This window comes from Dactylosporangium sp. NPDC048998 (genome assembly GCF_043197855.1).
GTDB lineage: Bacteria > Actinomycetota > Actinomycetes > Mycobacteriales > Micromonosporaceae > Dactylosporangium.
On sequence record NZ_JBICTV010000044.1, the window covers coordinates 1 to 56,147 of the forward strand.

Genomic DNA, 56,147 nt, shown 5'->3' on the forward strand with positions numbered 1-56,147 from the left:
CTGGATCGGCTGTGGGGCGTCGGGACCGCGCTCACCGCAGGCATCTGCGAGGAGATCGTCTTCCGCGGCCTGCTCTACGGCGCCGCCATCACCCTGCTCGGGCTCGACCCATGGTTCGCGGCGCTGATCAGCGCAACCCTATTCGGGCTCGCCCACCGCTACCAAGGCCCGGCAGGCGTCATCGGCACCGGACTGCTCGGACTCGCCCTCACCGCGCTGTACGCGACCAGCGGCAGCCTGCTCCTACCGATCGCCCTGCACGTCGCCCTCGACATCGCCGCCTTCGTGCTGCCCACCACCATCGTCGAGCCCACGCCCGACCCGGCCCCTCCCGCGGCGCCTCAGCCGCCCATCGACCGCGCGGCACCGGGCATCCGGCTGCGCTCGGCGGCCCCCGACAGCACGACACCGGCCTGAACAATCCCCGGATCAGCCCCAACGCACCGATCACCGTCGCCGCCGGCGCGGCCGATACCACGCCCGCGCCTGGCGGTACGGCCGCCGCGGCCACCTCGCGCCCGACGGCCTTGGCGAGAACCTCCGCCGCGGACACTACGAACTCGCCGTCGACGGCCCGCCGGCAACGCGGGCCGCCGCGGCGTTCGCCGACCTCGCCCTGGCGATCTGACCGCGGACCCGACGCGAGTTCAACGCGTCCTGCGATCCCACAACGCAACGGCGCCCTACGGGCCTCGTAGGTGGCCAAGGTCCCGACGGTCCGGCGCGGCCCGGACAGTCCCGCCGCGCCGGCGCTGAAGACTGCTCTCGCCGTCGACCTGATCCGTGGAATCGGGTGGCGAGGGCGAAGAGAATAGCTGCATGGCGCGCAATGGCGAGGGTGTGGCTGAGCGGATGACTCAAGCCGGGGTGACCGGGCGTGAGGCCGAGGTGCTCGCGTTGGTCGCCGAGCGGCTCCGCAACGGCGAGATCGCCGAGCGGCTCCACCTGTCGGTGCGTACGGTGGAGAGCCACGTCGCAGCCCTGCTGCGCAAGCTCGGTGTGAGCGATCGGACCGCGCTGGTCGAACTGGGTGTGCAGCTGCGCCGGACGACGCGGGCCGAGAACGTGCTGCCCGTACCGCTGACCAGTCTCGTGGGTCGAGAACGCGAGACCAGGGAGGTCGCCTCGCTGGTGGACGACCATCGTCTGGTCACGCTCGTCGGCCCGGGCGGTGTGGGCAAGACCCGCCTCGGGTTGAGCATCGCGGCGGTCCGCGCCGATTGGTTCCCGGATGGTGCCCGGCTGGTCGATCTGGCACCGGTCGGGCCGGACCTGGTCGGCGACACGTTGGCTCACGCGCTGGGTATCGTGCCGCAGCCGGGATGGCCGCTGCGCGACGTCCTGCGGGACGTGGCCGCGAGCATGCGCGGGCTGCTGCTGATCGACAACTGCGAGCATGTCGTCGCCGAGGTCGCGGAGATCGTGGCCGATCTGCTCGCCGCGAGTGGCGAACTGCGTGTCCTGGCCACCAGCCGCGAACCGCTCGGCGTGCCCGGCGAGATCAGCTATCAGGTGCCGCCGCTGCCCGTGCCGACCGCGCGAGAATCCCAGCGGGTCGCCACGGCCGCGACCTTCGACGCGGTGCGGCTGTTCGTCGATCGTGCCGCGGCGGCGTCTCCTGGCTTCGCCCTCACCGAGGTGACGGCCCCGGCGGTGGCGGCGCTGTGCCGGCGGCTCGACGGGCTGCCGCTGGCGATCGAGCTGGCCGCGTCCCGGTCGCGCACCTTCGGCCCGGCCGAGCTGGTCTCGCACCTCGACCAACGTTTCGAGCTGCTCCGCGACGGCGCCCGTACGGCGCCGCCGCGCCAGCGCACCCTGCGTGGGGCGATCGACTGGAGCTACGACCTGCTCGACGACGACGAGCGCGCGCTGTTCGACCGGCTCGGGGTCTTCCCCGCCGACTTCGACTTCGACGCCGCCCGGGCGGTGTACGCGGACGACGCCGGCGGCGCAGCCGTGATGGCGCTCCTGCCGAGGCTGGTGGACAAGTCGCTGGTGTCCACCGTGGAACGCGCGACCCGCCGGTACCGGCTGCTGGAGACGATCCGTGCGTACGCCAGGGAACGGCTGGCCGCATCCGGCGCGCCGGACATGGCCAGACAGCAACACGCCGCGCACTACCTGCGGTTGGCCGAACGTGGTGCCGAGCGGATCCGCACGTTCGACCAGCGCGCCTGGGTGCTCCGGCTGATCATCGAACAGCCGAACCTCCGGGCCGGGCTGGCACACACGATCGCCACCGCCGACAGCGAGTCCGCTTGGCGATGGATCGCCGCGCTGCAGCAGTTCTGGGACGTCACCGGGCAGCGCCGCGAGGCGCAGGAGTGGATCCGGCGAGCGCAGGCCGTCGGCGAACCGCCCGCCACCCCCGCCGTCGCCGCCGGGCTGGCCGCAGCCAGTGTGCTCCTGCAGGCCACGGACTCCGGAGCCGCGTTCGACCTGGCCAAACAGGCGACAGCACGGGCGGCCGGCCTCGACGACCCCACCCGCGCGAGGGTGGCACGCGCGCTCGGGATGAGCGCCATCTGGATCCAACCGGAGCTGACGCTGCCGGCATTGCACCAGGCACTGGACCTGCTGGGTGACAGCCATCAATGGGACAGCGCGATGACCATGCAGGCCCTTGTGCAAGCCGCCGGTGAACTCGACGACGCGCTGCGCTGGGGCCGCCGGAGCGTGGCGTTGTTCCGCCAGGTCGGTGACCAGATGCTCGCGGCGAACACCCTGTTCATCATGGCCCAGCGGTGCATGCAGTCCGGCATCGCCGACGACGAGGTGCGCGAATGGCTGACCGAGAGCCAGGGCCTCGCCGAGGCCGCCGGCAGCGAGGAAGACCGAACGCACGCCACCGTCGGCTTTGCTCGACTGGCCTGGCTGCGAGGCGACCATGAGCAGGCCGCCGACCTGATGGAGGAATGCCTGCCGACGCTTCGCCGGCTCGGCGACCAGCGCTGTGCGGGCAGGGCGCTCTACATCCTGGGCGAACGGGCCCGCCAGCAGCGACAGCTGGAGCACGCGGAGAAGCTCCTCATCGCGAGCGTCGAGGCCATCGCCCTTGCCGGCCAGTCCTTCGTGCTCGTGGACGCGTTGGAGGCGCTCGCCGCCGTCTGGTCCGAGCAGGGGCGTGCCCGGCATGCGGCCATGCTGCTGGGTACCGCACACGCCGCCCGGGAGGCGGCCTCGGCCGGAACGCGACCGCTCCAGCCGCCTGACGGGGCGTTGCGCAGATCCGTGGCCGAAGCCCTCGGCGGCGCAGCCTTCGACGCGGTCCACGCCGAGGGCGGACGCCTTTCGCCGACGCAGTCGCTCCGGGTCGCCGCAGCCGAGCATCGCGACGACGCCCGGCCGGCCGCCGGCGCTATGCCTCGTCGCTGACGGGCCGGCCCACGGTGAGGACCTGCAGGAGCTCGGGTTCGATGCTGGCGCGGTACTGGAAGTCGGGCTCAGCTCCCGCCGCGTCGATGACAGTACTGAAGAAGCAGCGGGCCGCAGCCGCCAGGATGACCTGAAAGATCTCGTCGTCGGAGAGTCCGTGCTGGCGCAGCGTGTCGACGTCGTCGGCCGTGATGCTGGCGGCGTCCCGGGCGGTCTTCCCGGCAAAGTCCATGACGGCGACGTCGACGGGGTCGAGATCGGCGTGGTGGTGGTCGGTGGCGATCTTCTGCACGGCCTTGGCGTCGTAGAACCGGTCCCGCAGGACCTCCCCGTGGGCCAACGAACAGTAGCTGGAGCGCAGCTGCTTGGCCGCCGCCAGCGTGACCAGCTCGTAGCGGCGAAGGTCCATGCCGCGCCTGATCGTCTTGCTGAGCCCCACCCAGGCATCAAGGACGTCGGGCCGTAATGCGAACAGCCTGGTGAGGTTCTGGACATAGCCGACCTTGGCGCGGTCTTCGTCGTACATCCGAGCGACGTCGTCCCGGGCCTGCGCATCGGCCGGGGTATCGAGGTAGGTCATCGGCGTCTCCTTCGTCGCGCGGGGTCCGGCTCCCTCTCCAGCGTCGCAGATCGCGAGCACCGGGACGTCCGTACGCGCTACGGATGTGTGCCCCGATGTCGCCTCCGTACGCGGCGATCCCGGCACGGGTCGCCTCGAACGACCGGCCCCGGCTCGCCGCGGCAGCCGCGCTGCTGGGGCCAGCTGCGGGCACGCCTGCGCGGGCTGCGGTGGCCGCTGCTGGTTGACGCCAGGCTCGCCGCCGCGCTCGTCGAACCTTCGCGAACGCGGCCAATACAACCAAGCCAAACCCCTGGCCGAACAAGCGCTCGAGGTCATCGAGGCCGCGCTCGGCCCCGACGATGTTGCCGTGGCCTGGCAAGGCGACGAACTCGGCCGCGTCCTGCAGAGCCTGGGCGACCTGGCCGGCGCTCGCACCCAATTCGAGCAGGCCGACCGCGCCGGGATGCGGGCCGTGGGCGGCGATGTGGCCGGTGGCGTCGACGGTGAGGTAGCCGAGCTCATGGAGGGCGTCGTAGCCGAGCAGACATGTGGCCATGATCACGTTGTCCAGGTCGCGGCGTTCGTCGTCGGTGCAGGCGGTGCGCCGCTTGATGTGCGCGGCGATCAGCAGGTTCACCGGGTCCACCTGGCCGCACAGCGCGCATGGCGCCGCACCTTGGTCGTGACGACCAAGTGGTGTCGCTACTGGACGACCAGAGCCATCATGGGCTATCTAACTAACGAGCCCGGACGTTGCACCAATCAAGTTCACCAAAGAATCAACTGGCCGCAACGTTTTCTGCGGAGATGCCGGAATTGCCCCAACCTGCGACCTGCGTTGATTCGTCCGTCGGGTCTCTCGCCAATGGGCGTACGCCGATGCAAGCGACGGTCGATCTCGTGCTGTACATCTGGCGGCTCTTGCGTGGTCAACAAGACCCTCTAGTCTCCGGCCCCTCAACTCCCCGACAGGAAGCTAATCTGATGGACTGGAACGGGCGCAAACGAATACAAAGCGTGTTCGGCGTCTTCCTCGCAAGCGGTGCCCTCCTCTTGACCAGCGGGGCGCCCGCGCTGGCCGAACCGGCGGCATCGTCCCCCCTTATCAGTGAGATTCACTACGCCAACGTCGGCACCGGCACCGGCACCGGTGAGGCGATCGAGATCGAGGCGCCGGTCGGCTCAAACCTGACGGTCAACCTCCAGCTGCTCGGCATCAACGACTTCCACGGCCGGCTGGAGTCCCCGGCCACCGTGGGTGGTCAGCCGGTCGGTGGCGCCGCTCAGCTCGCCGGCCTGGTCGGTCAGCTGCGGGCGCAGAACCCGAACACCGCGTTCGTCTCCGCCGGTGACAACATCGGTGCCTCCACCTTCATCTCGGCGATCGACGGGGACAACCCGACGATCGACGCGCTGAACTCGATGGGCCTGGCCGTCTCGGCGGTGGGTAACCACGAGTTCGACAAGGGGATGGCCGACCTCACCGGCCACGTGTCCGACCGAGCCGACTTCCCTTACCTGGGCGCCAACGTGTACCGGGGCGACACCCGGGCGCTGCCGGCGTACTCGGTCAGCACCATCGGTGGGGTTCGGGTCGGCTTCGTCGGCGTGGTGACCGAGCAGACCACGTCGCTGGTCAGCCCGGACGGCATCGCCGGTCTCACCTTCCGCGACCCGGTGGCCGAGGCCAACCTGGTGGCCCGCCAGCTCAAGGACGGCAACCCGGACAACGGCGAGGCCGACGTGGTGGTGCTGCTCGCGCACGAGGGCGCCGCGACGGAGAACATCACCTCCGCCGAGGCGCTGGCCAACGACCCGGTCTTCGGCAAGTACACCCGGGTCGACGCCACGATCGACGCCATCTTCAGCGGCCACACCCACCAGCCGTACGCGTTCAAGCTCCCGGTCCCCGGATCGGACAAGCTGCGTCCGGTGGTGCAGGCCGAGGACTACGGTCAGCGGCTGGGCAAGGTCAACCTGACCTTCGACCCGAACACTGGCTCGGTGACCACCTCCGACGCGCAGCTGGTCGACGTGGTCGGCGCGCCGCAGGACCAGGCAGTGGCCGACATCGTGGCCGCCGCCAAGACTAAGGCCGCCGAGCTGGGCAAGCAGAAGCTCGGTTCGATCACCGCTGACATCAAGCGGGCCTACAGCAACGGCAACGAGGACCGGGGCAAGGAGTCGGCGCTGGGCAACCTCATCGCCGACGTGCAGCTCGCCGGGACCAAGGACGTCGGCCGGGGTGGTGCGCAGATCGCGTTCATGAACCCCGGCGGCCTGCGGGCCGATCTGCTCTACCGGACCGACGGCACGGTGACCTACGCCGACGCCTTCGCCGTCCAGCCGTTCGCCAACGATGTGGTCACCAAGAGCTACACCGGTGCCCAGATCAAGCAGGTGCTGGAGGAGCAGTGGCAGCCCGACGGCGCGTCCCGCCCGGTGCTGTGGCTGGGTGTCTCGAAGGGCTTCACCTACACCTACAACCCGGACGCGCCGAAGGGCTCGCGGATCACCTCGGTCAAACTGAACGGCACGCCGCTGAACCCGTCGGGCACCTACCGGGTCACGGTGAACTCGTTCCTCGCCGCCGGCGGTGACAACTTCACCACCCTCGGCAAGGGCACCAACCCGGCCACCACCGGCGACAACGACCTCACCATGCTGGTGAGCTACTTCGCGGCGAACTCGCCGGTCACCGCGGACACCCAGCCGCGGTCGACGATCGGCGAGGCCGGCCCGCAGTGCACCACGACGATCACCGGCAAGTACAACAAGGCGCTGGTGGTCAGCGCGGGCCTGACCTGCCTCGAGAACGCCACGATCTCGGGTGCCATCACGGTCAACCCGGGTGCCTCGCTAGTGGTCACGGGCGGCAGCATCAACGGCCCGGTGAACGCCACCCGCCCGGTGCTGTTCGACCTGTCCGGCGCGACGGTTTCCGGCCCGATCACGGTCACCGGTGCCACCGGCGAGCTGAGCATCGTCAAGAGCAAGGTGAACGGCCCTGTGTCGGTCACCAACAGCACCGGTGGCGTACGGATCGACACGGTCACCGTCGGCGGTCCGATCACCGTCAACGGCAACACCGGCAGCCAGCCGGTGGTTGTCGCCGGGAACACCGTCAGCGGGCCGCTGGCCTGCTCGGGTAACGCCTCGGCCCCGGTGAACGAGAGCCGGCCGAACAGCGTGAAGGGCCCGGCGTCGGGTCAGTGCGCGCGACTGTAGTTCGGATGCGATAACCGGTCCGCGGCCGGGGCCTGCCAGGCTCCGGCCGCGGACCCTTTTTGTGGCCGCCGTCGCCGCGCTCCCCGGCCGGCAGGCAACGCCACATCCGCGACATCCTCACCGCCACCGGAATCCAGGACGGTCCCGTCACCCTGGACCGCCTGCCGGCGGGGGTGCGGGCCAGCCTCGCGCCGCATCTCGCCGTGCCGCTCACCCCACTGGTACGCGTCGAAGCCGACCTCACCGGACTGCTGGCCGCCTGCATCGCCTCGAGCCTGGTCACCGACGTCGCAGCCGAGACATCGGTTTAGGCCGATGCGCGACCTACGCACGGACGAGACAGCACATGTCCTCATCGCCGGGCTCGCCTTCATGCAGGAACCCACGCCGCGGCCACTACGAACTCGCCGTCGACGCCTGGCCCGCTCTGCGGGTCGCTGCGGCGTTCACCGAAATCGCCCGAGCGATCTGACCACGGACCCGAAACACGGTGGCAACGCGCGTCCGCGGAGGATCCACTCCGGATCAACCGCTGGTGGGCGGGAATGCTCATCAGTGATCCACTACGGTCGCCCGCCGCGGCCGTCGGGCCAGGGCGCGACTCACTCACGCACGCCAGCGTAGGTAGCCAGGGGGTCGGACTGCAGCAAACAGATGAAGCCCAACTTCACGACGACTCCGCCACATTCCGTGGAACGCACCCCAAAGCCCTGTCGACCCTGTCGGCGCGTCGTCGGAACCTGTCGGCGTGTCGATCACACGTTCGATTTCGATTCGTGTTGGTGCTGTCGGTGCGGTGCTGGATGCCCTACGGTGCGGTGTCGTCGCTGGCTGTCGGGCGGCCAGCCTGGATCGGACGAGGTGGATCAATGACGGATGCTTGGCGTGAGGTCTCGGTACCGGCGCCGCGTGATCGCCGAGTGATCGGCTGCACGGTGGAGTTCACGATCGGCGGTGTGCCGGGGGCGATGACCACCGGACACGCACCAGACGGTGAGCTGCGCCAGGTGGACCTGCGAGCAGATGTGCACGGCTCGGCGCTGGCAGGTTGGGCGGACGCGCTCGCCACGGCGATCACGCTCGGCCTGCAGCACGGGGCGCCCCCGACCGCGTACGTCGACGTCCTGCGTCGCCTCGAAGTGGACGCCACTGCCGTGGACGCGGCAGACCCCGCACGGCATGCGCTCGTTGATGCGCTCACGGTGGGCGCCGTCCAGCACATTGACACGGGCCTGGCTGCGGGCCAAGGACCATCTGCGTGAACTCGGTGGACGAGGCGAGAAGGTGGCGACTTGGCCCGGTGCGCGCTCATGCCGCGGTGCGCTGGCTAGACACGACCGCAAACCCGATGCTCGAGCGGCCCGATCAGCGACCCGAGCGGTTCGGCGTCAGTCGCGCTCGTCCACCCGGACAGGCAGTTCGCTGAACAGCGTGAACTCGAACTCGGTCTGCGTGGTGTCGGGTGCATCGTCAGGAGACACGAGATACGACTCGACACGGAAGCCCAGGTTGAGGACGTCTGCGGCGCGGATGTGCTCAACCAGCTCGTCAGCAGCCGAGAGGTAGACGGTATAGATGGTCGACGGCTCACCGGAGGTCTCGAAGGATGCCTCAGCGGTCGTCTCACCGGGGGTCTCAGCTGCAAAATCAACGGTCATGAGCCGCGAGCTTACGGCAGCTCGCTGCGGCCGGCGACAGAAGCGCCGGCCGGTCGACAGCGAGTGGTGCTGGCGATGCGTTCCGCCAGCCGGGATGCGCAAGACCTACTCGCACGTTCCGCGGCGCCGGTTTGTCGAGGTCGGATGCGCCGATCTGCTATCAGCGCCGGAACCACCAGCGTCGGGCATTGCCTGGCCGTGCACCCATGCCAGCCCGAGAGCCCTCAGGGGCTCACTGGGCCTGGCCACGTCCGGGCGTGCCGGCCGAGAGACGTTCAACGCCGGGGAATCCCTGCAGTCGTGGGATTACGAGGAAACGGCGGTGGGGTCCTGCATCCAGTGCCGCCGCGTGGTCCAGCCGAGCAGGCGGCGTCCGCCGGCAGGCGTGCAGTCGTCGGTGAACCGGCCGCCGGCCGCGACGTAGGCCAGGCCGACGACGGCGGGCGTGAGGCGCGCACGGACCGAGCTGGGCGCGCCTGCCAGCTCAGCGCGCAGTTCGTCAATCGTCGCGCGGGGGTCACCGGCGCCGGGCAGCGACAGGTAGCAGATCAGATGGCGCCAGGCGTAGGCGATGTCCTTGATCATCGGCAGCGGGCGGGGGTTGCCGTCGAGCCGGCCGGCGAGGCGGACGATGGCGGTGAAGGTGCGCCGAGCCAAGGCCTGCCAGCCGTCCGGCGGCGCGACGTCCAACGGGCCGGCCAGCGTGGCCAGGTTGTGCGTCGTGAGAATCTGCGCCTGTTCGATCACCATGCCGTTGCCCGCCACCCAGAAGCCGCCTCCGACATCCCCAGCCGGTCCGAAGGCGCGCCAGCGGCACAGAGTGTCGAATGCGTCATTGCCGGCCGCGGCGTCCCGGCCGCGCCGGACCACGGCCGCGACCGGCGGCAGGGCGGCGTAGTCGATGTCGTAGTACCGCGCGTAGAGGCGGCCGGACAGCAGCAACCCGGCCAGATGCGCCGCGCGCAGGAACTTGGCCGAGAACCGGCCCATGAAGATGTCAGCGGCCAGCTCCTCCACCCACGGCAGGTCCTCGCCCGCCTCACGGCCGAGCGCAGCCAGTTCGGACACCAGCGGGTTGGGCAGCAGCGTCGCCGGGAAGCCGTCCAGCGCCAGCTCCGCCAGCCGGCGCAGCGTTTCGCCCGCCTCCCAGCGGGTGTCCGCGGTGGCCTGCCGATACGGGGACAGCACCCGCACCCACGGCAGTTCATCCAGCCGTACTTGATGCTGCAGGTCCAACAGCAGCAGCGATCGGCGGCGACGGAACGCGCGATACGTCGCGGCCATCAACGTGCGCAACGCCGGGTCGGGATACGCCGCGGCGCTGGTAGTGGCGGCGAGCTGCGGCACCAGCTCGGCGAGAACCTCAGCCGAGGGAATCACGCCCGCGCCGACCAGCTCCGCGACGGTGCCGGCGGCCGCACGGCGGACCACGTGCCGGATCGGGTCGGGGACGGTGGCGCCGGCCGGCACGCCGTGGGTCGACGCCTCCGCTGCGGACACCGGTGCGCAGACCGCGTCCACATCGGTGATCCCCGCATCCGGGTCCAGCACCGCGACCCGGGCCACCACAACCCGAGCCAACCGGTGATGGCCGGGCATCGCGGCGACCCGCGCCTGCACCGCGCGCAGCGCGGCATGCCGCGGCGAACCCGGGCGGCCACGCCGGGCGAGCATCGCCTCGACCGCCTGCTGCAGCAGCCCATGCGTGCGCGGGGTCAGGGCTCCGCCGGCGAGCGCGTCCTGGGCCGCGGTCCGCAGGATGGCCAGGTTCTCCCGAGGCCGGCGGTGCTTGCCGCACCGGGTGTGGACGTTGGCCAGCCGCTCGTAGCGCGCGACGAGCTCGTCCGCCCGCGCGCGCCACCCCGGCGGGAACACCGCAGCGACCGCGCCTGTCTCATCGCGCGTGTTCAGCCACAGCTCAAGCAGTTCGTCGGCGAACGGGTTCCACACCGTCAACGCCTCGCGCATCGCCTCCACACGGTCGTTCTCCCGCCGCTGCCGCAGCGCCTCGCCGGCCACAGCGGCAGGCTCCCGCCAGACCACCGACCAGTCACGCTCCGCCGCGCGGTCCGGCACCGGGGCGAAGCACAACTCACTCGCGAACGGACCGATCTCGTCGAGCAGGTCCAGCGCCCTGGCGCGATCCCCGGCACGCAGCAGCCACGCCACCACCAGCAATGCCGCCTGCTCGGGCAGCTCCACCCGGTAACCGCCGCTGCCCAGCAGGGACCACAGCTCGGCCAGGCCGGCCTCGCCGACGTGCCACGCGAAGACCGGGCCGCGCTCCGCGGCCACACCTGCCCGGCCGGCAACCGCCACCTCGTACGGGCGCAGTGGCCCACCGGCGGCCGGACTGCCCGTGGCGAAGCCGCCTCGCACCACCTCGGGGGTCGCCCAGGCCGGCAACCGGTCCACCGGCGTGCGGGAGCCCACCGTCAACCGGCCCGAGGTCATGCCCTCCAGCACCGCCGACCACTGCCGCACACGCTGCTGCGCCCGGTCCCGAGCGTGCGGGTCCTCGTTCGTCACCGCGGTGACGAACGCCTTCGCCAGCTGCCCCACCGGAAAACCAGAGCCGACCCGCACGTCCATGCCGTAGGCATCCATGCCAGCGTGGCGGGCTCTGCCCCCGCGCCCCCCGGGTTACTAGCCCGGCGCTCTGCTGACTGAGCTACACGCTGCCGGCGGCTCACCAAGCCACACCCGCCGACCATAAACCACAACGCCAGCCACCCGCATTGACGTTTCCAACCTAACGCCGCGGCCGTCGCCGGCGGGGAGATGGCCAGGGCCACCCACCTACGCACCATCGCCGACCGGCACTACAGGTCCACCACGATCGCAGCCAGGCCATGGCCCCGTGAGGCCAGCAGCCCGGTCGGGGCTGGCGACGTGCGGCAGGAGCATCAGAGCGATTCCGGCCTATTTGGCCGCCTTGCGGAGACGACGACTGCCAGCCATCCCAGGTCGCGGAACGAGCACCTGGCCGCCAGCCGCTCGACATCCCGAAGGCCTGACCGTGCTCCTGGCCGGCACGTGCGGCAACGTCTCGGATGACCGATCAGGTCAGTTGATCGAGAGTGCTGCGGATGATCGCTCGCGCTGCCTTGCCATAGATCGCCGACGTCTGCAAGTTCGCGAACATGCGCTGGTAGAGGCTCGCCGCCGCCTCGGAAATGCGCCGACTGTTCGGCCGATGGCTTGCTCGGCTTCCACAGTTTCCCCGGGACCGGACCCGGCTGGGCCCTGCGTTCGTGCGGGAGCCTGCGGTCACGTGACGTTCATGCCGCCTTCCCGATACCGGCGCAATCCCGGCGTAAACATCTGACAGCATCTATGCGATTCGCGCCGCGTCCCCCGTCGGAAGCCCCCCATCCGGCCGCGGCTGCGGAAAGTCAGGAGTCCCAGCGTGTCCCGCGCCTTCAAGGCCACCGTCGCCGCGGTGGCCGTTACCGCCATATCGCTCGCCATCAGTGTGACTCCAGCCGATGCCACACCCCCGAACATCCCGTCGTACAGCACCGCGGTGAGCCGGCTCAACTCGCTCACCGTCGCGGCCGAGTCACACCAGTCCACCTACAACCGCGACCTGTTCCCGCACTGGATCACCATCACCGGCTCGTGCAACACCCGGGAACAGGTGCTCAAGCGCGACGGCACCAACATCACCGTCGACAGCAGCTGCTACCCCACCTCCGGATCCTGGTACAGCCCATACGACGGCGCGACCTGGACCAACCCCGCCGACATCGACATCGACCACATGGTCCCGCTCGCCGAAGCATGGAGATCCGGAGCCTGGGCATGGACCACCGCCCAGCGCCAGACCTACGCCAACGACCTCGGCGGACCCGAACTCTGGGCAGTCACCGACAACGTCAACCAAGCCAAAGGCGACAAGGACCCCGCCACCTGGCAGCCCCCACGCACGGCGTTCCGCTGCACCTACGCCAAGGCGTGGATTCAGGTCAAGTGGTACTACAACCTCTCCGTCGACAGCGCAGAGAAATCAGCGCTCAACACCATGCTCGCCACCTGCTAACCGTCCAGGCTCTCGCACCAGCCACAACCTCGTAGACCCCCTGGTTTCATGCAAGCCAGGGGGTTCGCTGTCCAGGACGTACCGAAGATCAAGCGCAGGCTGTTTTCAGCACCCGCAGGATTGCGTGGCGTCCGCTGCGTCACAGATGCGACGGACCGGTCGCGCTGGGGGCGTGACCGGTCCGTCGATGACCGTGCTCGTCCGCGTCAGCAGGTCAGATTGCCGCCCGCGGGCACACCCAGAATCCCGACGAACTGGTTGTAGAGGTTCACCCGGCTCTGCATCTGTGCGGTGTTCCCGCCGTTGCACTCGATGCTGTTGATCGCCCGGATCGTGGTGCCGAAGCCCTGCCCGTTCACCATCGCGTTGTGCGACGTCGTGCCCGCGCCGCCGGTGCCGGTCATCCAGTACCACAGCCCGGTCTGCCACGAGATCGACGCGTTCGTCGCCACCAGGTCCGGGTTGTTCAACAGGTCGACGCCGAGCGCGTCGCCCGCCGCCTTGTAGTTGAAGTTCCAGCTCAGCTGGATCGGGCCGCGACCGTGATACGCCGACTGGCCCGCGGGGCACCCGTAGGGCTGGCTCCAGTCGCAGTACGTCGGCCAGTTGGCGGTGTTGATTTCGTTGATGTACACCAGACCGCCGGTCTCGTGGCTGACGTTGGCCAGGAACGCCGCGGCCTCCTGCCGCTTGACCGTGTCGCTGCCGGTCGTGGCGAACGCGGGGTACTTCTTCATCGCGTCGGTCAGCCCGGCGTAGGAGTAGAACGAGTTCCGGCTCGGGAACATCTGGTTGAACTGCGCCTCGCTGACCACGAAGCCGCTCGACGACCCGCCGCCACCACCACCGCCGCAGTTGTACGGCGACCAGTACCAGGTGCTGATCGTCGGGTCGTATCCGGGATTGTCATGGGTCGCCTGGTAGTAGAGGCCGTTGCTGTACCGCACGATCGCACCGGTCGCGTAGAACTGCCCGGCAACCCAGTTCGGGTAGTTGCACGAACCCGTGCCGCCACCACCGCTCGGGACCGTCCACTTCTGGTTGGCGCCGCCGTGGCAGGACCAGATCAGCAGCGGTGTGCCGTCGGTCGAGCCCCAGTTGGCCGCGTCGAGGCACTTGTTGGCCTGGGGGTTGACGATGTCGTTGGCGGCGTTGGCGACCCACTGCTGGGCGCCGGTGCCGTTGCAGTCCCAGAGCTGGACCCTGGCCCCGTCGGCGGTGGAGCCGCCGGAGACGTCGAGGCACTTGCCGAGGGCGCGGATCGTGCCGTCGGTGCCGACGGTCCAGTTCTGGGCGTTGGTGCCGTTGCAGGTCCACAGCTGGACCTGGGTGCCGTTCGCGGTGTTGGCGCCGGAGACATCGACGCACTTGGCGCCGTAGCCGGTGATCGCACCCGTGCCCGCGGCGGCCGCGGTACCGGCGCTGAACGGGATGAGGACGACGGTGCCGAGGACGGTAGCGGCTGCCGCGACGAGCATTCGGCGCAGGCGCGCCGGTCGTGATCTGTCCATGGGGTTGCTCCTGGGCGAGAGGGTGGGGCGGGACATGGACCCAGATCTCTATGGGGGACTTTTTCATATCGCAAATTCAGCTAACTGTAAAGACTCCTTCCTTAACTGTAAAGTATCCTTCCTTTTTGTCGATGCGTCGTGACAGGATGCGTCGACGTCCACGCGTGACGCGTCGACGCCGGAGAGCCGGAGCCCGCTGACCACAGGTGCTGCGGATGATCGCTCGCGCCGCCTTGCCGTAGATCGCCGACGTCTGCAAGTTCGTGAGCTGGTCGACGGTGCGACGGGCGACCACCGCCCCGACTGAGCGCCCGGCTGCCGCCCGGGCCGTGGCTCGTGAAACGCGCTGTGGCCCGTCAACCGCCCGTCTCGGCTGTGCGTCCGGTTGCGGCCCGTAGTCGTGGCTCGTTAACCGCCGACCGCGCCGGACATGACGAGGACGCACGTCGTGAGGAACGCGGCCGTGGCCAGCACCACCGCGGCGATCATCACTGGGCGCGGACGCTCCAGCACCGTGCCGGTTGAGCTACGACCGCTCCAGCCGGCGCAAACGGGCTACGGCAGGCGGCCTAATGCCGTCGTCATCAGGTTGCGCAGGGCGGTATCGGCGTTGGGTGTGTTGGCCGGGATGCTGATCACCACCGCTGCCGCGCCGGTGAGTGCATGCAACTCTCTGGCGTTCGATGATGTCTGGAGGTATGCCTTGTCGCCGATGCCGCCCACAGCACTCGCTGTGCCATTCCGCATCGCGGTGAATGCTGTTGCTCCGGCGGGAATATAGGTGACCACGACGACAGAGGATGCTGTCGTGCTGGTATAAGTGCACATCGTAGAATCGCCGACACTGGTGGATATCGGCGTCGAAAGCCTGTCGCCGATCACATTGCCGATCTCGTCGGATGTCAGCACGCAGCCGTTGTTCTTCCCGCCCGGCTGCCCGGTCGGCTGGTCACCGGCACTCGTTTTGGCGTTCGCTGCCCTGTCTTGAGCGTCCGCGCATCCGGTCAGCGAGAGCAGCAGCGCCGCGACCGCAAGAATCCTGTATCTCTGCCGGACCGTCATGTTCCCTCCCGAACTGGACTGTGAGCTGTCGAATCACGGCCAGCCACGTTATTGACGGCGGGTAGGAATCACCCTAGCCAGGGTCGATGCGCGACCGAGACCAAGAAGCGCGATGCCGACAGCTTGAAGGTAAAACAGGCGTATTCGCCGGGAAGGTCCACGAGCATTGTTGCTGCCATGCGCGACCAACCCAAGCAGCATCACAAGCGCTACGACAGTTGAGGCGGCAGGTTCAGGAACCATCGAACGGGTCACGGTTGTGGTGCGGGGTCTCGGGGCGCCGGCCCCAGACCCCGCTACGTCGGAGCCTCGGTGCGGACCCGCCGCGTGCCTTATGCTCCGGTGAGCTGCGCGACGATGGCCCCTCCATCAAGCCAGACGTTCTCCCGGCTGATCGCGCCGTCGCGGAATTCGAACACGTGCAGCATGCGGAACACCAGCGATTCGTCGCGGCCCGGCGCACCCAGGAAGCCGTTGGGGAAACGGCCGGTCGCGCGGTGTTCGATGACGCAGAAGTCCTCGCCGTACAGAGTCCGCGTCGCGGTCATGTCCTCGTTGACGAAAGCGGCGATCAACTGGTCGTAGAAGTTCTGCGCCGCGGCCGGTCCGATGACCGGTCCGGTCGGCCAGCCGACCACGTCGTGCTCGATGTCGTCGGTGTAGACAGCCACCGTTGCGGCGGAGTCCCCTGCCTTCTCCGCGTCGAGGTGCTGTTCGATCAAGTGCTCCATCTCGCGTCGCGAGGTCATGCGCTCCTCCAATAGTACGGTCGGCCGTACTAAAAAAGTACGGTTGACCGTACTAGACTGTCAAGCATCATGAAACGCCCCGAGGACGAGCCGCAGATCGGCGCGCTGCTGCGCATGGCATGGGAGGCGCTGCACGTCGAGGTGTACGGGCAGCTCCGCGCCGCCGGCTTCGACGACCTGCGCGAGGTCCACCGACCGTTGCTGCGCTACCCACCCATCGACGGAATGCGCCCCACCGAGCTTGCCGCACAACTGCGGCTCAGCAAGCAGGCGACCAACGACCTCCTCCGCGACCTTGAGAAGCTCAACTACGTCCGGCTAGACCGCGACCCGTCCGACGGCAGGGCCCGCGTCATCCGGTACACCGACCGGGGCTGGCGCCTCTTCCGAACCGGATCCCAGCTGAGCCGCGACGTCGGCCGGCGGTGGGCGCAGGCGATCGGCCAGAAACGGTACGACCAGTTCAGCGCTACGCTGCGGACCATCGTCGAGCTGGGCCGTCCCGAAGAGCAGACGCCGAGCTGACCTGTACCGGCCGGCTGAGCCGCCATCCCCGTCACACGCCGCTCAACGGCTGGGCACCATAAGGGGACATTCGGGTGCAGCTCGCGCCTGCCACACACCGCTGACGTTTGCGCTCCCAGGCTTTATAGGTGTTTCGAACCAGGTCCGATTGGCAGCAGCGTTCGTCGCCGTTGCTGATGATCTTTCGCGGCTCGACCGACAACGCTGGTACAGCGGGAGAGGCCGCCGTCGGCCCTGACCTGAAGGGCCGAGTCCGCGAAGACAAGAACGTCTGGCTGGTCGGTGACGATGTTGGCCGAGTTCGGTGCTGCATACCGGATGTGATGGCGCGACCCTGGGTCAATGCGGTCCTTGTTGCGGTTCGGGCGGCTCTCCGGCAGTGACGATTCCGCAGGCGGGACACCAGCCCAAGATCCTATGACGCCGCCGGGCCTGCAAAGGCCCGGCGATTCGCGAACCACGTCCGCACCGCCGGATCGCCGGGGCCTGACGTGCGCCGAAGCTTCGCGCGCATCACGGAAGCGCGCCAGCGGTCGCAGCCAGAAGTAGGAACAGATCATTGCCGCACCCGGTTCGACAGACGAAATGTCCTCGATTCCAACTTCGACGCCAAGAGGTGTGCCAGATGCGCAACACAGGACGCGGGCGCAGCAAAGCACAGTGGGTGCAGGCGGTGGTGGCCGTTCTGGCCCTTCCGCTGCTCGGTCTCGTGGTCGGTAACGGGCAGGGCCCTTCGGGTGGTATCGCATTGGCAGCGGCGTCGGACCCGGCGTGGCGGGGCTGGGCCAGCGGACCGGAGGCCGGGGCCCGAAAGCTGGCGACCCTGACCCCGTCGACAGCGACCACCTTCACCAGCAGCATCACAGTCGACGCCGCAAACCCGAAACAAACGTGGCTGGGCACCGGTGCCACCCTCACGGATGCCGCCGTCACGCTCCTGCAGCAGCGGCCGGCCGCGCTCACCAGGCTCTACGACCCCAACGCGGCCAACGGCGCACGCCTGAACCTGCTGCGCCTGCCTCTGACAGCCACCGACCTCACGGACCCGAAAACGAACCCTACGACCGGCAAACCGACCAACCTGTGGTCGTTCGGCTGGAACGCCAACGGAACCCTCGCCGCCGCACCGGCGCAGGCGGTCACCGCCACCAACGTCGTCGCCTCCATCAAGGCAATCCAGCCGCAATTGCAGGTCCTCGCCACACCCTGGTCCGCGCCGCCGTCGATGAAACAGGGTGGCGTCATCACCGGGGCGCCGTTCCTGTCCTCGAACAGCACCGCCTACGCCAACATGCTCGACGCCCAAGCCGGCTGGCTGCTCAACCGCGGTATTCCGCTCACGTACATGACAATGGCCAATGAGCCCGGCTACGCGCCGCTCAACTACCCCGGCATGACGATGACCGACGCGGACATGGCCGCCGTCGCCAAGACCCTCGACCCGAAGTTGCAACGCCGCGGCGTCCAACTGTGGGCGCTGGACCACAACTGGGAGAACGCCGGGCGCGTCACACTGCTCAACCTCCTCGCGCCACGACTGTTCCAAGGCGCGGCCTTCCACTGCTACGGCAAGACCAGCCCCTCCAACATGGCCGGTCTCGGTATGCCGGTCGCCGTCACCGAATGCACCGGCATGTCCCGCGACGACATCGCCGGCACCTTCGCATGGGATTCGCAATACCTGGTCCGCGACGCCATCAACGCCGGTTCTCGGACGCTCTTCGCGTGGAGTCTGGCCCTGGACCCAACCGGTGGACCGAAGATCCCGAAGACCTGCCACGACGACAAAAAGGGCGAGTGCCGAGGCGTGCTGCAGATCGACCCCGCCTCCGGCGCGATCCTGCCCCAGGCCGAGTTCCTCACGCTCGCGCACCTGTCACGGGCCGGCGATCCCGGATCGCAGGTACTGCCAGTGACCGCCTCCGGTGACGTCTACTCTGTCGCCTTCCGCAATCCCGACGGCACCATCGGCGTCTACGGGTTCAACAACACCAACGACACCAAGATCGTCAGTGTCCGCGTCGCCGGCGCCGGCGAGCGACGCTTCGAAATCCGCGCCCACGAACTGTTCACGCTGCGTGGCACACCCGGTGCGCCCGACGCCAACCCCCGCGGGCGGATCCTCATCTCCCCCGAGGGCGCCCGTTTCTACATCGACACCACCGGTTACCGGCACGCGATCGGCAGCGACGCCGTTTTCGCCTGCAACGGCGGCTGGGCGAAAGCGTCGCTGAACGTGCCCTGGAGCGTCATCAGCAGCTACCCGCAGAAGGAGCCGGCAGCCTGTTTCACCGCCCACGCCGGTGACATCATCCGCCACCCGGACGGTGACGCCTACGTGCTCGACGCCGACAGCAACGGCCTGCTCCGGCACTGGATCCCCACCGGCACCGACTACGTCTGCGCCCGCGCCGAAGGCCGCGTCGTCGTGACCGTCACCCGCTACCAGATCGCCGAGATCCGTTCCGGCGCCAACCGGCCGGGCGGCAACTGCATCGTGCGCGGCCCCGGAGGCGACAGCCATTTCATCAACAACGAAGGCCGCCGCGAGTGGATCCCCGACAGCCCCACCTGGGACTGCGAGATCGGCCGCGGCGTGCCCGTCCGCGACGTCCCGGCAGGGTTCGTCAACACCGTGACCGAAGTCGGCTGGCACTACTGCCTCAACAAGGCCAACCTACGCAACAAGGTGCTGCGCCACGCCGACGGCGACGCCTACTTCATCCACCCCGACGACACCAAGACCTGGATCCCAGACGGCCCCACCTTCGCATGCCGGACCAACCAAGGCACACCTGTCGTCGACACCCGCTGGCGCGAGTACGTCAACGCCTTCCCCGGCTCGCAATGGGACTACTGCTACGACATCAACACCATGAAAGGCCGCATCGTCACCCACCCCGACAGCGACAGCCACTACATCGACACCGACGGCGTCCGGCACTGGATACCCTCCACCGCCGTCTACGCATGCCTGCGCGCGCGAGGCATCCCCGCCGACACCATCCGCTGGCGCGACTACATCACCCGCACCCCGGAACGCGAATGGGCCGTCTGCGGCGACACCCTCACCACCAACCAGAAACTCGACCGCGGCCAGTGGCTGCAATCATCAGACGGCCGCTACCGGCTAATCATGCAAGGCGACGGCAACCTCGTCGTCTACAACGCCGCGGGCCGCGCCATCTGGGCCACCAACCGCACCGGCACCTTCACCATCGTCCAAGGCGACGGCAACCTCGTCGAGTACACCGGCACCGGACCCGTCTGGGCCGCCAACACCACCGGCACCGGCGCCAACCGCCTCGTCATGCAAAACGACGGCAACCTCGTGCTGTACTCCCCAACCCGAGCGGTCTGGGCCTCCAACACCGTAGGCCGCTGACACACGCCGTTCCTGGGCCGTACCTGCCGGTACGGCCCAGGAACGAGACCGAACCTAAGCGCATCTTCGCCGATCCTGGTAGCGCGGTCGGCGGTCTATGCTGCGGCCGTGTTCCGCCTCGACGACCTGCTGGCCGCGCCCGATGAGACCGTCGTGCCGATGCTGTGCGACCTCGACGGGCCCGCCCAGGTGGACCTGGCCCGCCAGGTCGACGCCGCCTTCGCCGCCGACATCGAGGCCCGGGTCCACGGCCGGGGCGCCGGGCCGGTGCTGACCGACCGAGACCGGCGACGGCTGCGGCTGGCCCGGATCGCGACGGTGTCGCCGGGGCAGGGCCTGCCCCGCGACGACGAGGAGATCCGCGTCGCGGTCGCCCGGGGCCGTCGCTACGTCCAGGCCGCCGCCGAGGCCGCGGTGCGCTGGATGGCCGGGGCCGCCGACCTGGGCTGGGCGTTCGTCGCGGTCCGCGAGCTGGAGCGGCGCGGCGAGGTGACGCTGCCAGCCGACGACGACTACGTGCTCGCCGTCATCGGCTCGTTCGTCGATGCCGGGCGATGGGCCGGCGGGCACTTCGCGCCGCGCTCCACGCCGACCGGCCGCATCGCCGACCGGTTGCGCGCCGAGCCCGACCTGCTCGCCAAGGTGTTCTGGCGGCTCTTCGAGGTCGACCGCGAGCGGGCGCCCAGCCTCGCCGGGACCGACCGGTTCCTGAGCCGGCCCGGCGCCACCTGGCGGGAGGCGGTCCTCGACCTGCTCGCCGCCGGCGTGGTCGACCGCGAGCGTGTGCTCAACGCCACCCTTACCGCGCTCGGCCGGGCGACGTCGGGCTTCCGGGCCGGCTGGTTCGTCGGGCTGCACCGCGAGCTGGCGCCGACCGTGGCCGAGGCCGCGGCCCGGCAGCCCGCCTACGACCTGCTGCTGCGCTCCCCGATCGGCCCGGTCGTGGCGGTCGGGCTGGACGCGTTCCGTGCCCTGCGCGCAGCCGGGACGCCGGTCGACCCGCCGAGCCTGCCGGCCGCGGTCCAGGCGCCGGGCAAGGCGGTGGCGCTCAAGGCGCTGCGGCTCGGCGGTGTGCCGCTCGCCGGGGCCGCGCTCGACCACCCGCACCCCGACGTCCGGGCGGCCGCGGCCCGCCTCCTCGGCCGCCCCGCGCCCGCGTCGGTCATGCCGTCCAGCATCCCCGCGCCCCTCACCCTTCCTCCTCTGGTACCGGCGATGCCGATCGTCGACCACGCGGAGCTCGCCGAGGCGTTGGCGGTCCTGGTCGAGGACCCGACCGACGCCGACCTCGCCGAGCGGGCGCTGTGCGCCGCCGCCCGGCTGGGCCCGGACCCCGAGGGGCTACGCACGGTGGCCCGGCGCGTCGTGCGCCGCACGAACGACCTGCCGGTGGAGATGGACGTGCTTGCCATAGTCGGCATGGTCGTCACGGCGGCCGCCGGGCAGCGCCGCTTCCGCGACAGCCCGGTCCCGGCGAAGGCCGGCCTCCTGGCGGCGCGGGCCCGTGAGATCGCCGACACCCTGCTCGCCGGCCACCGGTTCGCGCCGCTGGCCGAGCCGACCCACGCGGGCGGCTGGGTCGACCCGAAGGTTCTCGTGGCGCGACTGACCGCCGGCGGACCGGTCGAGCACCGGCCGGCCGACGCGGTGGCCGCGCTGCTGCGGCTCGGTCCGGACCCGGCCGCCTCCGGGCCCGGCCTCGCCGCCGAGGTGCCGGGCGCGTTCGGCGCGGCCCTGCGCTACGCCCTGGGTGGACCGCCACCGACCACGGTCACCCCCGCCGACGCCCCGCTGTGGGTCGCCGCGGCGCGAGCCCGTGCCCCGTACGACGACGACGCCGCCCTCATCGTCCTCGGCCTCGACGAGGTGGGCGCCGGCCGGGCCCCCGCACTGGTGCCCCGGCTGCTCGTGGACGGAGGGATCGGGTTCCGGGCCGTGATGCCGGCGCGCCGGACCGATCCGGATGCGCTGCTGCCGACCGTCGCGCTGAGCACCGTCGACGACCACCTCGACCGGTACCTGGCGGCGGCCTGGTGGCCCTGGCTCGCCACGACCTGGCCGGGCAACCTCGGCGTGCCGGCCGCCCTCGTCCTCGTCCAGTGGCCGGCCGGCGAGGTGGGTCGGTTCACCGGCGAAGGGGTACTGCGGCCGCTGCTCGGCGCGCGGGTCACCGTGCCGCCGGTCGCCCGGGTCCTGGTCGCGGCCGTGCTCGGCGCCGAGCGGCTGGCCGACCGGGTCGCTGGCGCCGACGCCGTACACGATCTGGTGCCGGCCCGACTCGCTCCAGCCGAACTGGGTGCGGCGATGGGCTGGCTGGCGCCGGCGGTACCGCTGCAACGATGGACCTCGGCGCTACGCGCAGTGGCGGAGTCCGGGCGGAGCCCAGAAGTCGCGGGCATCCTCGGCACGCTGTTACCGACCCTCAAACGGTCGCGGGCGGGCCTGTTCGGGCTGGTGGAACTCCTGGTGGACACGGCAGTCCCGGTGCCGGAAGGCGAGCTGCGGCGGTGGCTGGCCGAGTTCACCGGCACCAGCAAAGCCGCGAAGGCCGCCCGCGCCGCCCGCGCCCTGTCCTGAGACCACGGCGGACAGCCGGATCCAGTAGCGCCAGAACCAAGACCGAACAGTCGCTACCACTGCACCCAACTGTCGACGGGGTGCATAAGGGGTCCTTCCTCGATATCCCCTGGCGCCCTGCTCCGGAAATGCTGCGTGTCCAGCCCTCCGCGATCGTTTCCAGCATCTACCTTTCGCCCGAACCGGCGAGCCGAGAATGCGCAACAGCATGCGTCATGCCGACGAAACGCCCGGCCCGCGGCTAGTTGAGCCCCCTCCGATTTGTCCCGTGGGCGCCGTTCGGCCCTGATAAGCATTCGATTGGCTCCACGTGCAGCTATTTGTCATTGCGCATGGCATCTGACACATCGCGGAACGCTTCACCCAGTTGAGGCGCGATTCGCTGTCGACGCCTGCGTTCCGCCTCTTTCGGATCGCCCGTACTCGGAATTCGGTCGGTCGATCGGACAATTGCTGCCGCGTAATCGACGAGCCAACAATCAGTGCGCACGAATCTGCCTGCGGCCCAAACGAGAGGTTCAGCATGCGTCAGAGACTGCACCGAACAGGTCGTTTGTCGATTTTCGCAGTAACCGTCATCGGCCTGCTAGCAGCCACCGGAACCACTGTCCTGGCCCACGGCCAGGACCCCGGCACGGCGCATCCGTCCCCGTCACGCTCGTCATCATCATCGCCCGCACCGTCGCCCTCACCGTCTCCAAGTGGATCGCGGCCTTGCCAGGTCAAGTCCCACGACGACATTTCGGTCCGTATTGAAAGCCCCCGCCGGGGAGCCGTCGTCGACCTGACCCGCGCGCCGGTGTTCACGGTCAGCGGTTCCGTGCACGCCGAGCGCCGCGAAAGTGTGGCATCGATTCAGGTGTACGCCGACGGCGTGCTCATCGCCACACCGGCGCCGACCCGCCCGGACGGCCACGACCACCACCGCGACCTGGACCGCGACCGGGACTGGACGGTCAAGACGTCCGCCCCGCCCGGCACACACACGCTGGTCGTCTGCGCGCGGACCGCGCGGGGCGCCACGGCCGCCGACAGTGTGCAGTTCCGCGTCGCCGCACCCTCGTCGACGGCGACGATCACCGCACCGGACGCCGTCGCGCTGTCGGCGGCCGACACCGGCGCGATCACCGACGTGCAGGACGGCACCATCACGTTCCGCCGCCGCCCCGCCTTCACCACCGGTCAGGTGATCGTCGCCGACGTCACCACCGCCGCGCCGAAGGGGCTGATGCGGCGGGTCACCGGCATTACCGCAGTCCGCAACGCCTACGTCGTGCGCACCGTGCCGGCGACGCTGGACGAGGTGTTCTGGCAGGCCGACATCGTCGCGAGCGTACCGCTCGAGCAGCCGACGACCACGGCGGCCGGGATCGCGCCTCGGGCGAACACCCGCGCGGCCGTCAGCACGCCGACGCTGAACCTGAACCAATCGCTCAGTGTCACGCAGGGCAGGCTCACGCTCAAGACCGGACTGAGGGAGAGCTTCAGCGCCTCCATGGACGTCCAGATCAAGATCACGCCGCACTGGTCCTGGAGCCAGCCGACGATCACGATCGACCAGTTCCTGTTGAGCGTATCCGGGACCGCCGAGTTGGGCGCCGACGTGGCCCTGACCGGCGAGGCCGGCAAGATCGAGCACACCTGGGAGAACGTGGTCGGCCCGTACGCTCTCAAGAAGATCGTCCTCCTAGTGGGAGAGTTGCCGATCGTGATCGTCCCGGTCGTATCGTTGGACGTGACGGCCAGCGCCGCGGTCGAGGCCGAACTGAGCTTCGGCGCGTCGGCCAAGGCGGTGCTGACAGCCGGGTTCGAGTACCGCGACGGCGCCGGCTTCCGGAACCTGAGCAACGCCAAGTTGACCGGCGGGGTCACGACGCCGATCAAGGGCGGCGCGAAGTCCACGGGCACGGTCAAGATCGCACCCATTGTGAACATCGTGGCGTGGGTATACGGGGTCGCTGGGCCGGAGATCAAGGTCGAGGCGGGCGTGGAGGCGTCGGCGACGAAGCCGTGCCCGGGCAAGGTCACGGTCGGCCCGTACGTCGAGCTCAAGACCGGCGGCGCGATCAACCTCTTCAAGAAGCGGCTCGCATACGAGGCGGTGCTGGCCAAAGCGAGCTTCGACGCCTACGAGGGCCCGTTCTTCGTGTGCGACCTGAAGATCGACACCGAAGGTCTGCCGGCCGGGCAGGTCGGGACCGCATACTCGGCGAAGCTGGCGGCCAGCGGCGGCAGCAACAAGCCCGGGAGCGGTTCGGAGAAGATCCATTACGTGTGGCACGCCACCGGCCTGCCGCCGGGTCTCGTCCTCGCGGATGACGGGACACTGAGCGGTACACCGTCGGCCAACGGCGATTTCAAACCCGAATTCAGCGTCGCCGACGACGCCGGAGACACCTTCTCCAAAGTCATCCCGATCACGATCACCGGCGGCCTACGGATCACCACGACCTCACTGCCCGACGCCACCGCGGAAGTCCCGTACAGCACCACGCTCGCCGCGGCCAACGGCAGCGGAAACCTGACGTGGACGCTCGACTCCGGTAGCCTGCCGCCGGGCCTCACGCTGAATCCGAACGGCACCATCTCCGGCACGGCCGGCTCGGCGGGCGGCGCGCACGTCACGGTGAGGGTCACCGACGCGGCCGGCAACCACGCCACCGCCACGCTGACGGTCACCGTCAATCCGAAGCTGCCCGACCCGCCGACCGGCACGCCGCGCCCGCCGGACCCGATCCCGGTGTGCACCACCACCTGCGGCACGACGTGGGGCGACCCGCACCTCATCACCTTCGACGGTGCCCGGTACGACTTCCAGCAGGTCGGGGAGTTCGTCGCGGTGAAATCCAGCACGGACGACTTCCAGATCCAGGTACGGCAGGCCCCGCTCCCCGGCTCCCGAACCGTGGCGGTCAACGTCGCGGCGGCGTTCGAGGTCGCGGGTCATCGCGTCGTGTGCTCGGTGGCCGCACAGGGGCTGAAGGTCACGGTCGACGGGCAGCCGGTCACGCTCACTGCGGTACCGCTGGCCCTACCGGGCGGCGGCAGCATTGAGCTCTCCGCGCCCCAAATGGCCACCGTGCGCTGGCCGGATGGTTCCTTCGTCACCGTCGACGCGACGAGCGGGCAGCTCATCACGCTGGCCCTCAGCCTCGCCGACGGCCGGCGCGGGCACGTCACCGGCCTGCTCGGCGACGCCAACGGCGCCGCAGAAAACGACCTGACCACCAGGGACGGCACGGTACTTCCGCCGTCGTCGCCCGCCGATGTGCTCTACGGCGCATACTCGGCAAGCTGGCGGATCAAGCAGGCCGAATCGCTGTTCGACTACGCCCCCGGCGAGGACACCACCACGTTCACCGACACCGCGTTCCCGTACGGCTACATCAGCGTCGACAGCCTCCCTGACGCCAACCGCCAGGCCGCGATCCAAGCCTGCCAGGCGGCCGGCATCCAGCCCGGCCCGACGTTCGATGCCTGCGTCCTCGACGTCGCGCTCACCGGCGACGTCAACGCCGCCACCTCCGCGGCGACCGCGCAGGCCGCCACCAACGGCGGCAAAGCTCCGGGCCTGACCTGCAACGCCGACAACGTGGCACCGACCGACGACGGTTCCAGCCCGGAGATCACCCTGCCGTTCCCGGTCAACTTCTACGGCCGGCAGTTCGGCTCGGTCTGGGTGAACAACAACGGCAACCTGACCTTCACCGGCCCGCTGAGCCAGTACACGCCCGGCCCACTCGGCACGACCAGCGTGGCGATCGTCGCCGGATGGTGGGCCGACGTCGACACCCAGGGCCCCGGCACCGAACCCGTCCACTACGGCACGGGCAAAGTCGACGGCCGGACCGCGTTCTGCGCCACCTACACGAACGTCGGCTACTACTCCGGCCACGCGGACAAGCTGAACTCGTTCCAGATCTACCTGGTCGACCGCAGCGACGTCGGGCCCGGCGCCTTCGACATCGTCCTGCAGTTCCAGAAGCTGCAGTGGGAGACCGGGGACGCCAGCGGCGGCACGGGCGGCCTCGGCGGCACCTCCGCCTATGTCGGCTACAGCAACGGCTCCTGGGAGGCCGGAACCTACCTGGAGCTGCCCGGCTCCGGCGTACCCGGTTCGTTCCTCGACGGCGCGGATGGCAGCCTGGTCACCGGAAAACAAGACGGCGGGCAGCCGGGGGTGTACGTGTACCCGATCCGCTGACGGCCCTTCGACCGGCGCCGGTGTTGCCCCGCGACCGCAGGGCAGCACCGGCGCCGTGATCCAGGTCACTATTGCGGAGCCAACCTTGAGTGGCGTCGTGCGTCTATCGCTGCGGAAGCCGTACCTCATCCACTGGAGTGCTGTGATGCGCCTGAAGGTTCGTTCCGTCGCTTATGTCATGTTCGCGGCTACCGTCGCCGCGATCGGCGCCGTGTCCGCCGTCGCGTTCGCCGACGAGGCTCCGCTGCCGTCGGTCGTGCCCTCGCCGCTGCCGTCGATCGTGCCGTCGCCGGGGTCGACGTCAGTCGTGCCCTCGCCGAGGGCGTCGTCGGTCGTGCCCTCGCCGCTGCCGTCGATCGTGCCCTCGCCGGGGTCGACGTCAGTCGTGCCCTCGCCGAGGGCGTCGTCGGTCGTGCCGTCGCCGGGGTCGTCGTCGGTCGTGCCCTCGCCGGGGTCCTCGCCGGTCGTGCCCTCGCCGTCGCCGCGGCGGTGACCCCGGTTCGGCTCCGCGGTATCGTCGCGCGTTTGTTCCCTGACCTGCGAGAACCATGACGCTCACGTTCCGCCTGCCCTGGCCGCTGCTGCGCGTGCTGCGCTCGGTGATGTCCGGCACGTCCGCTTCCCGAGGCACCCCGCAGCGGGATGGTCCGCCGGCGATCAACGCGCTGTACCACGCGCGGCGGCTCAGCCTGGTACGGCTGGCCGTCCTCATGGTTGACGACCTGCCCACCGCCGAGGATGTCGTGCAGGATGTGTTCGCCGCGTTGTATCAGCGGCACGGGGCGGACCTGCGCACAATCGCCGATCCGCACGCGTACCTCACGGCCGGGGTGATGAACGCGGCGCGGTCGGTGCTGCGCCGACGCCGCAGTGCCCGCGCCTACGTGCCGCCGCCACCGCCACCCGTGCCGGCCGCGGAGGAAGAGGCCCTGCTGTCGGAGGAAGACCAGGATGTACTCGCGGCGCTGGCGCGGCTGACCGTCCGGCAACGCCAGGTGGTGGTGCTGCGGTACTGGTCGGAACTGTCCGAGCAGGAGATCGCCGAGGTGCTGCACGTGTCGCGCGGCACCGTGAAGTCGACAGCCAACCGGGCTCTGACAATCCTGCGTGACGCGCTATCGGAGTTGCGACGATGAACGTCGACATTGAGGGGCGCCTGCGCTGGGCACTCGCCGCACAGGCGGCCCGAGTCACCCCGGAGCGACTGCGGCCGGCGATCCCCCCGACCGCGCTGCTGGTGCGCCGTCCGGCGTCCATATTCGTGCGACGTGTCAGCTGGGTCGCCGCGATGCTGCTGCTTGTGGCCGTCACGATCGTCATGCTGCCTCCAACCGGCTCGGAACCGCAGCAGCCGCCGACCATAGTGACGCCATCGCCGTCCGGCTCGTACGACTCGCCGCCACCGTCGCCTTCACCGAGTCCCACTGCGCCCTCACAGGATGGCGTCGTACCGTCCCCACGTCACGTGGTTACGTCACCGAATATCGGCTCGTCAGCGCCTCCAACGTCGTGACGGACGTGAACACCGGCCCAGCTCGACCAGCTCAGTCGGTGTGGATGAGCCACTCTCCAGTGTGCGGGCTGACCATGCCGGATCGTACTGCGGTGGTGGCCACCTCGAGCCGCGAGTGGGCGCCCATCTTGGTGAGCACGCTCTGGATGTGGCAGCGCGCTGTGGCGGTTGCGATGCCGAGGTTTCGCGCGAGCTTGCTGGTGTTGACGCCGCTCACGAGCGCGCTGAGCACCTCCCGCTCGCGCGGGGTCAGGAACGTCGCGAGTCGCTGGGCGTCGTTCGCCGGCTTCGGATGTGCGCGCGTCATGGATACCGCTGCCGGGGGTCGGGCCGGGATCGCCGGCCGGCCCGCATGCACCCGGGCGAGGATCGCGATGATCTCGGCGGCCGGCTGACGCTTGTCGGCGATGCCGCTCACACCGGCGGCCCATGCCGCGCTGACCAAAGCCTGGTCGATGTGTCCGCACACGAGCACCACCTTGGTAGACGGCGCCGCAGCGACCAGGTCGCCAAGGCGGTCGACCACCGTCTGCGCCCCGAACACCACGTCGAGCAGGCAGATGTCGACCGTTTCGCGGGCAAGCAGGGTGAGGGTCTCGTCGAGGTCGTTCGTCACCGCCACCACGTCTGCGCCGCGCGTCGCGAGCAGGTGCGCCAGCGACTCGGCGAAGACGATGTGGTGGTCGCACACGAGGATGCGCATCATGCGTCCTCGACCTCGGCGGACACCGGCCCGGAAACGGCGGTGATGAACCGGCCCGGCGGGCTGTCGTCGCGCAACCGCGTGTCGGATGGTGTCCCCTGTGGCCTGGACGGCCTCTCCATGGAGCCGCTCAATGCACAAACCCCCTTGTTTCCCGGCCGAACATGGCCGGTGACTGGGTACCGTGTGGTCGCTCCGTACGCATAGCGGCCAATGCCGGGCACAGCGTACGTGAGACGGGTGTGCAAATAGGGGCGATTGCGTTTTTTGGTACGTGCCTCCAGGGTTCTTTCGGTGGCGGAATCCGTGGTTCGCCGGTCAGCGCGGCTTCTTCGTCACATCCGGGCGGCCCAACGCGCGGTACTCCCAGCCCGCGCCACGCCAGCGCTGCGCGTCGAGCGCGTGCCGCCCGTCCACGATGCGACGGTGTCCGACCACCGCGCCCATCGCGTCCGGATCGATCTCACGGAACTCGGCCCACTCCGTCAGCAGGACGACCACGTCGGCGCCACGGGCCGCGTCGAGGGCGCTCTCGCCGTAGCTGAGCTCCGGGTGCACCCGGCGGGCGTTGTCGAGGGCCGCCGGATCGAACACGCAGACGTGGGCGCCCCGGTCGTGCAACATACCGGCCACATCGAGGGCCGGGGCGTCGCGGATGTCGTCGGAGTTGGGCTTGAAGGCGGCCCCGAACGCCGCGATCCGCTTTCCCGCCAGATCGCCGTGGGAAAGCTCGACGACCAGGTCCACGGTGCGGGCGCGCCGCCGCTGGTTGATCTCGTCAACCTCCCGCAGGAAGGCTACGGCCTGGCCGACGCCGCGTTCCTCGGCCCAGTGGGTGAAGGCCCTGATGTCCTTGGGCAGGCAGCCACCGCCGAAGCCGAGGCCGGGCTTGAGGAACCTTCCGCCGATGCGGGCGTCGTAGGCTAGGGACTCGGCGAGGTCGCGCACATCGGCCCCGGTTGCTTCGCAGACCTCCGCCATGGCGTTGATGTACGAGATCTTCGTGGCGAGAAACGCGTTCGCGGCCACTTTGACGAGTTCGGCCGTCGTGAGGTCGGTGACCACCACGGGCGTGCCCTGTAGGATCACCGGGGCAAATGCGGCCATCAGGCGTTGCCGCGCCCATGCCGACGCGACGCCGAACACCAGGCGGTCCGGGTTCATGGTGTCATCGATGGCGAAGCCTTCCCGCAGGAACTCGGGATTCCACGCCACCTCGACGTCCTTGCCCGCAGGGGCCAGCCGCTGGACCAACGCGGTGAGCCGATCGGCGGTTCCGGCCGGGACGGTCGACTTGCCGACCACGAGCGTACGGCGACGCAGGTGGCCGGCCAACTCGCCGAACGCGTCGTAGACGTAGCGCAGGTCGGCCGCGTGCGACCCGTCCTGCTGGGGCGTCCCGACGCACACGAAGTGCACGTCACCGAAGGCGCCGGCCTCCGCGAACGACTCGGTGAAGCGCAGCCGGCCCGACTCGAGGGCCTTGGCGAGCATCTCGGGAAGCCCGGGCTCGAAGAACGGCACCTCACCGGAGTTCAGCCGCTTGATCTTGTCGGGGTCCACATCGACGCCCAGCACCTCGAAGCCCAGGGCGGCCATGCAGACCGCATGAGTAGCGCCGAGGTAGCCGGTCCCGATGACGGTGATCCGGGGCGATTCGGTCGTGTCTGTAGCATCCGCCATATCCATGAATAACCTTCGACTGGTGAATGTTCGATTGGACGAATGGCCGGTCAGCCCACCGACACCGGGATGTTCTGGGCGTCGTCGGTGACCGCGGGAGTCTGGACGGCTTGAATCGCCCTCCCGCGGTGACCGAACTCGCGGACGACCCTCGTGGGCAAGGGCAGTTTGTCGCCGTACGGGTGGAGTACGCCGTACCGCCCGCTCGGCGCGTGGCGCCGTCGCCGGCCGGTGCGCCGCGACCCAGCCAGGAGGATCAGCAGTACGATCGCGGTCCAGAGCAGCGTCATCGGGCTCGCGTAGTGCCTGACCGTGCCCCAGAACGACCTGGTGTCGGACCAGCCCGAGATTCGGTTGTCCTTGACGTCAGCGCTGCCCCGCGCCCGTTGCGCGTCGATGGCCGACGAACCGGTCCCACTGACCACGTTGGACGCCACCACGGTTCCGGAGACGTTGCCGACCAGCGAGATGCCGTGGTTGCCGCCGCCGTCGACGGTGTTGCCGCGTACAGCGGCGTAGGAGTCCCGGATGTAGATGCTGTCGGTCACGTCTCGCACGACGTTGCCGGTGATCGTGGCCCCGACGACCCCGTCGCGGACGGAGATGCCGTGCCGGCGCGCCTCGGTGATGGTGTTGTCGGCGATGGTCACGGTGTCGGCGGCCCCGCGGATCACGACGCCCATGTCGCCGTTCTCGACCCGGTTGTTCCGGACGGCGACGTTGAGACCGCCTGCGATCTCGATGCCGTAGCGGCTGTTGGCGCGGGCGACACTGTTGAGGACTGAGTTCACGCCGTACGGCGCCGTGGACTCCCCGGAGGCCGACAGCCCGTCGGCGAGCGGCTGCCCGTTGACGGTGAAGCCGTTTCTTCCGTTGCGCTCGGCGACGGAGTCACGCACCTGGACCTGCTGGGTGGCACGGAGGGCGAAGCCGTCGCGACCGTTGTCCCGGGAGACGACGCGTTGGACGTCCGCGTCGGTGACGAACCGGTGCATGACGATGCCGTCCGCGAGGCTCTGCTCGACCGTCGTGTCGGTGATGGAGAGACCGCGCGCGCTGGAGGCGAAGAAGCCGAAGGCGTCGCCGGTGATGCTGGAGTGCGTGATCCGGCCGGTGACGTACGGCGCGACGGGAACCGCGAATCGGTTGGTGGGTTGGGTCAGTTCGCCGCTGCGCTGGATGTCGACGGTGTTGCCGCCCGGCGAACCGGCTCCGGTGGTCGGCTCGCCCGCGATGGCACCGAGGTCTGGACGATCGGTGCCGGTGAGGCTGAGACCACCGGTGCGGCCGCTCCAGAATCCGAGATGCGACAGCGCCGCCCGGTCCATCGACAGCTGGCCACCAACGGCGCGGATGTAGGCGCGTCCATCGGTCACGTCGGTGTCCGGCTGGCCTGTCCGGGGATCCCAGCTTGTGATCTTCACCGGCCCTTGCTCGGTTCCCGCGACGGTGAGCACGCCGCCGAACGACACGATGGAGACGAAGCCCTGGACACCGCTGGCCATGCGGATGACCAACCCTGCAGGGTCGGACAGCGCCAACTGTGCGCCGCTGTCCAGATAGATGCTCTCGGTCAACAGGTACGCGCCGTCAGGCTGCTTGACGAACGTCTGCGGGGCAAGCCTGACGAGATCCGCGAGCGTGTACGGGTTGGCTCGTTTCGTGAGTACCAGGGTGTAGCTGTTGCCGGTGTTGACCCGGAACGGTTGCTGCCAGGGATTCGCGGGCTTTCTGGTGCTGCGGGACTGCTTCTTCACCTGGTAGGTCCATTGCAAGCTCGCGGCCGCCGTGACCGCGCGAATCTTGTCCAGCCTCCTGTCCTCGGCCGCGACGAGCGCCGCCTGCCGCTGTGCGTCCTGCTGAACCTGACCGCCAGGATCGGCGGTCGTGGCCGTTGGGAACGACAGCACGGACGCCGCCGCGGCAAGTGTTGCCCAGACGGCGATCCGACCGATCCGGTGGCCGCGAACGCGGCGTGGCGTGCTCACAGTGCCTCCGAGGCGGCAGCGGGCACGCGGCCGCCGTGGCCGGCCAGTGATCCGAAGTCCTGCCCTTCACCGCCAACGCGGTCGCTGGCGCGCGTGAGCCAGCCCTGCCTGTTCATGGTGAGAAACGCGTAGAGCTTGATCGGCAGCGAAATCATGATGACCACCAGCGCGTGCACCGGCAGCAACAGGATCTCTCCCGGGTGCCGCCGCAGATGGGAGTACCCCCGGACGGCCCGTCCGGCGAGCAGCCAGATCACCGCGAACGTGATACCGCCGGACGTCAGTTCGAGGCGGCTGAACACCAGGTACCCGATGGTCATGCCCATGGTCGCCGGCGTCAGCAGGATCTGCAGTACCGTGACCTTGGTGATCAAAGGCGCCCGCCACAGCCAGCCCTTCCACAACGCCGTCAGGTAGCAGCGGTACGAGTTACGGCTCCACCGGATCCGCTGCTTCACGAACGCCCGGAAGGATGCGGGAAACATCGACAGCGCCCGCGCCGAGGACTGATGGACGGTCTTGTAGCCGGAGGCGAGCACGAGCCACGTCAGCCGGCCGTCGTCGCCGGCCACGCACCTGCGGCCGAGGAAGAACTCGTTCTCCAGATGCTCCAGCACCGGCATGACCGCCGAGCGGCGATACGCGGCGGTCCGACCGGACAGGCACGCGACGCCACCTTTGCGTCCCATCGCCGGCACGTAGTCGTAGTAGCGCAGGTTGACCAGCCAGTCGGCGAGCCGGCGCCAGATACTGCTTCCGCGCTGGTAGACGTTCTGCTGGGTGCCCACGCCACCCACACTGGGATCGGCGAAGGGCATCTGTACGGCGGCCAGCAGACCTGGCTGCCACCGGGTGTCCGAGTCCACCAGGACGATCACCTCGCCCTTCGCGGCACGGATGCCGACCCCCAACGCGGATCGCTTGCCGCGATGTTCCATGACCAGCATCCGTACCCGCGGGTCGCTCAGGGCTTCGAGGCGCCGTTGCACGTCGACGTCCTCGACGTCGGGCACGATGATGATCTCCATCGGGTCCTGATCCAGCCATGTCTTCAGGCACTGCATCAGGATGGCCGGATCCTCCCGGTACGACGGAACGACGACGGACACGCTGGTCCGGAAGTCGTTGACGACCGGTCTGGCGAGGCGGGACAGCACTGCACGGCCGAGCCAGATCGTCCAGATGAAGATGCCGGCAACGCCGAGCGGCACCACGGCTCGCCAGGACGTAGCGCCGACGGTCGTGACGAACCACGACCGGACGTATTCGAAGAGCTCCCCCACGAACGCCCGAACCCCCGTGAATCAAATGCGAACTGCGCGGACGATGTGCACACAAGAGTGGCCGCCCACGGCGGTGCTGGGATCCCACGATCGGCGCAGCCGCGTCTACGCCTTGTGATGGAGGGCTTTCCAGTTATTCGGAACAATACGTATATATCGGCTTCTTCTACGTAGACTGGCTCCATCATCTGGATGATGTGCTCAACCGCGCGAACCGGGATCATCGCCAGCCATGGGGGGAATATCGGTACTCGTCGTCGATGACCACGCGGTCTTCGCCGATGCGCTACAGGCTCGGCTGGCGGATGAACCCGACCTCGGCCCGGTCTCGGTCGCGTACAGCGCCGCGCAACTGCGCGCCCACCTCACTCGCAGCAAGCCGGCGGTCATCGTGCTCGACCTGATGCTGGCCGATCGCACCGGGCTCGATCTGGCCGACGACATCCGCGAGCTGTCGCCGACGACGAGGACCGTGATACTGACGGCGATGGAGTCGGTCGAGCCGGTCTTCACCGGGCTCGCGCGCGGCGTGCGGGCCTGGGTGTCCAAGACCATCGACACGGATCGTCTGGTCCGGATCATCCGTGGGGTCTGTGCCGGTGAGGCGTACCTGGCGCCCGACGTTCTCGGTCGGGTGCTGAGCGAGATGTCGGCACGCACCCTGCATCCGGCGCCCGACCCGTTCGCCGGGCTGACCATACGCGAGCGCGAGGTGCTGCAGTGCATGGTCGACGGGCTGACCCGTGCCGAGATCGCCGCGCGCCTGGGAGTCTCGGTGAACACGGTGCGGACCCACGCGCAGAATCTCATCGCGAAACTCGGCACACACTCGACGCTCGAGACGGTGTCCCTCGCGCTGCGGAACGGAATCCGCGCGTCCGGATACCCCGCCGTGCATCGGGTCGGTAGTGTTGTCTAGCTGGATGCGGCGTCTTCGGGTGCACGTCACGCTGAGCTCGGTGGTCCTGGCGCTGGCCGGTTGCACGTCCGGCGGCCGGGGCCCGGCGCCGGTCTCCACCGCGCCCGCCGCCCGAAGCAGCGACCAGCCCGCGCCGCTGCGCATGATCGACGTGCACGATGCCGCCGAGCTGACGCGCGCGCTGGCCAACGCCCGGGCGGGGGACGCGATCCACCTCGCGGACGGCACCTATGCGGGCCAGTTCAAGATCGTCACGAGCGGCACCGCGCAGGCGCCGATCACCTTGTACGGCTCGCGGCAGGCCGTGATCGACGGCGAGGGGACCAACAAGGGCCGCACGATCGAGTTGACGGCCAGCTACTGGCGACTGCAGGGCTTCACGATCACCAACGGGCAGAAGGGCCTGATGGCCCTCGGTGCACAGCACACGGTCGTGGACGGCCTGCTGGTGCACGCCATCGGGGACGAGGCCATCCACTTCCGCGACAACTCCAGCGACAACATCATCCGCAACAGCGAGGTACGCGACACGGGCCTGCGCCGACCGGAATACGGCGAGGCGATCTACCTGGGGCAGGCGGTCAGCAACTGGACCAACGGACCCGACCGCAGCGACCGCAACAAGGTGCTCAACAACGTGCTCGGCCCCGGCATCGCCGCGGAGGACGTCGACGTCAAGGAAGGCACGACCGGGGGCGAGGTGCGCGGCAACGTCTTCGACGGGCGGGGCCAGGCCGGCGAGAACTCGGGCGAAAGCTGGGTCAACGTCAAGGGCAACGACTACGTGATCGCCGACAACAAGGGCACGGCCGCCTACGCGTCGGGCTTCAAGACCCGGGTCGAGGTCGACGGTTGGGGCTGCGGCAACACCTTCCGCGGCAACACCGGCTCGGTGGCGCCGTACCGGGTCAACCAGGGCTGGGCCTTCGACATCCACGGCAGGAACGCCGAGTGTGAAGGTCACGAGAATGTCGTCTGCGCCGACAACACGGTGCAGCCGGGTGGAGCGGGCTTCAGCAATGTTCCGACCGTGACCTGCCCGGCGGCGAAGTCGTGAGCGCAGGAGGCCCCGCTGGACGACCTTCGCGCGGTCTTCCCCGGATACTGACTGCGGTGGTACCGCGGGCCGGCTGACGGCCCGCGGTACCACCGGGGGTCTTACTTGTCCTTCAGGCAGAGGACCGTGCCCTTCTGGCCCTTCTTGCCCTCCCAGAAGGCGCCCGTCCTGTCCTCCCACTGGTCGCACACGCCGGCCACGTCGGCCTCGCTCTGGGTCTTGCCCTCGACCCGGCCGAGCACGATGAAGTTCGCGTCGGCGCTGTCGCACTTGACGAGCACCAGGTCGTTCGCGCCCTTCTGGTGCAGGCAGTCGCCGACGTTGGCGTTCAGGGCGTCGTCGCGGTTGACGTACCAGCCGATGCCGGCCAGCACGACCAGGACGACGATCGAGATCACCACGCGCGGGATCTTGATGCCCTTCTTGGCCGGCTGCGGCGCCACGGGCTGCTGCAGGGGCGGCTGCTCCTGCGGCTGCTGCTGCTGGGGTGTGGTCATGGTATTGGTGCCTCCCGTTGAATGCGTACCGGGAAGGCCTACCGGGTCGGAACCGGTTCGTCGAGGGGTTGCCCGCTCTCTGACTTGTGACCTTGATCGCTTACACGGACTGCCGCGGCGCGAGTACGTTCGGCGGCTCCCATCCCGGTGCGCGGTGTGACCCTGCAGGCAGCGGTACGTGACGTAGGCGACGCGGTCGCCGGCGGCGCACGTCCGCCCGGCCGCCCACGTCGTCTCGAGCCTCAGCTGGTTCTGGCCCCGCGCCGAGCGCAAGCTGTACGACGAGCCGAAGCGGCTGGTCGAGCAGGGTCTGGCGACGGCGACCAGAGATCATTCGCAGCCGCCTTGCTTCGGACCGGGCGGGGCCGCGGGTGCCTCGTCGGCGACCGTGACCGAGAGCAGCGCGGTCGCGCCGAGCACGGTGCCCCCCGGTGCCTGGGCCTTGGCGGCATCGACGACGACGTCGCGGGAGCCGAGGCGTCGGAACGTGACTGGGTCGAAGATCAGCTCGTGCCGCAGGCCGCGCCGGGCGTCGACGTAGCCGATCGCGGTGCCGGTGCGGCCCACCACGTCCTGCACGTCGCCGACCAGCTGAGTACCGGGGATGAGCTTCAACGCCTGGAACACCGCGGTGCGCTGGGCCGCGGGCATCGCGGCATCGGCAAGCTCGCCGCCGGCCTTCCACAGGTAGAAGTTCTTGTCGCCGCCACCGCCGGGGAATCGCGCGAAGTACGCCAACATACCCGTCGGGTCAGCCGGGAGGGTCGCGTAGTAGGCGTAGTCCTGCCGTGCGACGTTGCCCTTCACCGGGCAGATCAGGTGCAGGTCAACGGTGCCCGCGCGCGGCGCCTGCGGCGGGATCGGCAGGCCCGGATAGGCCAACGGCTCCAGCTGCTCCGACCGGGCCGCGCCGGGACGGGTGTTGTCGGCGGAGATCCAGCTGGTGAGTTTCGCACGGTACAGGTAGCGGCCACCGTCACCGAACTCCGCCGTGGCCATCACGACCGACTCGGTGACGACGAACTGCCCGGGTCCCGGGGCGACCCCGCCGCCGGCGGCGGCAGCCAGGTCGAGCACCTCGGCGACGGAGACCGGCTTGAGCACGACTGGTGCCGGCGAGCCGGTCGAGGTGGGTGGGATCCCCGTCCCGGTCTGGCCGCCTGGCGAGCCCGGCAGGGTCAGCGCCACGACGAGCGCAGCGGCCGCGGCCGTCGTCAGGCCCGCGACCGTCACGAAGAGCGGCCGGCGGGACCGGGCCGGAGCCCGGCGGCCCGCGCCCTCCGCGCCCTCGGCGCGAGGACCGCACGATGATCGCGGAGTCGCTCCCCGGTTCGGTGGCCACCGCTGCCTCGGTTGGTCTGGTCATCGAACATCAGGCCTCTCGGCTGTCGGTCAGTACACCAGGTACTTGCCCGACCCCCAGGTGGCGGTTCCCGACGGCTCTCCCCGCGCGGCCCGGCCGGCTCCTACAACGTCGGCGCTGGTCACGGTGGTGATGAGTGGAGCGCCGGCGAGGCGGCCGCCCCCGGGAAGGCGACGCGGATCTGGTGTTCGCCGACGTCCAGGTCGAGCCGGATGGAATTCCTGCCGGTCACGTGCCAGCCGGACGAGTCCTGGCCGTCGACGGTGACCGATACCTCATCCGGGCCGGGGAGCTGGTCGACCGTGAAGCTGGTGGGATTCCCTCGCCGAGACGGTGTGACGGCCGTGGTCTCGATGTTGAGCACGTGCTGGGCCATATCGTTCTGGGCTCGGCGGATGCCGATGCTCGGGTAGTCGACACCGCGGAGGGCCGGTTCCGAAGCCAGTGCGACGTTGGGCTGGTTGAAGACCCGCCACCACGCCCCCGGGCAGGCGCACTCGGTGAGCATCATTGTGGCGTTGATCTGTCCGCGGGGCCAGGTGGAGTCATAGCCGAACCAGAATGCGAAACGGTCGTTCTCGTCGCCGAAGAACCGGGGCTGAAAGTCCCGCTCGACGATAGCCCGGATGCGGTCCTCGATCCCGATGTCCCCGACTTCGCGTGCCATCCACAAGGCGGCAGACAGCTGCTGCGGGCCGGGGCCGAGCCTGCTCAGGGGTATATCAGGGTTGTTCCAGCCGAGTCGGCGCATCGCCAGCTCATACAGCCAGACGGCGAACTCGCGGTCTTGCGGGTACAGATGCAACAGGCAGGGAAGCACGCCATAGGCCGCCAAGGGGCCGGGCAGCGACATGCGGCGTTGTTCTATCGGGTCGTAGTAGGACGCGAACGTGTCCAGCTCGCCGGTGCTCGTCAGGCTCACATAGTGTTGGCGGGCATACTCGACCCAGCGCGGGAACGGCTCGTGCAGGGTGGTTCCGAGCAGCACGTCGTAGAGCTTCAGGCCGAGCCCGGACGCGCTGACGCAGAATGGCCAGATCTTGGTGTTTTCGCAGTGCGGGCCCTGTGGACGGGTCCGGAACTGGGCGGAGATGAACTCTGCGATCCGCTTGTGGGTCCAGGTGAACTGCCGGTTCTGGTAGCCGGTGATGTCGAGTGGCTGGGACTCGCCGGTCTCACCGGATACATAGCGGCGTATTCCGAGCAACAGGTTCAGCCAGCCCCGGTAGAACAGGTTGCCGTCGGCGCCGACCGGGTCCGGCTGCAGCCCCCACGGCTCGACCCCGTTTCCGGTCCATCCCGGAATCGCGTAGCGACCACGAAGCGGCTCGGGGACATTGACCAGCCACTCGGGCGGGTAGCGGTCCACACCGGGATCGGGCCCGATCAGCGTGCACCAGTCAACGGCGCCCCAGAACGAGACATAGCGGCGGATGAGTTCGTCCGCGATCCGGGTGTAGGCCTCCCGCCACGCCGGGGTCGCTTCGAGCATGAGCGGAAGGACGTAACCCATGTATGCGACGTCGAACCGGGGAAAGACGCACATCGGCGGCGCGCTGTAACGATCCCACCATGGGTGGGGTTCGCCCAGGTCACTCCAGTCGTCAGGGGTCGTCGCCTTGTCCCACATGAACCGCAGCCAGCCCAGGGTGCGGTCGTTCAACCCAGCCGCCGGCTGCCTCGCCTTGACCGTCTTGGCAACGCTGCTCATCACGGGTCCCGAAGCGGTTCGCCGCTGGCCCCGCGCACGAGCCAGAGTTTGGCCCGCGAATTCCAGGCGCGGGTCCAGCGCGGATCCAGCTGCCGTACGGCCGGCTCGATCGTGATCTTCTCGACGCCGTTGGAGGCTGGGTCATGTGCCAGGTACGCGCCCGGAAGAGCCTGCCGACGGGAACCCGGTCGGCCGATGGGCACCAGCCTCCGCGTCAGGCCGTGGAACCACGCCAGGATCATCACGCTGCCCTCGAGCCGGACGGCTCCATGCATCAGGTTGACCATGATGCGGTCCATCGCACGTGGCGACGTCAGGTCGCGAAGTGCCTGGCCGCTACTGGTGAACCGGAGCGCGAGGTCGGGAGCCTCGGCCCGCCCGGCGGTCACGGAAACGAGGCGCCGCCGGCTGTCGAAAACCCAGTGCCTCGCGACACCGTCGTCGGTGGAGATCTCGACCGTGAGACTGCGCGTGATCTGCGACCGGACCGGTGTACTGAACCGTGACGCCAGCGCGAGCCCGTGTCCGATCCACCACAGCAGCATCCGCAGCCCCGCCGCGAGCGCCGGACCTGACCGTCGCGGCTGCCCGTGCGACAGCGGGCGGGCAATGTGCATCACGCCGCCCTCCTTCGCCTATCCCGAAGGATTCCTTTACCCGCTGATGGTGGCGTCATGCGTGCGATCTATCCCGTAGTCGCTAAACGGGTAGGACGGGTGTAAACCTGCAATAGGTGACAAAGTCCCGTGGTCGCCCAAGCCTGAGAGGCGCAGTCCGAGCAGCAGTGTGCCACCCAGCATGCTGGGTTCGCTCTTCCAAGCCGACGCGAGGAGGAAGACGCCATGGACATCAAGAACTCGAACGCGTTCGTGACCGGTGCCAACCGCGGCTTCGGACGGCACCTCGCCGCGCAACTGCTCGACCGTGGAGCCGCAAAGGTGTACGCCGCGGCCCGCAACCCCTCGATCGTCGACCTACCGGGCGTGATACCGGTGCGGCTGGACATCACGGATTCCGCTTCCGTGGCCGCGGCCGCGTCCGCCACACAGGATGTCACGCTGTTGATCAATAATGCGGGCATCAGTACCCACGTAGGCCTGATCAACGGTGACCTCGCGGACATCAGGCGAGAGATGGACACACACTTCTACGGCACCCTGGCCGTGACCCGCGCGTTCGCCCCGATACTGGCCAAGAACGGCGGCGGCGCGATCCTCAACGTGCTGTCCGTACTCTCCTGGGTCCACCGCCCCAGCTACGGAGGGTACAGCGCGGCCAAGGCCGCCGAATGGGCGATGACGAACGTGATCCGGCAGGAGCTGGCACCCGCCGGCATCGACGTGACGGCACTCCACGTCGGCTACATGGACACCGACATGGCCGACGACGTCGACCCTTCCGGCAAGCTCGACCCCGCGGTGGTGGCCGCGGCAGCCCTGGACGGTGTCCAGGCCCGCGCGCCCGAAGTCCTCGCCGGCGACCGGGCCCGGCAGGTCAAGGCTGCCCTGTCGGGCGAGCTTGAGCTGCTGTATCCCGATGTGGCGGTAGCGGGCGCCCGCTGACCTCACCGGGCCGGCGCTATCGCGGCGCCGGCCCGGGCAGACCCTTCACCGCCTGCCGCGAAACTTTCTCGACCGGCACCGACTCGCCGTTGACCAGTCGCGCAATCTCGACATGGAGAACTCCTCCGCGGTGCCGAGGGTCGGATGCAGGTATTTCTGGCCCTCGACGCCGTTCGACTGACATGGATAGCATCGCCGCGTCGCACGTACCAGCGCGGTAGCGCCGGCGTTGGTCCTGCGTCGTCCCCCAACAACCTGCCGTGCCAGGAGTTCTCATGGGTCTTGTAAAACGTTATCGACAACGTTCTCCCAGGCGTCACCCTGTCATGATCATCGCTACCGCGATCGTTTTGGCCGGGTTCGTCCAAGGCGTCGCCAGGGCGGATGACGCGGTGTTGCTGTCCAGCAACTTCGAGTCCGGGTACACGCCGTGGGGCACACGCGGGCCGGTGACCCTGGCGCTCTCGGATGAAGCGCACGGCGGCTCGCACAGTCTTTCCGTGACCGGTCGTACCGCCAACTGGAACGGGCCCGCGACCAGCGCGACCGACTTGTTCCGCGCCGGCGCCACCTACTCGGTGACCGGCTGGGTCAAGCTTCCGGCGGGTACCAGCGGCTCCACGGGGATCCACTTCAGCGTGCAGCGCACCCCGGCGGATGGCAGCGGCGACAGCTACGACTGGATCGGTGACAGCACCCCCACCACCGCCAGCACGTGGGTGAAGATCGGCGGCAGCTACACCTTCCCCGCCGGTCAGAGCGCCGCCACCCTCTATGTCGAGGCCGAGGGCGCCACCACCGCGTTCCTGCTCGACGACGTGTCCGTCACCGGGGGGCCGACCACCCCGCCGGCGACCGTGGTGAGCAAGGTCGACTTCGAGGACGGAACCACCGGCACCTGGACACAGAGCGGCGGCGGCACCGGCACGCTCACCGTGATTCCCGGCCCGGACGGCGGGAAGGTGCTCAGCGTCAACAACCGCAATGCGGACTACGTCGGCATCCAGAGCCCGACCGGCCTGTTCCAGGCCGGCAAGACGTACACGCTGTCGATGAAGGCGCGCCTGGCCCCCGGCACGGCCGGGTCAGCGGGCGTGCGCTTCGTGATGAAGCCGCAGTACGAGTGGATCGGCAACACCACGATGACGGCGGACGGCTGGACCACCCTCACCGCCGACTGGACCGCGCCGGGCTCGGCGCCGGCGGGCACCGACCCCACGACGCTGCAGCTGTACATCGGCACCGGGAACCTCGACCCGAACGTGCCGTACACGTATCTCATCGACGACGTCCAGATCACCACGCAGCCCAGCGTGGTCCAGGACCTCACGCCGATCAAAGACACGGTGGACTTCCCGGTCGGCGTGGCGATCGACAGCAGGGAGACCACGGGCAACCCGTCGCAGCTGCTGCTCAAGCACTTCGACCAGGTCACCCCGGAGAACCACTTCAAGCCCGATGCGTGGTACGACGCGGACCGCAAGTTCCGGCCGAGCTCGGACGCGATCGCCATCATGAACTTCGCGCGGGACAACCACCTGCGGGTCTACGGGCACACGCTGGTGTGGTACCAGCAGACGCCGGCCTGGTTCTTCCAGGACGACCAGGGCAACCCGCTGCCGGCCGACGCGACCGGCCGGGCGATCCTGACCCAGCGCCTGCATGACCACATCTTCAACGTGGCCAACTGGCTCGCCACCAACTACGGCAAGTTCGGTGCCGGCAACCCGCTCGTCGCGTTCGACGTCGTCAACGAGGTGGTCGCCGACACCGCCGAGAACGCCGACGGCCTGCGTCGCAGCGAGTGGTACCGGATCCTGGGGGAGAGCTACATCGATCTCGCCTTCCAGTTCGCCAACCAGGCGTTCGACGTCGACCACGCCGCCAGCGGCGCCGACCGCCCGATCAAACTGTTCATCAACGACTTCAACTCGGAGCAGGGTGGCAAGCAGGACCGTTATCACGCCCTCGTGCAACGCCTGAAGACCCGTAACGTGCCCGTGGACGGCGTGGGCCATCAGTTCCACCTCAGCCAGACGACGTCCATCAGCTCGCTCGGCGCGGCCCTGGACCGGTTCACCGATCTGCCGGTGGTGCAGGCGGTGACCGAGCTCGACGTCACGCTCGCCACCCCGGTGACCCAGGCCGAAATCATCGACCAGGGCTACTTCTACCAGGACGCGTTCAAGGTCTTCCGGGCGCACCACTTGTTCTCCGCGACGGTCTGGGGCATCGACGATGCGCGCTCCTGGCGCTCGTCGCAGGCACCGCTCCTCTTCGACGGGCAGCTCCAGGCGAAGCCGGCCTACTACGGCATCGCCGACCCGGCTCACCTGCCGGCGCGCCTGCGCACGGCGAACGTCTTCGGCGGCGATGTCGCCCTCGGCGCGTCGGCGTTCAACGCGATCGAGTGGCAGCAGCTGCCGCCGCTGCCGATCGGCGACGGGGTCGGTTCCTTCGGCCTGCGCTGGAACGCCGACCACCTCACCGCGCTGGTCACCGTGGCCGGCGACAAGGCCGACGCGATCCAGTTCGCGTACGCCGGAAAGGAGCTGACGTTCCGCAAGGACGGCACCGGCGACGTGCCCGGTGTGGTGAGCGGCAACGGCGCTGGTTGGCGGGCGGTCGTCCATCTGCCGCACTCGGGCGTCACGCAGGGCGGTACGGGCGGCCTCGATGTTCGGGTGCTCTCCGGCGGCAACGTCCTGGGCGCCTGGAATTCCCCGGGCGCGCTCGGCACCCTGTCGTACATCGAACCGCTCTCGTACCTCCAGGTCGTACAGGCTCGGCAGGCACCGTCGATCGACGGCGACATCGACGCCGCATGGGCCGACGCCAAGGTCGTGCACACCGGCAAACTGCAGTCCGGCGATTCCGCCGGCGCGACCGCGGACGTGCGCACCCTGTGGCAGAACGACACCTTGTACGTCCTCGCGGTGGTGACCGACCCGCACATCGACGCCTCGTCGTCGAACGCGTACGAGCAGGACTCGGTGGAGCTGTTCATCGATCCCGGTAACGCGAAGAACGGGTCCTACCGGGCCGAGGACGCGCAGATCCGGATCAACGTGAACAACGTCCACTCGTTCGGCACGGGCGACGCGGCCGCTCAGGAGGCCCGCCTGCGCAGCGCGACGAAGCTGACCGCCACCGGATACATCGTCGAGGCGGCGGTGACCCTGGCCGGCCACGGCGGCATCGGCACGTTCCAGGGCCTTGACTTCCAGGTCAACGACGGCACGAACGGCGCACGCACAGCGGTGCATTCGTGGGCCGAGCCGACGGGCACGGGTTACCAGACCACCGCCCGCTGGGGCGTGGGCAACCTGGTCGGCCCGGCGGTGCCGGCTTGGAGCGCTGCCACGACGTACTCCTCCGGCGACTGGGTGACCTACCAGGGCTCGTTCTGGACGGCTTTGTGGAAGACAACCAACCAGGCGCCGGGCGATCCGAATGGCGCGTGGCAGCAGATCGCCACGGCGGACGACGGCGCGACGATCTGGACCCCGTCACGGATCTTCAACAAGGGGGACGCCGTCAAGTACCAGGGCAAGACATACGTCGCCGAATGGTGGACCCGCAACCAGCAGCCGGGCGATCCGAACGGCCCGTGGAAGGAGACGGCGACCGCGCCGGACGGCGCGACGATCTGGACCCCGTCCGGCATCTACAACGCCGGGGACATCGTCGTGTATCAAGGCAAGACGTACGTCGCCCAATGGTGGACCCGCAACGAAACGCCCGGTACGCCCAATGGCCCATGGAAGTCCGCCGGCTGACCGCGGCCTGTAGCCGGTCCGGCTAGAGTGCGGGCCTGGCCTTTCAACGCGTTGGAAGGCCAGGCCCGGTAAGTCAGGCCCGATAAGTCAACCGCGTAGGCCCTTCACGTCGAATGTGCCGAACTTCCCGGCATCCGCCTTGCCACGCATGCTGTCGCCCTCAACGGTGACCGCGAACGCGACCGTCACTTTCATCTTCAGCAGCTTGTTCAGCGTTTTCTCGACTTTCCACCCGGCATCGTCACCCGAAATCATCCCGTCGGTGATCTCCAGGCTGGTCGTTCGGTGGTCGAGTGACCCGGTCAGCCGGTCGCCGTCACGGTGCAGCACGAGTATGGCCTCCTGCTCGCCGATCGGCGTATCGATCAACAACGTCCAGGTTCCCTCGACGGCCACCAGGCGACCCCCACTTCCAGCCCGGCCGACACCTGCCCGCTGATCGTTAGCGGCAAACCGGTGACCCCCGCACATCATCCAGCGGCTGCCCTTGTCGCGGAACGAGTGACGGGCGTCAACATCGGCCGCTCGGTCGATGTGCAGAGGTTCGTGAGTTTGGATGCTGTTTGGATGCGGTTGGACCCACGCCCGGGCACGGTGACCGCCGCCAGGCTGTCGCTGTTGACGCTGGCGGTGACGGTGCTCGTTTCTTGTCTGCTCGGCCTGCTCGTACACGACGAGTTCGCCAGGGCGTGCTGCTCCGAAGCCATGGACCAAGGTGACTCTGACGCGACGTCCCTTGTGTTGGACGGTGTCGTGAGCGGAGTGTCCCTGGCCGTGATCTATGGAGTGCCGGCCCTGCTCCTGGGCCGTCCGTACAACTGGGGGCGAGTTGTGGCGTGGGTGGCCTGCGTCCTCAGCTTCTGCTGGGTGGTTCCGGGCCTCAGCGGTTCATCGCCGACCGTCCGTCAGCTCGCCGGCGCCCATGGTCGGTGGGTCCGCGATGCAATTCCGACGTGGTACGTCCACACGACGGTGTCGCTCGCCGCAGCCGGGCTGGTCGCGGCCGTCGTGGCCGCGGTGTTGCTGGCCCTGCCCCCGTCCAACGGCTACTTCCGCCGCATTCCTGACTGATCCTCGCCCGTTGTCCGGCCCGGCGACCGAAGCGGACCGCCGGGCCGGACAGGTGCGGGTCAGGCCGATGGCTCGGCGGCCCACCGCAGGTACGGCTTGATCTCCTCGACCTGCTGGAAGCGCTGCTTGGCGTCCTCGGTCGACATCGTCGGGGCGACGATGACCCGGTTGCCGGGCTGCCAGTCGACTGGCGTCGAGACTGGCGCGCGGTCGGTCAGTTGCAGCGCGTCGATGATGCGCACGATCTCGGTGAAGTTGCGGCCCACGGACTTCGGGTAGGTCAGCGTCGTGCGAACCTTGTTGTTCGGGTCGATGACGAATACGGCACGGACGGTGGAGGTGTCACCTTCGCCCGGGTGGATCATGCCGTAGAGCTCGCTGACCTTGCGGTCCTGGTCAGCGATGATCGGGAAGTTCACGGGGGTGCCGCCAACTTCGGCGATGTCCTTCGACCAGTCATGGTGGTGCTCGACGGGGTCGACCGAGACGGCGATCGCCTTCACGTTGCGCTTCGCGAACTCACCTTTGAGCGCGGCGGTACGTCCGAGCTCGGTGGTGCAGACCGGGGTGAAATCGGCGGGGTGGCTGAACAGGACCGCCCATGTGCCCGATTTCCAGTCGTGAAAGTCGATCTGCCCTTCGGTGGTCTCCGCGGTGAAGTTCGGCGCTTCGTCGCCAAGCCTGATGCTCAACTCGTCTCCTATGCAGGTTGATGCGGTAGTTCGCTCGACGGCGGGTCGCCTGCGCTCCGCCACACCAAAAGGTTGGTGCACAAACAGTATGTGCACCAACAAGCGGAAGGGCGAGGAAACCGCACCACGAGTGACCGGGCCGACAGTTTCGCATTGGCCATCTCGCTGTGGGACCGGTGGCCAGCGACTTCACCTTGCGTACCAGTGGTCCGTCCGCTGGCAGCGGCGGACTATGGGGGTATGGCCATCCAACTGAACCACACCATCGTGTCGGTCCGGGACAAGCAGGAGTCGGCGGAATTCTTCGCCGAGATCCTGGGCCTCGACAAGCCGACACCCTTCGGGCCGTTCCTGACCGTACAGGTCGACAACGACGTCTCCCTCGACTTCGCCGACGACCACGGGCCGGTCCACCCGCAGCACTACGCATTCCTGGTCAGCGAGACCGAATTCGACGTGATCTTCGATCGGATCCGTGCTCGCGGCCTGTCCTACTGGGCCGATCCGTCTCGGCGCTGGCCGGGCGAGATCAACACCCGTGACGGCGGTCGAGGCGTGTACTGGCAGGATCCCAGCGGGCACTTCCTCGAGATCCTCACACGTCCGTACGGCAGCGGAAGCTAAGGACGCTGCTCGAACGCACCAGCCGCACCGTCAGGCTGACCGAGGCCGAGTCGGTGCTGCTGCGCGAGGGCCGGGCCGCCCTCGACGCGGTCGACGCCGCCGACCGCCGCCGCACAGCCGTTCCAGGGCCCTCGCCGGACTGGTCCAGGCCGCGACCCGCCTGTAGCCGGCCCGCTGGCCGGCTCGGCGGGCGCGAGGACCGGTGTCACGGATTCGGCAGGGGGTTCTCCGGCCACGCTGCCGGGTCGTCGCCGCCCAGCCACTGCAGGGTCGCGGCGAGTTCACGTACGACCGATCGGTTGTAGGAGCCGGCGGCGACCATCGACAGCGTCACGCCACCGCCCATCCCCATGTGGATCTCCAGGATCGGGTGGCCGCCGTCGCCGGGGTGCTCGAGGACCTGGGCCCGGCGGCCGCCGAGCGTCTCGTTGGCCGCCCCGGCGGCTGAGCCGTTGCGGAGCTCCGTGGTGAACGAGACGTACGAGTCGCCGATCGCGATGGCCATCACGGTACTGCGCTCCGACCCGAAGAACGTCGTGCCGCACGCGGCCGCCCTGGTGCCGGCGGGTACCGACGGCAGGCGGAACGGCACAGCGCAGCGGTACGTGCGGTCGAGGCGCACGCCGTTCGCCACCGCCAGCGTCGCGGCCTCGTCGAGTTGGCCGTACACCTGCAGCCAGAGGCCGTTGGCGAGGCGCCAGCGCAGCGTGCCGGTGCCGGACCGGGAATCGTACGCGAACGTGCCGGGGCGGCCGTCGACGACGACGGACTTCTGCTCACCGGTGAGCGGCTCGAAGTCCGTGGTACCGCGGGAAAGCCGGACGTACAGCATCGACAGCGTCTTGGGCGTGCCGGACAACTCGCCCTGGAGCTGCACCCACTCGCCGTCGGTGGACGTCTGGTAATGCACGACGGTCGCGGGAAACGGCAGGACGTCCATACTGAGATGCACCAGCCACGGGCGGCCGACCTGGGCGGGGTCGCTCAGCGCGCTCGGCGCCCCATCGGCGGGCGGCAGGAGCGGCGGCGCCGTCGTCTGCGGCAGCGCGGCGGCGGTCGTAGGCGTCGCACTGGGCGCGGCCGACGGTACGGCGGTCGTGGCGGGTGGCGCCGCCGGCATGCCGCCCGCCGTGGTGGGCAGCAGCGCGGTGGTCAGGGCGACGGCGGTACCCACGGCGGCGACGGAGAACGCCGCGCCCGCCGCGATCGCCAGGCGGCGGCGCCTGCGGTAGCGGATGCCGCCCGCCCTCGCCCCGGCCAGTAGCCGCTCGACGTGCACGTCGTCGTCGGCGACCCGGGCCAGCGTCTCGGTGACCACCCGGTCGAGTCCGGTCACGACTTCCCTCCGTTGAGCGTCAGGCCGGCCGAGCCGGCGTCGGATCCTTCTTCGGCGAGCCGGGCGCGCAGCGAGTCCAGGGCGCGTTTCACCTGGCTGCGCACGGTCTCCCGGCTGCAGTTGAGTAGCTCCGCGATGGCTGTGTCGTCGAGGTCCTCGTAGTAGCGCAGCACGACGGCGGCGCGCTGTTTCGGCGGCAGGGCGCGGATCAGCCGCCACGTCGCGTCGCGCTCGGCGGCCTCCGCGCCCAGGTCGCAGGGGCCGGGAGTGTCGTACGGCTCGGCCACCGCGACCTCCCGGCTGGACGCCAGCCGCCACCGGGAGATGGCGGCGTTGACGAGCATCCGGCGCAGGTACGGGTCCGGCGGGTCGGCCGCGATCAGTTCCCAGCGCACGAACGCCCTGGCGAGCACATCCTGCGCGAGGTCCTCGCCCTGGTGCCGGTCGCCGGTGAGCAGACGCCCCAGCCGCACCAGCGCGGCGCCGCGCTGCCGTACGTAGTCGTCGAACTCCACGCGGAACTCCTCCCGTGCGCATGCCGTCACCGAACTGCACGCGGCGGCGAGCCCCGGCTGTTGCATCGCCGGCGCGGTCGCTCGTCGACGGCCTCGCGGCACAGCCGGGCAAGGACTGGGCCATTCGGCCGTGATCTGGGTCACTATCGGCCACTGTGCGCGAGGTTGCGGGGAAGTCCGCACAAACGGTGCGGTGCGCGATTTCGGCGCCCTGGGTACAGTGACCCACGGTCACGTCCACGAGGGCACCGCCCCCGGTGCCGGGCGGGGCTGCCGCCTAATCGTCGCACCGTGGCGAGCCGGGGACCCACCGTAATGTTGGGGTGAATCCACCTTCCTCGGAAGGATGGTAGGGGTCGTTCCGTCCCGAACCCGTCAGCTAACTCGGTCGGCGGCCGACGGAAGGAACAACGAACCAGATGTCATCGCGACATCCCTACCGGCGCGCTTTCGTCGCACTGCTGGCGGCAATCGTGCTCGGGGGGCTCGCCGCCACGCCCGCCGCGGCCGAGCCCGGCGGCGACACCGGCGACGAGGGCGCCGGTGCCAACCCGACCCTCAACTCCGTCCTCGAGGACACGACCCGCAAGTGGACCGAGGCCAACGATCAGCTCAACGCCTCGGTCAAGCACCAGGGCGAGCTCACCGCGCAACTGCAGGCGACCGAGGCGGAGCTGGCGACGATCCAGGAGCAGGTGGCCGCGATCGCCGCGGCGGCATACCGCACCGGCCCCCTCACCACGTTCGCCGCCCTGATGGACGCGAAGACCCCGGACAGCTTCGCCGAGCGGGCCAGCTCCATCAACGAGATCGCGCACCACAACGACAACCTGCTGCACCAGCTCAAACAGCTGCGGGAGAACCAGGCCGCGCAGAAGAAGGCGATCGAGGACGAGATCGCCACGCAGCAACAGCAGAAGAGCATCATCGAGCAGCAGAAGAAGGCCGCGGAGAAGGCGCTCGCACAGGCCGGTGGGCCGAGCAGGGGCTTCGTCACCGCCAACCTGCCGCTCGCCGACCCGGTGCCGCGCAACGCCAACGGGTCGCTGCCCAAGGAGTCGTGCAGCGTCAAAGACCCCACGACCACGGGCTGCATCACGCCCCGCATGCTGCACGCCATGCAGCAGGCGCAGAAGGACGGCTTCAAGCGGTTCGTGGCCTGCTACCGCCCGAGCGGGCCGTACGAGCACCCGAAGGGCCGCGCCTGCGACTTCTCGGTGCAGACCAAGCCCGGCTTCGGCGGGGTGGCCTCCGGCGACGACTACGTCTACGGAACCACCCTGGCGACGTACTTCGTGAAGAACGCCGACCGCCTCGGGGTCATGTACGTCATCTGGTTCAAACAGATTTGGACGCCGGCGGTCGGGTGGCACCACTACTCGGGCGTCGCCGGAGACCCCTCCAGCGACCATACGAACCACGTGCACCTCTCTATCCTGTAATCCTCACGTTCGCGGGCGGCCGGTCGATAGGGGAACCGTCGACCGGCCGTTTCTGCGAGGGGGATCTGCCGCACGACGCGGCCGAGCGGGTGCTGGGCGAGCTCATCGACCAGGTCGGCGCGCCGATGAGTTCCACCGCCGGCCGCCGGAGCTAGGGGTTCGGCCCGGCGCGGCTCAGAGGATCTCGGTGTCCCGCAGGAGTCGCCACAGGCCGGCGCCGTCGGGGGCGCCCAGCCAGGGGCGGTCATTCAGCGGGAAGCGCTTAGAACTACCGGCCACCCCCGGGAACGCGCCGGCCAGCACCGCCTGGGTCGGCGAGAGGTGCCGGATCGCCACCGCGGCCACGCTGTCGGGGTGCTCGGCGGCGAACTCGGCGTAGATCTCCGGGTCGTGCTGCCCGTCGTCGCCGACCAGCAACCAGCGGATGTCCGGGAACTCCTCGGCGAGGCGGGCCAGCGACGCGCGCTTGTGCGCCTGGCCGCTGCGGAAGAACCGGTCCGGCTGTGGGCCCCAGTCGGTCAGCAGCAGCGGGCCGGCCGGGTACAGGTGCCGGGAGAGAAACCGGGTCAGCGTCGCGGCCACGTTCCAGGCGCCTGTCGACAGGTAGAAGACCGGCGCGCCCGGGTTGGCGTTGACCAGCCGCTCGTACAGCACCGCCATGCCCGGCACCGAGGCGCGGGCGTGCTCGTCGAGCACGAACGTGTTCCACGCGGCGAGCAGCGGGCGCGGCAGCGTGGTGACCATGACCGTGTCGTCGACGTCGGAGACGATGCCGAAGCGGGTGGTGCCGGGGTCGATGATCCGGATCGGCGCCTCGACGGCGGCGCTGTTCTCGCTCTGCAGCGTGACGGACGCCCAGCCGGGCGCGAGGTCGGCCTCCACGACCACGTCGATGAACCCGCCGCGGTCGCAGCGCACCTCGCAGGTCCGCCCACCGGCCTCGATGCGCACCAGGGCGTCGCTGACCGACACCGCGGTGAACGAGCGCCAGCCGCGCAGCTTCTTGAGCCGCTTGGCCGGCTTGGGGTCGATCCGGGCCAGCAGCACGCGGCCGAGCACCCGGACCCACCCGGGGCGCTCGGCGGTGGCGCAGGCGCCGTACCCGGTGTAGGCGGTGACCGCGACCTTCCACCCGCGCCGGCGCAGCCGCCGCTCGAGGACGTTGTGGATCGCGTCCTCGATGCGGGCCGCGCGGTGCAGCGGCAAGGGCGCGCTGCCCGGCGTGTTGGGGATCAGCGACACGGCCCCAACCCTGTCACAGCCCGCCGGGGACTGCACCCCGCCCCACGGTCAACGCTGGGTGACTACCACACGACCGTGGCATGAAACCGTGAGCCCGAACTCCACGGACGCTTCTAGCGTGATTGTCAGTAGGGAACAGAGCGCACAGGAGGTGCGAGATGGCTACCACGTTCGAGGCCGTTCGGGCCGAGGCGCTATTCGCGTCGGACCTGCAGTCGTCACAGTCGCCGGTCGGCGGTGAGATCCGCACGGCGGTCGCCGCGACCCTGCGGCGGATCGGCGTCCAGGGCTGCGCCGCGCGGGTCGCGAGCGAGTTCGGGGACCACCCGGAGACCGCGGTCGCCCGCATGGCGTGGGCGCTGGCCCAGGTCCGCGCGACCTATCCGGCAGGCGGCGCCAAGACGGTGCGCGCGATGCGTTCGCTGCGCCGCCCCGGCGCCGTGATCGGCTCCGTCGCCGCCTGAGCCGGCCGCGGCACCACCCGGGCCACCGGCCGGGGCGTGCGCCGATTTTTCCTGATTGCCCCCGTCGCACAACTTGTCCGCTCCGCTGCAGGCCCTGGCGATGCAGCGGCAGCGCACGACTACTCGTTGAGCACCCAGCGCACCTCGTGCGCCTCGGTCGGGTCGGGCAGCTCCCAGCGCCCGGCCAGCCGGTCGATCACCGTGGCCGGCACCCGGCGGGGGCGCGCCCGGTTGCGCCGGTGCACCACGTCCGGCGGCGCCTCCACGCTCACCACCTCGACCCGCGCGCCGTAGCCGGCGGCCAGCCCGATGCACCGCGAGCGCAGCGCCCGGGTCACGTTCGTCGCGTTCCAGACGTACGGCGTGGCCGCGCGCAGGTGCTCGCGGGCGCGCGCGTACGCCGCCGCGATCACCGGGCCCTGGTCGCCCGTCGGCCGCACGCCGAGCTCGTCGCGCAGGTCGTCGAGGCCGACCACCGGCAGCCCGGGCCGGTTGGCCGCGATCCAGTGGTCCTTGCCCGAGCCCGGCAGCCCGGACATCACGGTCACCGTGAAGCGCGTGTCGTCGAACGCCGCGTAGCCGGGGTCTCGACCCACACGGCCCGGGGTGCGGAAATATTCGAACCGCGCATGGTCCGAGGCGAAGGCGCGCGGTCCGTCGAGGCAGCCGATTTCCCGGGTGTACTCCATGAAGAGCGCGACCTCGTCGAGCAGCGCCCGGGCGCCGGGGCCGCCCCGCGCGAGCACGTCGGCGGTCGCCAGCAGCGCGAGGTCGTCGTTGCGGGCCAGCAGGCTGACCCGGAACGCGACGCGGTCGAGGTCGGGGTGCTCCAGCGCGCCGAACGGCAGCCTCCGGTGGCGCACGAGCGCGCACACGTGCTCGCGCCAGGCGATCGGCACGCCCATCTCCCACAGCCGCCGCCGGGCGGCGAGCTCGCCGCGGCGGGCCGAATCCGGGTCACCGCCGTCCACGAGCAGGGCGGCGGCGAACAGCCGCGCCCGCTCGGCCGGCGGGCGGCCCCGCCACCGGTCCAGCCCGGCGAGGGCCTCCACGGTCCGGCGGGCGTGCGCGTCCGCCTCCGGACGGAGGTCACGCAGCTCGTCCCAGCGCACGGCCCAGGACGGTGGCGCCGGGCAGAGCCGCTCGAACGCGTTCACGCCCGCGCCCGGTTGGCCACGATCGGGCGGTCCTGCCAGTGGCTGCCGGAGTCGAGGATCGCCGTGTGGAAGCTGGGCCGGACCCACTTGTAGCGGCCGAGCACCGCGTCGTCGTCCTCGAGCTTGAGGTACAGGCCCTCCATGTCGTCGGACATGTCGGTCTCGCGCACGACCTGGTCGGGGTCGGCGCCGCCGGCGACCGCCGCCTCCCGCAGGGCCTCCCGCCAGCCGCCGGTACGGCAGGTCGACGGGCCGACCAGCTTGGTGAGCGCGGCGAGGTCGGCGAAGGACCCCTCGTGCAGCACCGGCACGGACGCGACGCCCAGGCCGGCCAGCAGCTCGCGGCGGTGCGGCGTGGACAGAAACACCTCGGATCGGCGGTCGTACACGTCGAACTCGCAGAAGTGATGCGGCAGCGCGTCGTAGAAGACGGTGTGCTTGGCATAGAGCCATTCGCCGTAGAGGATGAATCGGTCCCGCAGCACCGGCCACAGCTGATAGCGCACTCCGGCCGCCCACGCCTTGAACAGGGCGAACTGTTTCTCGCGCGGGCCGCCGGTCAGGTAATGGCCGCGCGACTGCAGCAGCAGCCCGCCATCGGTATCGAAGCTGATGGCGGCGTTGGCCCCGTCGAGCTTCTCCTCCACGACCAGGGGGCGGCCGGCCAGTTCGGCGAAGGGGACCTGCGCCAGGTCGTGGTCCCCCGGCTGCAGGCGCGAACCCTGCAGATGGGGCGTCCGGGGGTACTTACGCAGCATCACACCGTTGTACCGGAGTCGATTCGACGCGCGACACGGTTTTTCTCGGGTGATGGAAAGGGTGTTACGGCTTCCGCGCGGCACCCCAGACCGAAAGCATCGGCGTGACATTGTTTGACCCGAATCACTTGCCCAGACATTCCAATTTGGGCAAATTTGGGAGGGTTGTCTTGGAAAACAGAACCGTGAAGGGGCTGGTTCTCTTCACCGCTGCGGCCACGCTCGCGGCCGTCGCGCCGGCCTCGAGCGCTCTCGCCGCGCCCGGGGGCGACGGCAACAGTGCCGCCTCGATCCCGTGGGGCAAGTGCGCGAGCGCCGGCTTGCAGCGCCGCGGCGCCGAGTGCGGCCTGCTCACCGTCCCACTGGATTACAGCAAGCCCAACGGGCAGAAGATCCAGATCGCGGTCTCGCGGATCAAGCACAAGGTCGCCGACAAGGACTACCAGGGCGTCATGCTGGTCAACCCGGGCGGCCCCGGCGGGTCCGGGCTGACGCTGTCCGTCCTGGGCGAGTACGTGCCCAACGGCGCGGGCGCCGCCTACGACTGGATCGGCTTCGACCCGCGCGGCGTCGGCTCCAGCGTGCCGGCGTTGCACTGCGACGACGACTACTTCAACGGCCCGCGGCCCGAGTACATCCCGTTCACCAAGAGCATCGAGACCACCTGGCTGAACCGGTCCAAGAAGTACGCCAAGGACTGCGGCAAGGCCGGCGGCGCGCTGCTCGACCACATGACCACGGTCGACTCGGTCAATGACATGGAGTCGATCCGCAAGGCGCTGGGCGCGAACCAGATCAACTACTACGGCTTCTCGTACGGCACCTACCTCGGCCAGGTCTACGGCACCCTGCACCCGGACAAGGTGCGCCGCATGGTGCTCGACGGCAACGTCGACGTGCGCAACGTGTGGTACCAGGCGAACCTCGACCAGGACGTGGCCTTCGAGCGCAACGAGAAGATCTGGTTCGGCTGGCTGGCCAAGTACGACAGCGTCTACCACCTCGGGACCACCGCGAAGCAGGTCGAGGCGCGCTGGTACAGCGAGCTGAACCAGCTGCGCATCAAGCCCGCCGGCGGCGTGGTCGGCCCGGACGAGTGGACCGACATCTTCCTGTACGCCGGCTACTACCAGTCGACGTGGCTCGAGCTGGCGGACGCCTTCGCGGCCTGGGCCAACGACCGCGACACCGACACGATCGTGGCCGCTTACGAGGACTGGGTCGGCCCCGGCGACGACAACGGCTTCGCGGTCTACAACGCGGTGCAGTGCACCGACGTGCAGTGGCCGCAGAGCTACAACCAGTGGCAGCGCGACAACTGGCGGGTGTTCCTCCAGGCGCCGTTCCTGACCTGGGACAACGTGTGGTTCAACGCGCCGTGCCTCTACTGGCCCGGCAAGGCCCAGAAGCCGGTCAAGATCGACGGCTCGAAGGTCAAGAGCGTCCTGTTCGTCGGGACCACCCTCGACGCGGCCACGCCGTTCGAGGGCAGCCTGGAGGCCCGCCGGCTCTTCCCGAACGGCAGCCTGCTCGCCGAGGTCGGCCAGACCACGCACGCGAACTCGCTCAACGGCAACGCGTGCATCGACGACACGATCGCGGACTACCTCGCCACCGGCAAGCTGCCGCAGCGCAAGTCGGGCGACCGGCCCGACAAGAACTGCGACGCCCTGCCGCAGCCGGACCCGACCGCGTTCTCGCTGTCGGCGAAGTCGCTGAGCGCGGGCACCGTCGCGCGCGAGCCGCTCTACCCGGTGCACCACTAGTACCGAAGCAGCAACAACGAGGGGCGGGGGCGGGAACGCCCCCCCCCCCCCCCGTGTTAGCGGTTAATGGGGGCGGTTTAAAACCCCCCGCCCGTGTCCCCGGGGGCCGCCGCGGCGGCGCCCCGCCCCCGGGGGCGCGGCAGC

Annotated in this window: 42 protein-coding genes, 1 tRNA gene, 1 pseudogene and 1 riboswitch; of the genes and pseudogenes, 22 read left to right on the forward strand and 22 right to left on the reverse strand. The window is 69.5% G+C overall.

All coding sequences use genetic code 11. The features are described 5' to 3' along the window. Together ACGFI8_RS43225 and ACGFI8_RS43230 are read left to right on the forward strand one after the other, a co-directional pair. The coding region (locus ACGFI8_RS43225; RefSeq protein ID WP_392813689.1) for a CPBP family intramembrane glutamic endopeptidase at nucleotides 1-417 on the forward strand (417 nt) is incomplete at its 5' end. Between the two features lie 435 nt (nucleotides 418-852). Further along, nucleotides 853-3,375, forward strand: coding sequence for an ATP-binding protein (locus ACGFI8_RS43230; RefSeq protein ID WP_392813691.1), 2,523 nt, complete (start codon nucleotides 853-855; stop codon nucleotides 3,373-3,375). Here ACGFI8_RS43230 and ACGFI8_RS43235 read toward each other — a convergent pair. Next, entirely contained in the window at nucleotides 3,359-3,955 is a 597-nt protein-coding gene (locus ACGFI8_RS43235; protein ID WP_392813694.1) for a carboxymuconolactone decarboxylase family protein, read from the reverse strand. The genes ACGFI8_RS43230 and ACGFI8_RS43235 overlap by 17 nt on opposite strands. A 223-nt stretch (nucleotides 3,956-4,178) precedes the next feature. On the opposite strand from ACGFI8_RS43235, the gene ACGFI8_RS43240 reads away from it, so the two are divergent. The 4 genes from ACGFI8_RS43240 (at nucleotide 4,179) to ACGFI8_RS43255 (ending at nucleotide 8,427) form a co-directional block, all read left to right on the forward strand. Further along, nucleotides 4,179-4,883 carry a tetratricopeptide repeat protein gene (locus ACGFI8_RS43240; RefSeq protein WP_392813696.1) on the forward strand — a complete coding sequence of 235 codons (705 nt, stop codon included), beginning with the start codon at nucleotides 4,179-4,181 and terminating at the stop codon, nucleotides 4,881-4,883. Between the two features lie 38 nt (nucleotides 4,884-4,921). Continuing rightward, on the forward strand, nucleotides 4,922-7,165 hold the full coding sequence (locus tag ACGFI8_RS43245; RefSeq protein ID WP_392813699.1) for a 5'-nucleotidase C-terminal domain-containing protein: 2,244 nt from the start codon (nucleotides 4,922-4,924) through the stop codon (nucleotides 7,163-7,165). A gap of 59 nt (nucleotides 7,166-7,224) precedes the next feature. Further along, complete coding sequence (locus tag ACGFI8_RS43250; RefSeq protein WP_392813702.1) at nucleotides 7,225-7,476, forward strand: hypothetical protein; 252 nt, start codon at nucleotides 7,225-7,227, stop codon at nucleotides 7,474-7,476. A 465-nt stretch (nucleotides 7,477-7,941) separates the two neighbouring features. Further along, a complete protein-coding gene (locus tag ACGFI8_RS43255; RefSeq protein WP_392813704.1) occupies nucleotides 7,942-8,427 on the forward strand; it encodes a hypothetical protein in 486 nt (161 codons plus the stop codon). Between the two features lie 126 nt (nucleotides 8,428-8,553). Here the strand turns inward: ACGFI8_RS43255 and ACGFI8_RS43260 are convergent, their stop codons facing one another. The 3 genes from ACGFI8_RS43260 to ACGFI8_RS43270 all read right to left on the reverse strand — a co-directional run bounded on the left by ACGFI8_RS43260 (nucleotide 8,554) and on the right by ACGFI8_RS43270 (nucleotide 11,504). After that, nucleotides 8,554-8,823: a hypothetical protein gene (locus tag ACGFI8_RS43260; RefSeq protein ID WP_392813707.1), complete on the reverse strand. Its 270-nt coding sequence runs from the start codon at nucleotides 8,821-8,823 to the stop codon at nucleotides 8,554-8,556. 306 nt (nucleotides 8,824-9,129) lie between these two features. Continuing rightward, nucleotides 9,130-11,415, reverse strand: coding sequence for a hypothetical protein (locus tag ACGFI8_RS43265; protein ID WP_392813709.1), 2,286 nt, complete (start codon nucleotides 11,413-11,415; stop codon nucleotides 9,130-9,132). Between the two features lie 16 nt (nucleotides 11,416-11,431). Then, nucleotides 11,432-11,504 (reverse strand) — tRNA-Thr (locus ACGFI8_RS43270). 728 nt (nucleotides 11,505-12,232) lie between these two features. Between ACGFI8_RS43270 and ACGFI8_RS43275 the strand changes: the two genes are divergently transcribed. Further along, nucleotides 12,233-12,865 (forward strand): HNH endonuclease family protein, encoded by a 633-nt coding sequence (locus tag ACGFI8_RS43275; RefSeq protein ID WP_392813711.1) that lies wholly within the window; start codon nucleotides 12,233-12,235, stop codon nucleotides 12,863-12,865. Between the two features lie 206 nt (nucleotides 12,866-13,071). Here ACGFI8_RS43275 and ACGFI8_RS43280 read toward each other — a convergent pair whose 3' ends face one another. The 3 genes from ACGFI8_RS43280 to ACGFI8_RS43290 form a co-directional block, all read right to left on the reverse strand. Next, the gene (locus tag ACGFI8_RS43280; RefSeq protein WP_392813713.1) at nucleotides 13,072-14,376 is read right to left on the reverse strand and encodes a lectin; all 1,305 of its coding nucleotides are present in this window, start codon (nucleotides 14,374-14,376) and stop codon (nucleotides 13,072-13,074) included. A 555-nt stretch (nucleotides 14,377-14,931) separates the two neighbouring features. Continuing rightward, entirely contained in the window at nucleotides 14,932-15,438 is a 507-nt protein-coding gene (locus ACGFI8_RS43285) for a hypothetical protein (protein WP_392813716.1), read from the reverse strand. Nucleotides 15,439-15,770: 332 nt separating this feature from the next. Beyond that, nucleotides 15,771-16,199 carry a nuclear transport factor 2 family protein gene (locus ACGFI8_RS43290; protein ID WP_392813717.1) on the reverse strand — a complete coding sequence of 143 codons (429 nt, stop codon included), beginning with the start codon at nucleotides 16,197-16,199 and terminating at the stop codon, nucleotides 15,771-15,773. A gap of 57 nt (nucleotides 16,200-16,256) precedes the next feature. On the opposite strand from ACGFI8_RS43290, the gene ACGFI8_RS43295 reads away from it, so the two are divergent. The 6 genes from ACGFI8_RS43295 to ACGFI8_RS43320 all read left to right on the forward strand — a co-directional run bounded on the left by ACGFI8_RS43295 (nucleotide 16,257) and on the right by ACGFI8_RS43320 (nucleotide 28,014). Beyond that, nucleotides 16,257-16,712, forward strand: a complete 456-nt coding sequence (locus ACGFI8_RS43295; protein ID WP_392813719.1) for a MarR family winged helix-turn-helix transcriptional regulator — start codon at nucleotides 16,257-16,259, stop codon at nucleotides 16,710-16,712. Between the two features lie 559 nt (nucleotides 16,713-17,271). After that, nucleotides 17,272-20,097 (forward strand): glycoside hydrolase family 30 beta sandwich domain-containing protein, encoded by a 2,826-nt coding sequence (locus ACGFI8_RS43300; protein WP_392813721.1) that lies wholly within the window; start codon nucleotides 17,272-17,274, stop codon nucleotides 20,095-20,097. Nucleotides 20,098-20,205: 108 nt separating this feature from the next. Next, nucleotides 20,206-22,674, forward strand: coding sequence for a DUF6493 family protein (locus ACGFI8_RS43305; protein WP_392813724.1), 2,469 nt, complete (start codon nucleotides 20,206-20,208; stop codon nucleotides 22,672-22,674). 844 nt (nucleotides 22,675-23,518) lie between these two features. After that, nucleotides 23,519-26,878, forward strand: a complete 3,360-nt coding sequence (locus ACGFI8_RS43310) for a nidogen-like domain-containing protein (RefSeq protein ID WP_392813726.1) — start codon at nucleotides 23,519-23,521, stop codon at nucleotides 26,876-26,878. Between the two features lie 178 nt (nucleotides 26,879-27,056). Continuing rightward, on the forward strand, nucleotides 27,057-27,371 hold the full coding sequence (locus tag ACGFI8_RS43315) for a hypothetical protein (RefSeq protein WP_392813728.1): 315 nt from the start codon (nucleotides 27,057-27,059) through the stop codon (nucleotides 27,369-27,371). 55 nt (nucleotides 27,372-27,426) lie between these two features. Continuing rightward, on the forward strand, nucleotides 27,427-28,014 hold the full coding sequence (locus tag ACGFI8_RS43320) for an RNA polymerase sigma factor (protein ID WP_392813731.1): 588 nt from the start codon (nucleotides 27,427-27,429) through the stop codon (nucleotides 28,012-28,014). Nucleotides 28,015-28,422: 408 nt separating this feature from the next. On the opposite strand, the gene ACGFI8_RS43325 is transcribed toward ACGFI8_RS43320, so the two are convergent. From ACGFI8_RS43325 to ACGFI8_RS43340, 4 genes are all read right to left on the reverse strand, one after another. Beyond that, on the reverse strand, nucleotides 28,423-29,235 hold the full coding sequence (locus ACGFI8_RS43325) for a LuxR C-terminal-related transcriptional regulator (RefSeq protein WP_392813733.1): 813 nt from the start codon (nucleotides 29,233-29,235) through the stop codon (nucleotides 28,423-28,425). A gap of 177 nt (nucleotides 29,236-29,412) precedes the next feature. Further along, a complete protein-coding gene (locus ACGFI8_RS43330) occupies nucleotides 29,413-30,777 on the reverse strand; it encodes a UDP-glucose dehydrogenase family protein (protein ID WP_392813736.1) in 1,365 nt (454 codons plus the stop codon). 50 nt (nucleotides 30,778-30,827) lie between these two features. Further along, nucleotides 30,828-32,765 (reverse strand): right-handed parallel beta-helix repeat-containing protein, encoded by a 1,938-nt coding sequence (locus ACGFI8_RS43335; RefSeq protein ID WP_392813738.1) that lies wholly within the window; start codon nucleotides 32,763-32,765, stop codon nucleotides 30,828-30,830. Then, a complete protein-coding gene (locus ACGFI8_RS43340) occupies nucleotides 32,762-34,048 on the reverse strand; it encodes a glycosyltransferase family 2 protein (RefSeq protein ID WP_392813741.1) in 1,287 nt (428 codons plus the stop codon). The genes ACGFI8_RS43335 and ACGFI8_RS43340 overlap by 4 nt, the downstream gene beginning before the upstream one ends. Before the next feature lie 232 nt (nucleotides 34,049-34,280). Between ACGFI8_RS43340 and ACGFI8_RS43345 the strand changes: the two genes are divergently transcribed. Continuing rightward, nucleotides 34,281-34,967 carry a response regulator gene (locus ACGFI8_RS43345; protein WP_392813743.1) on the forward strand — a complete coding sequence of 229 codons (687 nt, stop codon included), beginning with the start codon at nucleotides 34,281-34,283 and terminating at the stop codon, nucleotides 34,965-34,967. Nucleotides 34,968-34,971: 4 nt separating this feature from the next. Then, on the forward strand, nucleotides 34,972-36,024 hold the full coding sequence (locus ACGFI8_RS43350; RefSeq protein WP_392813745.1) for a right-handed parallel beta-helix repeat-containing protein: 1,053 nt from the start codon (nucleotides 34,972-34,974) through the stop codon (nucleotides 36,022-36,024). A gap of 101 nt (nucleotides 36,025-36,125) precedes the next feature. Here the strand turns inward: ACGFI8_RS43350 and ACGFI8_RS43355 are convergent, their stop codons facing one another. The 4 genes and pseudogenes from ACGFI8_RS43355 to ACGFI8_RS43370 form a co-directional block, all read right to left on the reverse strand. Beyond that, entirely contained in the window at nucleotides 36,126-36,521 is a 396-nt protein-coding gene (locus ACGFI8_RS43355) for a hypothetical protein (protein ID WP_392813748.1), read from the reverse strand. Nucleotides 36,522-36,851: 330 nt separating this feature from the next. Then, nucleotides 36,852-37,784 (reverse strand): annotated as a pseudogene (locus tag ACGFI8_RS43360) (CU044_5270 family protein); the annotation flags it as partial. A 221-nt stretch (nucleotides 37,785-38,005) separates the two neighbouring features. Continuing rightward, nucleotides 38,006-39,547, reverse strand: a complete 1,542-nt coding sequence (locus ACGFI8_RS43365) for a hypothetical protein (RefSeq protein ID WP_392813749.1) — start codon at nucleotides 39,545-39,547, stop codon at nucleotides 38,006-38,008. A 47-nt stretch (nucleotides 39,548-39,594) separates the two neighbouring features. Continuing rightward, complete coding sequence (locus tag ACGFI8_RS43370) at nucleotides 39,595-40,140, reverse strand: hypothetical protein (protein WP_392813752.1); 546 nt, start codon at nucleotides 40,138-40,140, stop codon at nucleotides 39,595-39,597. A 297-nt stretch (nucleotides 40,141-40,437) separates the two neighbouring features. Here ACGFI8_RS43370 and ACGFI8_RS43375 point away from each other — a divergent pair, with 297 nt between their 5' ends. Beyond that, entirely contained in the window at nucleotides 40,438-41,157 is a 720-nt protein-coding gene (locus ACGFI8_RS43375) for an SDR family oxidoreductase (protein WP_392813754.1), read from the forward strand. 260 nt (nucleotides 41,158-41,417) lie between these two features. Further along, nucleotides 41,418-44,936 carry an endo-1,4-beta-xylanase gene (locus tag ACGFI8_RS43380; RefSeq protein WP_392813757.1) on the forward strand — a complete coding sequence of 1,173 codons (3,519 nt, stop codon included), beginning with the start codon at nucleotides 41,418-41,420 and terminating at the stop codon, nucleotides 44,934-44,936. Between the two features lie 87 nt (nucleotides 44,937-45,023). On the opposite strand, the gene ACGFI8_RS43385 is transcribed toward ACGFI8_RS43380, so the two are convergent. After that, complete coding sequence (locus ACGFI8_RS43385; RefSeq protein WP_392813760.1) at nucleotides 45,024-45,332, reverse strand: hypothetical protein; 309 nt, start codon at nucleotides 45,330-45,332, stop codon at nucleotides 45,024-45,026. A 171-nt stretch (nucleotides 45,333-45,503) separates the two neighbouring features. Between ACGFI8_RS43385 and ACGFI8_RS43390 the strand changes: the two genes are divergently transcribed. Beyond that, on the forward strand, nucleotides 45,504-46,007 hold the full coding sequence (locus ACGFI8_RS43390) for a hypothetical protein (protein WP_392813763.1): 504 nt from the start codon (nucleotides 45,504-45,506) through the stop codon (nucleotides 46,005-46,007). A 59-nt stretch (nucleotides 46,008-46,066) separates the two neighbouring features. Here ACGFI8_RS43390 and ACGFI8_RS43395 read toward each other — a convergent pair whose 3' ends face one another. Continuing rightward, complete coding sequence (locus tag ACGFI8_RS43395) at nucleotides 46,067-46,699, reverse strand: peroxiredoxin (protein ID WP_392813780.1); 633 nt, start codon at nucleotides 46,697-46,699, stop codon at nucleotides 46,067-46,069. Between the two features lie 240 nt (nucleotides 46,700-46,939). Between ACGFI8_RS43395 and ACGFI8_RS43400 the strand changes: the two genes are divergently transcribed. Next, nucleotides 46,940-47,323, forward strand: coding sequence for a VOC family protein (locus ACGFI8_RS43400; protein ID WP_392813764.1), 384 nt, complete (start codon nucleotides 46,940-46,942; stop codon nucleotides 47,321-47,323). A 205-nt stretch (nucleotides 47,324-47,528) separates the two neighbouring features. Here the strand turns inward: ACGFI8_RS43400 and ACGFI8_RS43405 are convergent, their stop codons facing one another. Continuing rightward, complete coding sequence (locus ACGFI8_RS43405; RefSeq protein WP_392813765.1) at nucleotides 47,529-48,659, reverse strand: hypothetical protein; 1,131 nt, start codon at nucleotides 48,657-48,659, stop codon at nucleotides 47,529-47,531. Next, on the reverse strand, nucleotides 48,656-49,174 hold the full coding sequence (locus ACGFI8_RS43410; protein WP_392813766.1) for a SigE family RNA polymerase sigma factor: 519 nt from the start codon (nucleotides 49,172-49,174) through the stop codon (nucleotides 48,656-48,658). The genes ACGFI8_RS43405 and ACGFI8_RS43410 overlap by 4 nt, the downstream gene beginning before the upstream one ends. A 264-nt stretch (nucleotides 49,175-49,438) precedes the next feature. Further along, nucleotides 49,439-49,584: riboswitch (cyclic di-AMP (ydaO/yuaA leader) on the forward strand. A gap of 9 nt (nucleotides 49,585-49,593) precedes the next feature. Here ACGFI8_RS43410 and ACGFI8_RS43415 point away from each other — a divergent pair. Further along, a complete protein-coding gene (locus ACGFI8_RS43415; protein ID WP_392813769.1) occupies nucleotides 49,594-50,616 on the forward strand; it encodes a coiled-coil domain-containing protein in 1,023 nt (340 codons plus the stop codon). A 174-nt stretch (nucleotides 50,617-50,790) separates the two neighbouring features. Here the strand turns inward: ACGFI8_RS43415 and ACGFI8_RS43420 are convergent, their stop codons facing one another. Continuing rightward, nucleotides 50,791-51,852, reverse strand: a complete 1,062-nt coding sequence (locus ACGFI8_RS43420) for an App1 family protein (RefSeq protein ID WP_392813782.1) — start codon at nucleotides 51,850-51,852, stop codon at nucleotides 50,791-50,793. A 164-nt stretch (nucleotides 51,853-52,016) separates the two neighbouring features. On the opposite strand from ACGFI8_RS43420, the gene ACGFI8_RS43425 reads away from it, so the two are divergent. Further along, the gene (locus ACGFI8_RS43425) at nucleotides 52,017-52,322 is read left to right on the forward strand and encodes a hypothetical protein (protein ID WP_392813771.1); all 306 of its coding nucleotides are present in this window, start codon (nucleotides 52,017-52,019) and stop codon (nucleotides 52,320-52,322) included. Between the two features lie 119 nt (nucleotides 52,323-52,441). Here the strand turns inward: ACGFI8_RS43425 and ACGFI8_RS43430 are convergent, their stop codons facing one another. Together ACGFI8_RS43430 and ACGFI8_RS43435 are read right to left on the reverse strand one after the other, a co-directional pair. After that, nucleotides 52,442-53,479, reverse strand: a complete 1,038-nt coding sequence (locus ACGFI8_RS43430) for an AAA family ATPase (protein ID WP_392813773.1) — start codon at nucleotides 53,477-53,479, stop codon at nucleotides 52,442-52,444. Then, nucleotides 53,476-54,237 carry an RNA ligase family protein gene (locus ACGFI8_RS43435; protein WP_392813776.1) on the reverse strand — a complete coding sequence of 254 codons (762 nt, stop codon included), beginning with the start codon at nucleotides 54,235-54,237 and terminating at the stop codon, nucleotides 53,476-53,478. Before ACGFI8_RS43435 ends, ACGFI8_RS43430 begins: the two co-directional genes overlap by 4 nt. Before the next feature lie 185 nt (nucleotides 54,238-54,422). Here ACGFI8_RS43435 and ACGFI8_RS43440 point away from each other — a divergent pair, with 185 nt between their 5' ends. After that, nucleotides 54,423-56,003, forward strand: coding sequence for an alpha/beta hydrolase (locus ACGFI8_RS43440; RefSeq protein WP_392813778.1), 1,581 nt, complete (start codon nucleotides 54,423-54,425; stop codon nucleotides 56,001-56,003). Nucleotides 56,004-56,147: the final 144 nt, after the last annotated feature.

Excerpts from the sequence above, each read along its gene's own strand:
- ACGFI8_RS43230 (WP_392813691.1), top strand. The coding sequence starts at position 853 with ATGACTCAAGCCGGGGTGACCGGGCGTGAGGCCGAGGTGCTCGCGTTG.
- ACGFI8_RS43235 (WP_392813694.1), bottom strand. The coding sequence starts at position 3,955 with ATGACCTACCTCGATACCCCGGCCGATGCGCAGGCCCGGGACGACGTC.
- ACGFI8_RS43245 (WP_392813699.1), top strand. The coding sequence starts at position 4,922 with ATGGACTGGAACGGGCGCAAACGAATACAAAGCGTGTTCGGCGTCTTC.
- ACGFI8_RS43260 (WP_392813707.1), bottom strand. The coding sequence starts at position 8,823 with ATGACCGTTGATTTTGCAGCTGAGACCCCCGGTGAGACGACCGCTGAG.
- ACGFI8_RS43265 (WP_392813709.1), bottom strand. The coding sequence starts at position 11,415 with ATGGACGTGCGGGTCGGCTCTGGTTTTCCGGTGGGGCAGCTGGCGAAG.
- ACGFI8_RS43280 (WP_392813713.1), bottom strand. The coding sequence starts at position 14,376 with ATGGACAGATCACGACCGGCGCGCCTGCGCCGAATGCTCGTCGCGGCA.
- ACGFI8_RS43285 (WP_392813716.1), bottom strand. The coding sequence starts at position 15,438 with ATGACGGTCCGGCAGAGATACAGGATTCTTGCGGTCGCGGCGCTGCTG.
- ACGFI8_RS43295 (WP_392813719.1), top strand. The coding sequence starts at position 16,257 with ATGAAACGCCCCGAGGACGAGCCGCAGATCGGCGCGCTGCTGCGCATG.
- ACGFI8_RS43315 (WP_392813728.1), top strand. The coding sequence starts at position 27,057 with ATGTTCGCGGCTACCGTCGCCGCGATCGGCGCCGTGTCCGCCGTCGCG.
- ACGFI8_RS43320 (WP_392813731.1), top strand. The coding sequence starts at position 27,427 with ATGACGCTCACGTTCCGCCTGCCCTGGCCGCTGCTGCGCGTGCTGCGC.
- ACGFI8_RS43330 (WP_392813736.1), bottom strand. The coding sequence starts at position 30,777 with ATGGCGGATGCTACAGACACGACCGAATCGCCCCGGATCACCGTCATC.
- ACGFI8_RS43345 (WP_392813743.1), top strand. The coding sequence starts at position 34,281 with ATGGGGGGAATATCGGTACTCGTCGTCGATGACCACGCGGTCTTCGCC.
- ACGFI8_RS43350 (WP_392813745.1), top strand. The coding sequence starts at position 34,972 with ATGCGGCGTCTTCGGGTGCACGTCACGCTGAGCTCGGTGGTCCTGGCG.
- ACGFI8_RS43355 (WP_392813748.1), bottom strand. The coding sequence starts at position 36,521 with ATGACCACACCCCAGCAGCAGCAGCCGCAGGAGCAGCCGCCCCTGCAG.
- ACGFI8_RS43370 (WP_392813752.1), bottom strand. The coding sequence starts at position 40,140 with ATGCTGCTGTGGTGGATCGGACACGGGCTCGCGCTGGCGTCACGGTTC.
- ACGFI8_RS43375 (WP_392813754.1), top strand. The coding sequence starts at position 40,438 with ATGGACATCAAGAACTCGAACGCGTTCGTGACCGGTGCCAACCGCGGC.
- ACGFI8_RS43390 (WP_392813763.1), top strand. The coding sequence starts at position 45,504 with ATGCGGTTGGACCCACGCCCGGGCACGGTGACCGCCGCCAGGCTGTCG.
- ACGFI8_RS43400 (WP_392813764.1), top strand. The coding sequence starts at position 46,940 with ATGGCCATCCAACTGAACCACACCATCGTGTCGGTCCGGGACAAGCAG.
- ACGFI8_RS43415 (WP_392813769.1), top strand. The coding sequence starts at position 49,594 with ATGTCATCGCGACATCCCTACCGGCGCGCTTTCGTCGCACTGCTGGCG.
- ACGFI8_RS43425 (WP_392813771.1), top strand. The coding sequence starts at position 52,017 with ATGGCTACCACGTTCGAGGCCGTTCGGGCCGAGGCGCTATTCGCGTCG.
- ACGFI8_RS43435 (WP_392813776.1), bottom strand. The coding sequence starts at position 54,237 with ATGCTGCGTAAGTACCCCCGGACGCCCCATCTGCAGGGTTCGCGCCTG.